Annotated in this window: 43 protein-coding genes (1 of these 43 running past the window's edge); 24 read left to right on the forward strand and 19 right to left on the reverse strand. The window is 62.1% G+C overall.

Annotation, left to right across the window (positions count from 1 at the left end; all coding sequences use genetic code 11):
- Positions 1-730: ribonucleotide-diphosphate reductase subunit beta (locus tag BM416_RS15110; protein WP_139237749.1), on the forward strand; the 730-nt coding region annotated here is incomplete at its 5' end.
- Between the two features lie 53 nt (positions 731-783).
- On the forward strand, positions 784-1,275 hold the full coding sequence (locus tag BM416_RS15115) for a DUF1289 domain-containing protein (RefSeq protein ID WP_092488718.1): 492 nt from the start codon (positions 784-786) through the stop codon (positions 1,273-1,275).
- A gap of 24 nt (positions 1,276-1,299) precedes the next feature.
- Here the strand turns inward: BM416_RS15115 and mdeB are convergent, their stop codons facing one another.
- Positions 1,300-3,978, reverse strand: coding sequence for an alpha-ketoglutarate dehydrogenase (gene mdeB, locus BM416_RS15120; protein ID WP_092488572.1), 2,679 nt, complete (start codon positions 3,976-3,978; stop codon positions 1,300-1,302).
- A gap of 192 nt (positions 3,979-4,170) precedes the next feature.
- Between mdeB and BM416_RS15125 the strand changes: the two genes are divergently transcribed.
- The 3 genes from BM416_RS15125 (at position 4,171) to BM416_RS15135 (ending at position 6,925) form a co-directional block, all read left to right on the forward strand.
- A complete protein-coding gene (locus tag BM416_RS15125; RefSeq protein WP_092488573.1) occupies positions 4,171-5,097 on the forward strand; it encodes a class I SAM-dependent methyltransferase in 927 nt (308 codons plus the stop codon).
- Positions 5,098-5,245: 148 nt separating this feature from the next.
- Entirely contained in the window at positions 5,246-5,962 is a 717-nt protein-coding gene (pcsA, locus tag BM416_RS15130; protein ID WP_092488574.1) for a phosphatidylcholine synthase, read from the forward strand.
- Positions 5,963-6,145: 183 nt separating this feature from the next.
- Positions 6,146-6,925, forward strand: coding sequence for a TSUP family transporter (locus BM416_RS15135; RefSeq protein WP_092488575.1), 780 nt, complete (start codon positions 6,146-6,148; stop codon positions 6,923-6,925).
- Here the strand turns inward: BM416_RS15135 and nudC are convergent.
- Together nudC and BM416_RS15145 are read right to left on the reverse strand one after the other, a co-directional pair.
- On the reverse strand, positions 6,893-7,726 hold the full coding sequence (nudC, locus tag BM416_RS15140) for an NAD(+) diphosphatase (RefSeq protein WP_092488576.1): 834 nt from the start codon (positions 7,724-7,726) through the stop codon (positions 6,893-6,895). The two genes, BM416_RS15135 and nudC, sit on opposite strands and share 33 nt — an antisense overlap.
- 5 nt (positions 7,727-7,731) lie before the next feature.
- Positions 7,732-8,544, reverse strand: a complete 813-nt coding sequence (locus tag BM416_RS15145) for a crotonase/enoyl-CoA hydratase family protein (protein ID WP_092488577.1) — start codon at positions 8,542-8,544, stop codon at positions 7,732-7,734.
- Between the two features lie 185 nt (positions 8,545-8,729).
- Between BM416_RS15145 and BM416_RS15150 the strand changes: the two genes are divergently transcribed.
- Positions 8,730-9,284, forward strand: a complete 555-nt coding sequence (locus tag BM416_RS15150; RefSeq protein ID WP_092488578.1) for a UPF0149 family protein — start codon at positions 8,730-8,732, stop codon at positions 9,282-9,284.
- 7 nt (positions 9,285-9,291) lie between these two features.
- Here BM416_RS15150 and BM416_RS15155 read toward each other — a convergent pair whose 3' ends face one another.
- Positions 9,292-9,921, reverse strand: a complete 630-nt coding sequence (locus BM416_RS15155) for a lytic polysaccharide monooxygenase auxiliary activity family 9 protein (protein ID WP_065941295.1) — start codon at positions 9,919-9,921, stop codon at positions 9,292-9,294.
- A 313-nt stretch (positions 9,922-10,234) separates the two neighbouring features.
- On the opposite strand from BM416_RS15155, the gene aroA reads away from it, so the two are divergent.
- Together aroA and BM416_RS15165 are read left to right on the forward strand one after the other, a co-directional pair.
- On the forward strand, positions 10,235-11,491 hold the full coding sequence (aroA, locus tag BM416_RS15160) for a 3-phosphoshikimate 1-carboxyvinyltransferase (RefSeq protein WP_092488579.1): 1,257 nt from the start codon (positions 10,235-10,237) through the stop codon (positions 11,489-11,491).
- Between the two features lie 32 nt (positions 11,492-11,523).
- Entirely contained in the window at positions 11,524-11,913 is a 390-nt protein-coding gene (locus tag BM416_RS15165; RefSeq protein ID WP_092488580.1) for a hypothetical protein, read from the forward strand.
- A 1-nt stretch (position 11,914) separates the two neighbouring features.
- Here BM416_RS15165 and BM416_RS15170 read toward each other — a convergent pair whose 3' ends face one another.
- Complete coding sequence (locus BM416_RS15170; protein ID WP_065941292.1) at positions 11,915-12,514, reverse strand: NAD(P)H-dependent oxidoreductase; 600 nt, start codon at positions 12,512-12,514, stop codon at positions 11,915-11,917.
- 72 nt (positions 12,515-12,586) lie between these two features.
- On the opposite strand from BM416_RS15170, the gene BM416_RS15175 reads away from it, so the two are divergent.
- Positions 12,587-13,180 carry a TetR/AcrR family transcriptional regulator gene (locus BM416_RS15175; RefSeq protein ID WP_092488581.1) on the forward strand — a complete coding sequence of 198 codons (594 nt, stop codon included), beginning with the start codon at positions 12,587-12,589 and terminating at the stop codon, positions 13,178-13,180.
- Between the two features lie 238 nt (positions 13,181-13,418).
- Here BM416_RS15175 and BM416_RS15180 read toward each other — a convergent pair whose 3' ends face one another.
- Together BM416_RS15180 and BM416_RS15185 are read right to left on the reverse strand one after the other, a co-directional pair.
- The gene (locus BM416_RS15180) at positions 13,419-14,084 is read right to left on the reverse strand and encodes a GNAT family N-acetyltransferase (protein WP_092488582.1); all 666 of its coding nucleotides are present in this window, start codon (positions 14,082-14,084) and stop codon (positions 13,419-13,421) included.
- A gap of 56 nt (positions 14,085-14,140) precedes the next feature.
- Positions 14,141-15,025, reverse strand: a complete 885-nt coding sequence (locus tag BM416_RS15185) for a LysR family transcriptional regulator (protein WP_092488583.1) — start codon at positions 15,023-15,025, stop codon at positions 14,141-14,143.
- A 113-nt stretch (positions 15,026-15,138) separates the two neighbouring features.
- On the opposite strand from BM416_RS15185, the gene BM416_RS15190 reads away from it, so the two are divergent.
- From BM416_RS15190 to BM416_RS15215, 6 genes are all read left to right on the forward strand, one after another.
- The gene (locus BM416_RS15190; RefSeq protein WP_092488584.1) at positions 15,139-16,362 is read left to right on the forward strand and encodes an MFS transporter; all 1,224 of its coding nucleotides are present in this window, start codon (positions 15,139-15,141) and stop codon (positions 16,360-16,362) included.
- A gap of 38 nt (positions 16,363-16,400) precedes the next feature.
- A complete protein-coding gene (locus BM416_RS15195; protein WP_092488585.1) occupies positions 16,401-17,111 on the forward strand; it encodes a FadR/GntR family transcriptional regulator in 711 nt (236 codons plus the stop codon).
- A gap of 108 nt (positions 17,112-17,219) precedes the next feature.
- A complete protein-coding gene (lhgO, locus tag BM416_RS15200) occupies positions 17,220-18,413 on the forward strand; it encodes an L-2-hydroxyglutarate oxidase (RefSeq protein WP_092488586.1) in 1,194 nt (397 codons plus the stop codon).
- A 57-nt stretch (positions 18,414-18,470) separates the two neighbouring features.
- On the forward strand, positions 18,471-19,796 hold the full coding sequence (locus BM416_RS15205) for an MFS transporter (protein WP_092488587.1): 1,326 nt from the start codon (positions 18,471-18,473) through the stop codon (positions 19,794-19,796).
- Positions 19,797-19,877: 81 nt separating this feature from the next.
- Entirely contained in the window at positions 19,878-20,729 is an 852-nt protein-coding gene (locus BM416_RS15210; protein ID WP_092488588.1) for a CAP domain-containing protein, read from the forward strand.
- Between the two features lie 171 nt (positions 20,730-20,900).
- Positions 20,901-23,087, forward strand: a complete 2,187-nt coding sequence (locus BM416_RS15215; protein ID WP_092488589.1) for a GAF domain-containing hybrid sensor histidine kinase/response regulator — start codon at positions 20,901-20,903, stop codon at positions 23,085-23,087.
- A gap of 8 nt (positions 23,088-23,095) precedes the next feature.
- Here BM416_RS15215 and BM416_RS15220 read toward each other — a convergent pair whose 3' ends face one another.
- The 4 genes from BM416_RS15220 to BM416_RS15235 form a co-directional block, all read right to left on the reverse strand.
- Positions 23,096-24,262 (reverse strand): GGDEF domain-containing protein, encoded by a 1,167-nt coding sequence (locus BM416_RS15220; protein ID WP_092488590.1) that lies wholly within the window; start codon positions 24,260-24,262, stop codon positions 23,096-23,098.
- 51 nt (positions 24,263-24,313) lie between these two features.
- The gene (glgB, locus tag BM416_RS15225) at positions 24,314-26,551 is read right to left on the reverse strand and encodes a 1,4-alpha-glucan branching protein GlgB (protein WP_092488591.1); all 2,238 of its coding nucleotides are present in this window, start codon (positions 26,549-26,551) and stop codon (positions 24,314-24,316) included.
- Positions 26,548-29,895: a maltose alpha-D-glucosyltransferase gene (gene treS, locus BM416_RS15230; RefSeq protein WP_092488592.1), complete on the reverse strand. Its 3,348-nt coding sequence runs from the start codon at positions 29,893-29,895 to the stop codon at positions 26,548-26,550. The genes glgB and treS overlap by 4 nt, the downstream gene beginning before the upstream one ends.
- 156 nt (positions 29,896-30,051) lie before the next feature.
- Positions 30,052-32,040, reverse strand: coding sequence for an alpha-1,4-glucan--maltose-1-phosphate maltosyltransferase (locus tag BM416_RS15235; protein WP_092488593.1), 1,989 nt, complete (start codon positions 32,038-32,040; stop codon positions 30,052-30,054).
- Between the two features lie 204 nt (positions 32,041-32,244).
- Between BM416_RS15235 and BM416_RS30570 the strand changes: the two genes are divergently transcribed.
- Entirely contained in the window at positions 32,245-32,421 is a 177-nt protein-coding gene (locus BM416_RS30570; protein ID WP_175539067.1) for a hypothetical protein, read from the forward strand.
- Here the strand turns inward: BM416_RS30570 and BM416_RS15240 are convergent.
- Positions 32,399-32,890, reverse strand: a complete 492-nt coding sequence (locus BM416_RS15240) for an MgtC/SapB family protein (protein WP_092488594.1) — start codon at positions 32,888-32,890, stop codon at positions 32,399-32,401. The two genes, BM416_RS30570 and BM416_RS15240, sit on opposite strands and share 23 nt — an antisense overlap.
- Positions 32,891-33,010: 120 nt before the next feature.
- Between BM416_RS15240 and BM416_RS15245 the strand changes: the two genes are divergently transcribed.
- From BM416_RS15245 to mapR, 3 genes are all read left to right on the forward strand, one after another.
- A complete protein-coding gene (locus BM416_RS15245; protein ID WP_092488595.1) occupies positions 33,011-33,250 on the forward strand; it encodes a DUF3203 family protein in 240 nt (79 codons plus the stop codon).
- Between the two features lie 184 nt (positions 33,251-33,434).
- A complete protein-coding gene (gene ccoG / locus BM416_RS15250) occupies positions 33,435-34,844 on the forward strand; it encodes a cytochrome c oxidase accessory protein CcoG (protein ID WP_092488596.1) in 1,410 nt (469 codons plus the stop codon).
- Positions 34,845-34,921: 77 nt separating this feature from the next.
- Positions 34,922-36,331, forward strand: a complete 1,410-nt coding sequence (mapR, locus tag BM416_RS15255; protein ID WP_092488597.1) for a GntR family transcriptional regulator MpaR — start codon at positions 34,922-34,924, stop codon at positions 36,329-36,331.
- Between the two features lie 123 nt (positions 36,332-36,454).
- Here mapR and BM416_RS15260 read toward each other — a convergent pair whose 3' ends face one another.
- Positions 36,455-37,201 (reverse strand): SDR family oxidoreductase, encoded by a 747-nt coding sequence (locus BM416_RS15260; RefSeq protein WP_092488598.1) that lies wholly within the window; start codon positions 37,199-37,201, stop codon positions 36,455-36,457.
- Between the two features lie 54 nt (positions 37,202-37,255).
- Positions 37,256-39,352: a putative bifunctional diguanylate cyclase/phosphodiesterase gene (locus tag BM416_RS15265; RefSeq protein WP_092488599.1), complete on the reverse strand. Its 2,097-nt coding sequence runs from the start codon at positions 39,350-39,352 to the stop codon at positions 37,256-37,258.
- Between the two features lie 315 nt (positions 39,353-39,667).
- Between BM416_RS15265 and BM416_RS15270 the strand changes: the two genes are divergently transcribed.
- Both BM416_RS15270 and BM416_RS15275 read left to right on the forward strand, forming a co-directional pair.
- Positions 39,668-40,528, forward strand: a complete 861-nt coding sequence (locus BM416_RS15270; protein WP_256577521.1) for an Ssp4 family T6SS effector — start codon at positions 39,668-39,670, stop codon at positions 40,526-40,528.
- Complete coding sequence (locus BM416_RS15275) at positions 40,521-40,988, forward strand: hypothetical protein (protein WP_092488601.1); 468 nt, start codon at positions 40,521-40,523, stop codon at positions 40,986-40,988. The genes BM416_RS15270 and BM416_RS15275 overlap by 8 nt, the downstream gene beginning before the upstream one ends.
- 7 nt (positions 40,989-40,995) lie before the next feature.
- Here BM416_RS15275 and BM416_RS15280 read toward each other — a convergent pair whose 3' ends face one another.
- From BM416_RS15280 to tpx, 5 genes are all read right to left on the reverse strand, one after another.
- A complete protein-coding gene (locus tag BM416_RS15280; protein ID WP_092488602.1) occupies positions 40,996-42,465 on the reverse strand; it encodes an efflux transporter outer membrane subunit in 1,470 nt (489 codons plus the stop codon).
- A complete protein-coding gene (locus tag BM416_RS15285) occupies positions 42,462-45,569 on the reverse strand; it encodes an efflux RND transporter permease subunit (protein ID WP_092488603.1) in 3,108 nt (1,035 codons plus the stop codon). Before BM416_RS15285 ends, BM416_RS15280 begins: the two co-directional genes overlap by 4 nt.
- On the reverse strand, positions 45,566-48,667 hold the full coding sequence (locus tag BM416_RS15290; RefSeq protein WP_065927846.1) for an MdtB/MuxB family multidrug efflux RND transporter permease subunit: 3,102 nt from the start codon (positions 48,665-48,667) through the stop codon (positions 45,566-45,568). The genes BM416_RS15285 and BM416_RS15290 overlap by 4 nt, the downstream gene beginning before the upstream one ends.
- A complete protein-coding gene (locus BM416_RS15295; protein WP_027606396.1) occupies positions 48,664-49,962 on the reverse strand; it encodes an MdtA/MuxA family multidrug efflux RND transporter periplasmic adaptor subunit in 1,299 nt (432 codons plus the stop codon). The genes BM416_RS15290 and BM416_RS15295 overlap by 4 nt, the downstream gene beginning before the upstream one ends.
- Before the next feature lie 232 nt (positions 49,963-50,194).
- The gene (gene tpx / locus BM416_RS15300; protein ID WP_027606397.1) at positions 50,195-50,695 is read right to left on the reverse strand and encodes a thiol peroxidase; all 501 of its coding nucleotides are present in this window, start codon (positions 50,693-50,695) and stop codon (positions 50,195-50,197) included.
- 159 nt (positions 50,696-50,854) lie between these two features.
- Here tpx and BM416_RS15305 point away from each other — a divergent pair, with 159 nt between their 5' ends.
- From BM416_RS15305 to BM416_RS15315, 3 genes are all read left to right on the forward strand, one after another.
- Positions 50,855-52,144, forward strand: a complete 1,290-nt coding sequence (locus BM416_RS15305; protein WP_092488604.1) for a glycosyltransferase — start codon at positions 50,855-50,857, stop codon at positions 52,142-52,144.
- A gap of 71 nt (positions 52,145-52,215) precedes the next feature.
- A complete protein-coding gene (locus tag BM416_RS15310; RefSeq protein WP_027606399.1) occupies positions 52,216-53,121 on the forward strand; it encodes an AraC family transcriptional regulator in 906 nt (301 codons plus the stop codon).
- A gap of 146 nt (positions 53,122-53,267) precedes the next feature.
- A protein-coding gene (locus BM416_RS15315; RefSeq protein WP_092488605.1) for a hypothetical protein crosses the window boundary here: on the forward strand, positions 53,268-57,671 show its 5' portion. It continues 1,344 nt past the right edge of the window; only the first 4,404 of its 5,748 coding nucleotides appear in the window; it begins with the start codon at positions 53,268-53,270; the stop codon falls past the right edge of the window.

Consider the following 57,671-nt stretch of genomic DNA (forward strand, 5'->3'; position numbering starts at 1 on the left):
CCCGGAATGCCGCCAGTACATCCTGCGCCAGGCCTTCGAAGAAGCGATCCACACCCACGCCTACCAGTACTGCATCGAATCGTTGGCCATGGATGAAGGCGAGATCTTCAACATGTACCACGAGATTCCATCGGTCGCCAAAAAGGCAGCCTGGGGCCTGAAATACACCCGCTCGATCTCCGATCCGAAGTTCGAAACCGGCACCGTCGACACCGACAAGGAACTGCTGCGCAACCTGGTCGCCTACTACTGCGTACTGGAAGGCATCTTCTTCTACTGCGGCTTCACCCAGATCCTGTCCATGGGCCGCCGCAACAAAATGACCGGCGTGGCCGAACAGTTCCAGTACATCCTGCGCGATGAGTCGATGCACCTGAACTTCGGTATCGACGTGATCAACCAGATCAAGATCGAAAACCCACACCTGTGGGATGCCGAGATGAAGGAAGAAGCGACCCAGATGATCCTGCAGGGGACTCAGCTGGAGATTGAATATGCGCGCGACACCATGCCGCGCGGTGTGCTCGGTATGAACGCTGCGATGATGGAAGACTATCTGAAGTTCATCGCTAACCGTCGCCTGTCGCAGATTGGGTTGAAGGAAGAGTATCCAGGGACGACTAACCCGTTCCCGTGGATGAGTGAAATCATGGATTTGAAGAAAGAGAAAAACTTCTTCGAAACCCGTGTGATCGAGTATCAGACCGGCGGTGCGCTGAGCTGGGATTGATTAAAAAACGGCCCCTTTCTGGGGCCGTGTTGTTTCACTTGTCGATGTTTTTTATGCCCAATCAAACCATCAAGACCCCCTGCGTCGGCCTGTGCTCCACCGTTTACGGCGACCTGGTCTGCCGGGGCTGCAAGCGTTATCACCATGAAGTGATCCAGTGGAATGGCTACAACGCCGAGGAAAAGCAGGCGGTATGGCTGCGCCTTGAGCAATTGCTGGCGCAGGTGATGGCCAGCAAGCTGGAAGTGTTCGACCCGCAGCGCCTGCGCCAGCAACTGGAAGATCGCAAGATTCGCTTTATGCCGCACCAGTCGCCGTATTGCTGGGCGTACCAGCTGATTGCCCGGGGCGCGCGGGTGATTTCCAGGCTGGACGCCTATGGCTTGGCGTTGTTGCCGGAGTTTCGCGAACGCAGCCTGGCGGATTTGCGCGATGCCATTGACCGGGAGTTTTTCCTGCTGTCCGAGGCGCATTACGAGCGGTATATCGCCCCGGGGTTTATACGCGAAGTGTTCGGTCAGCCCCTCATCGCCAGCAGCATGTGACCGTCGCAGCAGCTGCCGAGGGAATCAGCAGGTCCAGGAAGCTGCGCGATCCGCCTGCAAGCCATATCGCTCAATCGCCTGCTGGCACACCTGCCGCTCAAGGCTGCCCTGCTCCACCAACGCGGTAAGCGCCGCCAGCACGATGTGATGCCGATCCACCTCAAAGAAATCCCGCAGCGCCGCCCGTGTATCACTGCGACCAAACCCATCGGTGCCGAGCACGGTGTAGCTGGAGTCCAGATAGGACGCGATCATCTGCGGCACTGCGCGTACGTAGTCGGACACGGCAACCACTGGCACACCTGCCGGCAAGCAGTCATTCAGATGACTGACGCGCTTGCCGGCCTGCGGATGCAGGCGGTTCCAGCGTTCCACTTCCCGCGCCTCCCGTGCCAGTTCGCTGAAACTGGTGACGCTGTACACCTCGCTCGCCACGTGCCAATCCTCAGCCAGTAACCGCGCGGCGGCCTGGGCTTCACGCAGCAAGGTGCCCGAACCGAGCAGGCGTACCCGGGCGTCGGCGGCGCCTTCCAGGCGATACAGGCCCTTGATGACCGCCGCCTCCACGCCTGCGGGCAGGCTTGGCTGCGGGTAGTTTTCGTTCATCAGGGTCACGTAGTAGAACTCGTCCACATCCTGTTCCAGCATCTGGCGCATGCCGTGGTCGAGGATCACCGCAAATTCACCGGCAAACGCCGGATCGTAGGCGCGGCAGTTGGGCACGGTGGCGGCGGTGAGATGGCTGCTGCCGTCCTGGTGCTGCAAGCCCTCACCGCCGAGTGTGGTGCGCCCGGCCGTGGCACCGAGCAGGAAGCCACGGGCGCGCTGGTCGGCGGCGGCCCAGATCAGGTCGCCGACGCGCTGGAAGCCGAACATCGAGTAATAGATGTAGAACGGCAGCATGCGCAGGCCATGCACCGAGTAACTGGTGGCCGCCGCCACCCAGGAACTGATGGCACTGGCCTCGCTGATGCCTTCTTCAAGAATCTGCCCGTCGGTGGCTTCGCGGTAGCTGAGGATCGAACCGATGTCTTCCGGCTCATAACGCTGGCCGACACTGGAATAGATGCCGATCTGCTTGAACAGGTTGGCCATGCCGAAGGTGCGCGCCTCATCCGCCACGATGGGCACGATGCGCGGCCCGAGCGCCTTGTCCTTGAGCAGGTTGGTCAGCATGCGCACGAAGGCCATGGTGGTGGACATTTCCTTGCCGTCGGCCGCCGTGGCGAAACCGGCGTAACCGCTCACGGGCGGGACGTTCACCGGTGCCGCGGCCTGGCTACGGCTGGGCACATAACCGCCCAGGGCCGTGCGCCGCTGATGCAGGTAGCGCAACTCGAGGCTGTCATCCGTGGGTTTGAAGAAGCTCAGCGACTCGGCCTGTTCATCGCTCAGCGGCAACTGGAAACGGTTGCGGAACGCGAGCAGCGCCTCGCGATCGAGCTTCTTCTGCTGGTGAGTGGTCATCTTGCCCTGCCCGGCCTCGCCCATGCCGAAACCTTTTTTGGTCTGGGCCAGGATCACCGTGGGCTTGCCCTTGACCCGGCGAGCCGCGTGATAGGCGGCATGGATCTTGACCATGTCGTGGCCGCCACGCTTGAGGCGGTCGATCTGCTCATCGCTCATGCCCTCGACCAGGCTGGCCAGCGCCGCGTTCTGGCCGAAGAAGTGTTCGCGGTTGTAGGCCCCGTCCTTGGCGGCGAAGGTCTGGAATTGACCGTCCACGGTGCTCGACAACGTGTTGACCAGGGAACCGTCGGCATCCTTGGCAAGCAAGGCGTCCCAGTCCGACCCCCAGACCAGCTTGATCACATTCCACCCTGCCCCCGCGAACAACGCCTCCAGCTCGTCGATGATCCGCCCGTTGCCACGCACCGGGCCGTCGAGGCGTTGCAGGTTGCAGTTAACCACCCAGGTCAGGTTGTCGAGGCCTTCGCGCGCGGCCAGGGTCAGGGCCGACATGCTTTCCGGCTCGTCCATTTCGCCGTCGCCGAAGACACCCCACACGTGACGCTCGGCGGTGTCCTGCAGGCCGCGATGCTGCAGATAGCGCATGAAGCGCGCCTGGAAGATCGAACTGATGGGGCCAATGCCCATGGAACCGGTGGGGAACTGCCAGAAGTCCGGCATCAACCATGGGTGCGGGTAGCTGCACAGCCCACGCGCTCCGGCCTTGGCGCCGCCGAGTTCCTGGCGATAGTGGGCCAGGTCGTCCGCGCTCAAGCGCCCTTCAAGGAAGGCGCGCGCATAAATGCCGGGGGCCGAATGGGGCTGGTAGAACACCAGGTCGCCGCCAAAGTCGTGATTGCGGGCGCGGAAAAAGTGATTGAAACCCACCTCGAACAAATCCGCCGCACTGGCGTAACTGGCGATATGGCCACCGAGTTCGCCATAGGCCTGGTTGGCCCGCACCACCATGGCCAGGGCGTTCCAGCGTACCAGTGAGGCCAGGCGTTCTTCGGTGGCCAGGTCGCCGGGAAACGCCGGTTGCTGCTCGACGCTGATGCTATTGATGTAGGGCGTGCCGTGCCGGGGTTTCCAGTCGATGTGCGGGGCGCTGGCGTCACGGGCCAGCAGGTCGAGGATCTGGCGTGCGCGCTCAGGGCCGGCATTGGCTACCAGCGACGCCAGCGCGTCACGCCATTCGTCGAGCTCTGGTTGATCCAGGGCTGTGTGATTCACTGCACTCGCGAAACCGTTCATGGGCACCTCCGGGCTTTTTTTTCCAGTTTATGTCGGTGCCTGAGGATTTTTTGCCTGTTATCAGGCGCAGATTGCAGAATTTTGAGCATGAATCACTACCCAGAGGCGTTTTTCCAGCACGTTGTGCTCAATCAACCCGAAACCTCACCAGTGTGTTTAAAATGCCGCCCGCTCAATGACCGACGCTCAACGATGAACCCAGACGCACTCGCTACCCTGCACGCCCACCTGCTCACCGCGCTGGCCAACCCGCCGGCTGAAACGCGGCGCCTGTTCCATGGCCGTGGCCGTTGCTGGCCGGGCCTGGAGCAATTGACCGTGGACTGGCTGCAAGGCGTGGTGCTGGTCGCGCTGTTCAAAGAGCCCGAAGCGCCCCACCTGGAGGGGTTGAAACAGCTGTTGATCGACTTCGACTGGGCCCAATCCGGCGCCCACAGCGTGGCGCTGCAACACCGCTACCTGCCGCAAAGCACCACCGAATGGCTGGTGGGCGCAGCCATCGACGAGCTGACCATCACCGAAGGCGGCCTGCGTTACCTGATCGACCTGGGCAAAAAGCAGAACAGCGGGCTGTTCCTCGACATGCGCTACGGCCGCAACTGGCTGCGCGAACAGGCCAAGGGCCAGCGGGTGCTCAACCTGTTTGCCTACACCTGCGGCTTCTCGGTCGCGGCCATCGAGGGCGGCGCCAGCCACGTAGTGAACCTGGACATGGCCCGTGGCGCCCTGAGCCGTGGTCGCGATAACCACCGCCTGAACGGTCATGACCTGAGCAAGGTCAGCTTCCTGGGCCACGACCTGTTCAAATCCTGGGCCAAGGTCACCCACAGCGGCCCCTACGACCTGGTGATCATCGACCCGCCGTCCTTCCAGAAAGGCAGCTTCCTGCTGACCAAGGACTACCAGCGCGTACTGCGTCGCCTGCCGGATTTGCTCACGGCCCGGGGCACTGTCCTGGCGTGCATGAACGACCCGGCCTTCGGCGAAGACTTCCTGATCGACGGCGTCACCCGCGAAGCACCGGGCCTGCGCTTTATTGAACGGCTGGAAAACCCGCCGGAATTTCCGGATATCGACGCGCAAAGCGGACTGAAGGCACTGGTGTTTCGCCAAGGCTGATGCCGAAACGTCCTACGCTTGCTACGCTATGTGATGCGCCGGGCGGTGAACCTTATGACCCCCTTCCCGGTCGATACCTGCATTCCCCGGCCAGACTCGACAGCGTCACGTTGTCGGCTGCCCCGTTTCACCTTTTGGAGAACCGCCCGTGATATCGACCCTGCATGTAGCCAGAATCAAAGCCTGGGGCGCCCACGGCTTTACCGCCACCGGTGTGGTATTGGCCTTCCTGGCCACCCTGGCGCTGCTGGAAAACTCACCCAAGGCCTGCCTGCTCTGGCTGGGCCTGGCCCTGGTGGTAGACGGCGTGGATGGTTCCCTGGCGCGACGGGTGAATGTCAGCACGGTATTGCCCAGCTTTGACGGCTCGGTACTGGACCTGGTGATCGATTACCTCACCTATGTGTTTATTCCGGCCCTCTTTATCTACCGCTATATCGACCTGCCGGACTTTACCCACCTGTTCACCGTGTCGGTGATCCTGGTGTCATCGCTGTTCTGCTTCTGCAACGTGAACATGAAGAGCAAGGACAACTACTTCGTCGGCTTCCCCGCCGCCTGGAACGTGGTGGCCTTGTGCGTATACATCATCCAGCCGGATGCCTGGGTCACCTTGCTGACCGTGATCGGCCTGGCCCTGCTGACCGTGACGCCGATGAAGTTCCTGCACCCGTTCCGGGTCAAGCGCTTCATGCCGATCAATATCGCAGTGACCACCATCTGGTTGCTGTGCAGCTTCTTGATGGTGGTGGATTATCCCAACACCAACCCGTGGACGTTTGGGTTGTGGTCGGTGATGTCCGCGTATTTCCTCGGGATCTGCGTGTGGCGCACGGCGCTGGAGTGGTTGGGAACTCACAAATAGCCAAGCGGACACGGTAAAAAATGTGGGAGGGGGCTTGCCCCCGATGGCGGTGCGTCAGTGACATCCAAGCTGACTGACACACCGCAATCGGGGGCAAGCCCCCTCCCACATTTGGTTCTGTGTACATCAGGCGGGTAAGATGGCGACCTTTCGCATAGCGCCCTGCCAACCATAAGCCCTCCCATGCCTTTCGAACTCAGCGTAGACCTCACCACCCTCGCCATTCTCGCCGTCGTGGCCTTTATCGCCGGCTTTATCGACGCCATCGCCGGCGGCGGCGGCCTGCTTACCACCCCGGCGCTGCTCACCGCCGGGATGCCGCCCCACCTGGTACTGGGCACCAACAAGCTCAGCTCCACCTTCGGTTCGGCCACCGCCAGCTTCACCTTCTACCGTCGCAAGCTGTTCCACCCGCGCCAGTGGGTACATGCGATCGTCGGCACGTTGATCGGTGCGCTGGCCGGTGCGGTGGTTGCCCACTACCTGCCCGCCGAAACCCTCAACAAGATGCTCCCGGTGATCGTATTCGCTTGCGGCGTGTATTTGCTGTTTGGTGGTACGCCCAAGGCGCCGCTGGACGCCGACGCGCCGATCAAGAAGAAATGGCAAGGCGCCCAGGGTTTTGGCCTGGGCTTCTACGACGGCGTGGCCGGCCCCGGTACTGGTGCGTTCTGGACCGTGAGCACCCTGCTGTTGCACCCCATCGACCTGGTGAAGGCCAGCGGCGTGGCGCGCAGCATGAATTTCGTCAGCAACGCGGCGGCGCTGTCGGTGTTTATCATCAACGGCTCGGTGGATTGGATTGTCGGCCTGGCAATGGGGATTTCGGTGATGGGTGGCGCATTCTTTGGCGCGCGCAGCGCGATCAGCGGCGGCGCCAAATTCATTCGCCCGGTGTTCATCACCGTGGTCCTCGGCCTGACCGTGCGCCTAGCCTGGCAGCACTGGTTCAGCGTGGCCTAGGCGACGGGCCAGGTAGAGGTCGATCAGGTAGCGCGCAATCGAGCGTGACGCCGGCAACGGCGGCAGGTCGTGGATGCTGAACCACTGCGCGTCCTCGATCTCGTCGGCCTGGGGCACGATGTCGCCACCGGCGTACTCGGCATGGAAGCCCAGCATCATCGAATGGGGGAACGGCCAGCACTGGCTGCCCATGTACTGGATGTTCCTGACCTCCACCTGCACTTCTTCGCGCACCTCGCGGATCAGGCAGTCCTCGGCCGACTCACCCGGCTCGGCAAAGCCCGCCAAGGTGCTGTAGACCCCGGTGACAAAACGCGGCGAGCGCGCCAGCAGGATCTCGTCGCCACGGGTCACCAGCACGATCATGCTCGGCGAAATCCGTGGGTAGCTACGCAGGTCGCAGGCCTGGCAATACATCGCCCGTTCCCGTGGCACCTGGACCATGGCCTGGCCGCAACTGCCGCAGAACCGATGCTCCCGCGCCCAGGTGCCGATCTGCGCGGCGTAGCCCAGCACTTTGTAGAGGGTGTGATCACCTTGCAGCATGAAGCCGCGCAGGCCCTGCCAGCTGCAACCCGGCACTTCGCCCGCCGAGTCGAGTTCCAGCAGGTACACCGGCTCACCGTCGAGGTGGCCGATGCCGTGTTCGGCAAACACCGAAAGCTCCTGGCGCTTGAGCCATTCCCGAGGGAACAGCGGGCCGTTGGCATCATGCAAAAAGCCCTCGCGGCTGCGGGCGACGGCCCAGCCGCCGGGGGCGTCGTTGTCCAGCAGCGTTGTGGTAGTCCAGCCTGGGGTCATGTCAGTCAATCCACGAATTCGGGTTTCTGCTTGCTCATATGGGCCGCGATGGCCACGCGCAGGTCGTTGGATTGCAACATAGCCGAGTTCCAGGTGGCAACGTATTCCAGACCGTCATTGACCGTATGGTCACGCATGTAGCTGATCATGGCTTTGGTGCCGGTGACCGCAATCGGCGACTTGGCGGCGATTTCATGGGCGATCTCGAACACCCCGGCCAACAGGCTTTCCTGATCGGCATACACGCGATTGACCAGGCCGATGCTGCGCGCTTCCTCGGCACCGAACTGGCGGCCGGTGTAGGCCAGCTCACGCAGCATGCCGTCGCCGATGATGCGTGGCAGGCGTTGCAGGGTGCCGACGTCGGCGGCCATGCCGATGTCGATTTCCTTGATCGAGAATTGCGCGTCTTCAGCGGCGTAGCGCATGTCGCAGGCGCTGATCAGGTCGATGGCGCCACCGATGCAGTACCCCTGGATCGCCGCCAGTACCGGCTTGCGGCAGTTGTCGACGGCGCTGAACGAGGCTTGCAGCTCGAGGATCTTGCGCCGCAGCAAGCGTGCATTGCGGCCCACGTCCTTGCCGAAGTCATTGGCCACCGAGGCCAGCATCATCAGGTCGATTCCGGAGGAAAAATGCTTGCCGGCACCGCTGAGCACCACGGCGCGTACGGCATCGGTGTCTTCGATCCATTGGAAAATGTCGATGATCTCGGTCCAGAACGCCGCGTTCATCGCGTTGATCTTTTCCGGGCGGTTGATCTGCACATGGGCTACGTTGCCGCTGAGTTCGACGACGAAAGCTTGGTATTCGGACATGGCAGTGATCCCTGGCTGGCGAGTGATAAGGCCTGAACTATAACAAGGGTACGTGACGGCGCGTCGGCCAAAAGCGGGACTGGCAACGGCGATGGAAAAGACGCTGGATAAAAGCCCCGGCACACGCCATCCTTCGCGCTTTGAGCCGCCCCATCAGCGGCGTTCGACGTTTAAAGGATATGCCCATGCACGCCCACCCCCTCGCCCCCGCCGATTTCGAATTCATCGAAGAAACCCTGTTGAAATACGGCGACGACCATTCGGTACTGAACCTGGCCGAACTAGACGGCTACTTCACCGCGCTGGTGTCCAGCCCGACACAGGTCGATATTGCAGAGTGGTTCCCGGCGATCTGGGGCGGGCAGAACCCGGAGTGGGAAAACGCCGAAGAGGCCCGGCAGTTCCTCGACCTGTGCGTGCGTCATATCAACCTGCTGGCCGGTCAACTGGCGACTGACGCTCAGGGTTTCAAGGCACGCTTCGATGCAACCGAACACCAGGGCCAGGACGTGACCCTCGCCGAGGAATGGTGCTTTGGCTATATCCGTGGTGCGGCGATCGGCAACTGGCCGCAACTGCCGGCCGAACAGGCCGCACAGCTGGAGAAAATCTCCTGGTGTGCCGAGCAGGACAACTTCGAGTTGCCGGCTGACCTGGATGTAGACGCCCATCAGCAGCGAGCCCGAGAAATCGAACCCGCTGCACGGGCGCTACATGATTACTGGCTGAGCCGGCGTTGATCCGGGCTTATTTGAAGTCCAGGTCAAACGCCTGATAGAACGCGTTACCGGTGTTGGCGACGATCCACAGCAACACCACCACATGCCGCCCCTTCTTGCCCTTGGGCAGTGTCACTTGATGCTCGACCTTGGCCTTCAATTCGTCGGCATGCTGGTAGTACGGCACCTGGGGGTAGAAGTCCTCGTGGAACGGCGAGGCTTCGAGCTGGGCACGGCTGATGCGCTGTCTGGCGTCCCAGCCGTCCTTGGTGATGAACCAGCGATAACCACGGGTGACGTGGGCGGCGGTGTATTCCCATTGCACCTTGAACACTTGGCCGGCCTCTACATTCAGGAGTGGCCAGGTGAACGGTGTGTTGAGCTTCTTGCTCATTTCCTCGTCGGTGAAGTTGATGCAGTCGCGCTCGTCGGTCTTGCCGCCACTGAGAATATGCCCATCGGCAGGCGGCGTGACGCTTTGATCGTCGGTTTCATACGGCGCAGGAAACGGTCCGGCCGCGAGCGCGGGGAAGTTCTTGCCACCTTCCATTTCATTGACTTGCCAATTGCCCAGCAACCCGCGCTCTACTGCAACCGAGCCTCGGCTGGCGGGGGTGACGACACGTCCGTGCCGAAGTTGTGTCTGAGGTTTGTTCATTTCATTCACTCCATGATTGAAAACGCCCCGGGTGGGGAACGTTCTGAACTTACCCCATCACCCAGGCTTGTCCAGCAGGCGGCTATGCGGGCAACACTGCACGCCTCCTGCATTTCATTAAGGGGACGCAGTTGTCCTGCGCCTGGTTCGGGCGTACGCCTACCTAGGCAAGGGCCATCTGCCTACAGGCCTTGTCCTGTAACAACCCACGGTGGTTGATTCCCCGCTCGACAAGCACTGCATCTATGCCCGATTATTCGGGTCCGCCCGTTGGCCGCGCCAGCCACCTTGCCTTGACCAGGAGCCTTGCACCTTGAGTTCGCAGAAAACCGTGACCGTTACACCGCCCAACTTCCCCCTGAACGGCAAGGTCGCGCCCCCCGGCTCCAAATCCATTACCAACCGCGCTTTGCTGCTGGCGGCGCTGGCCAAGGGCACCAGCCGCCTGAGCGGCGCCTTGAAGAGCGATGACACCCGGCATATGTCGGTGGCCCTGCGCCAGATGGGCGTGACCATCGACGAGCCGGACGACACCACCTTCGTGGTCACCGGCACCGGCAAGCTGCAATTGCCGGCGCAGCCGTTGTTCCTCGGCAATGCCGGCACCGCGATGCGCTTCCTGACGGCCGCCGTGGCTACCGTGCAAGGCACCGTGGTACTGGACGGCGACGACTATATGCAAAAACGTCCGATCGGCCCGCTGCTGGCCACCCTCGGCCGGAACGGTATCCAGGTCGACAGCCCGACCGGTTGCCCGCCGGTGACGGTGCACGGCGTGGGCAAGGTCCAGGCCAAGCGCTTCGAGATCGACGGCGGCCTGTCCAGCCAGTATGTATCGGCCCTGTTGATGCTGGCCGCCTGCGGCGAAGCGCCGATTGAAGTGGCACTGACCGGCAAGGACATCGGTGCCCGTGGCTACGTGGACCTGACCCTGGACTGCATGCGGGCCTTTGGCGCCCAGGTCGAGGTGGTCGACGACACCACCTGGCGCGTGGCCCCCAGCGGCTACACCGCCCATGATTACCTGATCGAACCCGACGCTTCCGCCGCCACCTACTTGTGGGCTGCCGAAGTGTTGACCGGCGGCCGTATCGACATCGGCGTGGCCGCCCACGCCTTCACCCAACCGGACGCCAAGGCCCAGGCGGTGATCGCGCAGTTTCCGAATATGCAGGCCACCGTGGTGGGTTCGCAGATGCAGGACGCGATCCCGACCCTGGCGGTCCTGGCTGTCTTCAACAACACCCCGGTGCGCTTCACGGAGCTGGCCAACCTGCGGGTCAAGGAATGCGATCGCGTACAGGCCCTGCATGACGGCCTCAATGCGATCCGTCCGGGCCTCGCCAGCATTGAAGGCGATGACCTGCTGGTCGCGGCCGACCCGGCGCTGGCCGGCACGTCGTGCGACGCCCTGATCGACACCCATGCCGACCACCGCATCGCCATGTGCTTTGCGCTGGCGGGGTTGAAAATCGCGGGGATCCGCATTCAGGACCCGGACTGCGTGGCCAAGACCTATCCTGGGTACTGGAAGGCCCTGGGCAGCCTCGGGGTCGCGTTGAGCGACTGACTCGCCCGCGCAGGAATGGGGAGGTAAGGATCATGACCATTCGCCAACCCTGCCCGCCCGGCGCCTGCGTCTGCGAGCGTGAACAACTGCTGGAGGCGCCCGGCGCCGACCTGCGTATCCTCAGCCTGACGCGCCAGGAAGAAAAACGCCTGGTCGAGCGCCTGGAAAACCTGCAAAGCCTGCAAGACCTGGAGCGCATGCAACAGCGGATGCACGAGTTATTGGGCATCCGCGTGCATATCGCGCCGGGGCACACCGAGGTCAAGAGCATGCGCGGCATCCAGATCTTCATCGACGAGCTGCCAGGTATGTGCCGCAAGACCCGGCAAGCGATCCCGGCGGCGATTCGCCGGGGCCTGGAGAGAAACCCGGAAATTGCCTACCGCCTGCTGGACGCCCACGACCTGTTTCGCGACGGTTGAATCAACCGGCAACCGTCTCGGCCTCGAACAGCCTCTGCCCGACCGCCTTCGCCGTCTTCAGATGCGCCGGGGCCGCGCCGCCTTCCGAATCCAGCAACAGCTCGGACGTCACCACCTTCGCCCCGCAGTAATCGAAGATGCCGTAGTCGATTTGGGTGCGCATCGCCTTGGCATAGCCATGACGGTCAAACGCGCTGTCATCCGCACCGCCGAGGGCCAGCAAGTGCACCTGCAAATGCCGCAGTTTTTTCACCACCGGGGTATCCGGGCCGTAGTCGATCGCCCAGCCGTTGACGAACACGCGGTCGACCCAACCCTTGAGCAGGCCCGGCAGCGACCACCAGTAGATCGGGAACGCCAGCACCAGGGCATCGGCGCGCTCGATGCGCGCCTGTTCCGCCAGCACGTCGGCCGGGGGCGTGGCCTGGGTGCGGTGTACCCGGTGATCGGCGGCGGTGTAGCGCGGGTCGAAGCCTTCGGCGGCGAGGTCGGCGATTTCAAAGGTGTGGCCCGCAGCAGTCAGGCCGGCAGCCACCTGCGCGGCCACGGCGTGGGTGAGGGATTGTGGGTCGTGATGGGCAACGACGATGAGTGCGTGCATGACTTTGACTCCCTTTGGGTTTAAGCTACTTTTGGTAAGTTAACGTCAGCAAGTTACTTTTGGTATATAAGCATGTCAAGCCCTGAATCCCCTGCCCCACGTCGTCGCCTGTCCCGTGAAGATCGCCTGCGTCAATTACTGGAGGTGGCCTGGCAACTGGTGCGCGAGGAAGGCACCGAAGCCCTGACCCTGGGCCGCCTGGCGGAACTGGCCGGCGTCACCAAACCGGTGGTCTACGACCATTTCGTCACCCGTGCCGGGCTGCTCGCCGCGCTGTATGAAGACTTCGACGCGCGTCAGACCCAAGTGTTTGCCGAAGCCCTCGACGCCAGCCGCGCGACCTTGGAAGAACGCGCCGGGGTGATCGCCTCGTGCTATGTCGATTGCGTGTTATTGCAGGGCCGGGAAATTCCGGGGGTGATTGCCGCACTGAGCAGCTCGCCGGAGCTGGAAGCGCTCAAGCGTAAGTACGAGGCGATTTTTCTCGACAAATGCCGCGACGCGCTGGGACCCTTTGGCCAGGTTTCACAGCCAGGTTTACGGGCCATGCTGGGCGCGGCGGAAGCGTTGTCCTACGCTGCGGCCAGTGGCGAGATCAGCCGTGAAGAGGCGCAAGATGAGTTGTTGGCGACCATCCTGGCAATGGTCAACCGCCCACGGCGTTGAAGGCTGAAGAAGCTTCTGTGGTGAACGGACCTGTTGTAGTGAGCAGGCTTGTTGTGGTGAGCGGGCTTGCCCCGCGCTGGGCTGCGTAGCGGCCCCAATAAGAGCGCTGCAGTGTGCCAGGCAGCTCCGGGGCTGTTTCTGGGGCCGCTTCGCAGCCCAGCGCGGGGCAAGCCCGCTCACCACAGAGGCAAGCTCACCACAGAAGCCTGTTCACCACAAAAAAGCCAACCAGGCCAGGCTAACGCCCTGCCACAAACAGCTGGACCTTGCGCGCCAGTTGATCGAGGTGCCGGTCCCGCTGTTTCTCGGCATCCACCATCGCCCGCTTGCCGTGTTTTTGCAGCAGGTAGGTATGGATCTGGCGTACCTCCAGCGAACTGTAGATCGCCGCCACATCCAACACGCCCATCAAGCCATCGGTGCCGTAGTCCCGGGTATTCATCAACACCTGGGTGCCCCGCGCACCCCGCACTTGAAACCCCATGGCCTCGAAGGCCGCTACCTTCTCCACGGCACAGGCCAACTCCGCATGGGGATAGCGCGCCAGCACGTCCGCCATCATCCCGCGCGCCACACCCTGGCGCCGGAAACCGGCCTGCACCGCCATAAAGGCGATGCCACAGGCTTCAGGATCATCTTTCACCGGCAGATACAGGCAAAAGCCAATCACCTGCTCCTCGAGCATCGCCACGATCAACTCAACGGCAATCCCCTTCGACCCGCCCACTGCCTCCAGGTACAGGTGCACCTCAAAGCCGATGGCATATTGGTAGATGTTGTAGAGCAGGTTGCTCGGCGGCAGTGCGACGCTGCTGATGTCGGTGAGGTTGTCCACCACCATCTGCAGGATCTGCGCATTGATGGGCTCGGGGCACGGAGTGGTGTAGCGGGTAAGGCTGAACATGCAGATTCCTGGGGTTTCGCGTCAAGGCAGCGGCGATTGTACCTGTTGCTGGCCGTTCAATGCCCGCACACCTCACGCACGCACCCGCGCAACCAGCGGTGGGCCAGGTCGGCATCCAGCCGCGGATGCCAGAGCATCGCCACGGTGAACGGTGCCAGCGCCAACGGCAACGCAAAGCTGTACAGGCCTTCGCGTTGATGGGCAGTGTAGCGTTCAGGCACGCAGGCAATCAGGTCGGTGTTGCGGGCCAGGGCGATGGCCGTGGCGAACCCGGCGACGATGGTGCTGATCTGCCGCGTCAAGCCCAGGGCCTCAAGCCCATCGTCGATCTGGCCGCGCTCCTGCCCGCGCCGCGAGACGTAGACGTGCTGCCCCTGGGCAAACCGCTCGGCACTGATGTCGCCCTGGCTCAGGGGATGGCCGCTGCGCACCACGCCAATCAAACGGTCGCGAAACAGCGCCTGGGTCAGCACTTCGGGGCTGGCGTCGGGGTCGACCACACCGGTCTCCAGGTCGACGCGGCCTTCGCGCAGCAACGTGCTGTCCTTGTCGGTCTTGCTGACGAAACGCAGACGTACACCAGGCGCCTCCCGTGCGATGCGCGCCAGCAACGCGGGACCGAAGTTTTCGACGAACTCTTCACTGGTGCGCAAGGTGAAGGTGCGCTCCACCTCGGCCAGGTCCAGGGCGTGTGCCGGGCGCAGCACCGCATGGGCGTCCTGCACCAGACGGCTGACCTGCTCACGCAATGCCTGCGCCCGCGGCGTCGGCACCAGCCCGCGCCCGGCGCGGACCAACAGCGGATCGCCGGTGGTCTCACGCAAGCGCGCCAGCGCCCGGCTCATGGCCGAGGGGCTCAACTGCAAGCGCTTGGCCGCTCGGGCGACACTGCCTTCGGCCAGTAAGACATCCAGGGTGATCAGCAGATTAAAGTCGGGCATGGGCGCTCCTTAGCAGGCGTTTGACGCAGGTATTAACTGCAAACCCTGCGTCTTCCGCCATGTTAGGCGAGGTCGTAGATTTGTGACAGTTGCGTCCACCCAAGGAATCTTCCATGCATACGTCTTCACGTGGCGGCCTTGCCAGCCTGTCGCTGTCCATGTTGCTCGCCGCCCTCGGCACCAGCATCGCCAATGTCGGCCTGCCCAGCCTGGTACAGGCATTCGATGCGTCGTTTCACGCCGTGCAGTGGGTGGTACTGGCCTACCTGTTGTCGATCACGCTGGTGATCGTGAGTGCGGGCCGCCTGGGCGACCGCCTGGGCCGGCGTCGGCTGTTGCTCGCCGGGTTACTGCTGTTCGCGCTGGCATGCGGGCTGTGCAGTGCGGCGCCGACATTGAATGGGCTGATTGCCGCACGCGCGCTGCAAGGGCTCGGTGCCGCCGTGATGATGGCCATGGCCCTGGGAATGGTCGGTGATACGGTGCCCCCCGAGCGTACCGGCCGCGCAATGGGCCTGCTGGGCACGCTGTCGGCAGTCGGCACGGCACTGGGGCCGAGTGTCGGTGGGGTGTTAGTGAGCCTGTGGGGTTGGCGGGCCCTGTTTCTGGCGGGCGCGCCCCTGGGGTTAGTGGCCTTCGTCCTTGCCTGGCGCTGTTTGCCCCTTGATCGCCGCCACGGGCGATTGCCTGCACCGGTCGGGTTCTGGCGCGCCCTGGAGGACGCTTCGTTGCGCAGTAGCCTGGCCATGAGCGCGTTGGTCAGCGCGGTGATCATGGCCACCTTTGTGGTCGGGCCGTTCTATCTGTCCCAAGGCCTGGGACTCGCGCCTGAATGGATGGGCCTGACCATGGCGGTCGGGCCGTGTGTCGCGGCGCTGGCCGGCATACCGGCGGGTCGCCTCACCGACCGCCTGGGCAGCCGACACATGACCTTCGCGGGGCTGGGCACCCTGCTCGGCGGCGCCCTGCTGCTGGCTCTGGCCTCAGGACTGCTGGCCTACCTGGGTTCGCTGGTGATCCTGACGGCGGGCTACAGCCTGTTCCAGACCGCCAACAACACCGCCGTGATGAAAGCCGCGCAGGGCACCAACCGAGGCACACTCTCGGGTTGGCTGAACCTGTCACGCAACCTCGGGCTGATTGGCGGCGCATCGGCACTGGGCACGGTGTTCGCCTGGGCAACCCCTGATGTCACCCATGCCACCCCGCAATCAGTCGCAGATGGCCTGCACACAACCTTTGGCGTCGCCGTCGGTTTGATCCTGCTCGCCCTGGCCATCGCGAGGGGCCGCGTGGACAACCAGCAGCACGCAAACATTGACAAGCTAAAATCGTAACGACTATTGTCTGACAACCTGATCACCAAGGTTGTCCCATGCTTGAGCTCCAACGTCCCGATTCGCTTGTCGTGCGGGTTGTCAGTGCGATCCGCGCAGAAATCGACGCCGGCGAGCTACCGCCTGAATCGCGCCTGCCCACCGAACAGCAACTGGCCGAACAGCTCAACGTCAGCCGCTCCGTGGTGCGCGAGGCCATTGCCCAGCTCAAGGCCGACGGTGTCATCACCGCGCGCCGGGGCTTGGGCTCGTTCATTTCCCAGACGCCTGCCGGCACGGTATTCCGCTTTCCCCTGCCGAACGGACGGCGCCCCGACTTGGCGCAGATGTTTGAAGTGCGCCTGTGGATCGAGACCCAGGCCGCCGCGATAGCCGCCCAGCGCCGCGATGACGCCGATCTGGTGCGCATGAAAAGCGCCTTGCAGGACATGCAGGACAACCGCGACAACTTCGAAGCCGCCGCCCTGGCCGACGTGGAGTTCCACCGGGCCATCGCTGACGCGAGCAAGAATGACTACTTCGTAGCCTTCCATGACTTCCTGCGCAGCCAACTGGCCAGCGCGCGCAAGACCGCCTGGGAAAACTCCGCGTCACGCTTTGTGACCGGTTCTGCCGATGCCACCCAGGAACACCAACTGCTTTACCAGGCCATTGCCGACGGTGACGCCCAGCGCGCCGCCGCCAACGCCGAGGCCCACCTGCGTGCCGCGGCGCGGCGCCTGAGCCTGGAGTTGCCCGCCAAGCACTGAGGGATTCCACCCGTTTGAAGCGTGTCTCGGACACGCCATTTTTTTAACAAAACCATTAGTCTGACAACCTGATAAGCAGACCAAAATGGGCAACCTTAGGTACCCGCAATGATTCACGACTTTTGCATTATCGGCGGCGGCATCGTCGGACTCGCCACCGCGATGGCACTGCTCAAGCGCCAGCCCGGCGCATCCCTGGTGATCCTCGAAAAAGAACCGGTGCTGGCCAGGCACCAGACCGGCCACAACAGCGGTGTGATCCACGCGGGCATCTACTACGCACCCGGCAGCCTCAAGGCCGACCTGTGCAAGCGCGGCGCCGAAGCCACCAAACAGTTCTGCACCGAGCACGGCATCAAGTTCGAGGTCTGCGGCAAGCTGCTGGTGGCCTCAAGCCCCCTGGAAATGCAGCGAATGGAAGCGCTGTATGCCCGCGCCCAACTCAACGGCATGCAGGTCGAACGCCTGGATGCCGACCAATTGCGCCAGCGTGAACCGAACATCGTCGGCCTGGGCGGGCTGTTCCTGGACGCCACCGGCATCGTCGATTATCGCCAGGTGTGCGAGACCATGGCCCGAGTGATCCGCCGCAGCGGTGGCGAGATCTGCCTGGAGCGCACCGTCACCGGCATCCGCGAAAACAGCGATCACGTCACCATCAACACCCACGGCGAAACATGGCAGGCGCGCCACCTGGTGGTCTGCGCCGGGCTGCAGTCGGACCGTCTGGCGCGGCTGGCCGGGGTGAAGATCGACCACCAGATCATCCCGTTTCGCGGCGAGTACTTCCGCCTGCCGGCCGCCAAGAACAACATCGTCAACCACCTGATCTACCCGATTCCAGACCCGCAGCTGCCGTTCCTCGGCGTGCACCTCACCCGCATGATCGACGGCAGCGTGACCGTCGGCCCGAATGCCGTGCTGGGCCTGGGTCGCGAGAACTACCGCAAGTTCTCGGTCAACTGGCGCGACGTGGCGCAGTACGCCAGCTTCCCCGGGTTCTGGAAAACCCTTTGGCAAAACCTCGGTTCGGGCACCACCGAGATGAAGAATTCGCTGTTCAAGTCCGGTTACCTGGAGCAATGCCGCAAGTATTGCCCGTCGCTGAACCTCGACGACCTGCTGCCCTACGAAGCCGGCATCCGCGCCCAGGCGGTGATGCGCGACGGCAGCCTGGTGCACGACTTCCTGTTCGCCCAGACCCCGCGAATGCTCCACGTCTGCAACGCGCCCTCGCCGGCCGCCACATCAGCCATGCCGATCGGCGCGATGATCGCCGACCGCCTGTTCACACCCGAGTAAACCCCGCACCACACGTCCATTTGACAATAACTACAAAGACCCAGAAGGAAGTACAGCATGACGGCATCCGCCCCCCTCTCCGGCACCGAAACGCCCGAGCAAACGCGCAAACGCCTGCGCAAAGTCGCAGCGGCAACCATCTTTGGCTCGATGTTGGAGTGGTACGACTTTTACCTGTACGCCACCATGGCGGCCATTGTGTTCTCGAAGATCTTCTTCGATAACAGCGATCCGAAGACGGCCACGCTGATGGCCTTCTCCACCTTCGCCATCGGCTTTATTGCACGCCCGTTCGGCGGCATCCTGTTTGGCTACCTGGGCGACAAGTTCGGGCGCAAACAGGTACTGGTGCTGACCTTCTGCCTGATGGGCGTGTGCACCACGCTGATCGGCCTGATCCCCAGCTACGCCTCCATCGGCATCTGGGCACCGATCGTGCTGGTGTTTATCCGCATCATCCAGGGCCTGGGCGCCGGCGCCGAGCTGTCGGGGGCGGCAGTCACCTCCTACGAACACGCCGCCCAGGGCAAGCGTGGCAGCCAGGGTGCGTGGCCCGCACTGGGCCTGAACCTGGGCCTGTTGCTGTCGTCGCTTACCGTGTACCTGCTGACCATCAACGGTAATGAGTTCCTCCTGGCCGGTGGCTGGCGCATTCCGTTTATCTGCAGCATCGTCCTGGTCGGCGTCGGCCTGTGGGTGCGTAACAGCATTCCGGAAACCCCCGAATTCAAGGAACTGACCAAAGCAGCCGCCAAGGCCAAGGCTTCGCCCCTGAAAGCCTTGTTCAAGAACGACCTGAAGGGCCTCGCCGTGGTGTTCTTCGTGGCCATTGGCTACAACGCCCTGAGCTACATCTTCAAGACCTTCTCCCTGGCCTACCTGACCCAGTTCAAAGGCGTGGATGTGCACGTCACCTCGCTGTCGGTGACCATCGCCAGCCTGATCGCCATCGTCGCCGTGCCGTGTTTCGGCTGGCTCTGCGACAAGTGGAGCAGCAAGCTTGTGCTGATCCTCGGTGGGGTCTGCTCGCTGCTGTTCGCCTACCCGTTCCTGGCCCTGCTCAATACCGGCGAAAGCCTGATGATCTACATCGCCATCGGCGTAGGCACCGGCATCCTGGCGCCGATGATGTTTGCCCCACAGGGTTCGTTCCTCAGCCGCCAGTTCCCCACCCAGACCCGCTCTTCGGGCTTCGGCACCGGGCGCGAAATCGGCACGGCCATCGCCGGTGGCCTGGCGCCGCTGGGCGCCCTGTCGATGGTGGCGGCATCGGCCACCCACTCCACCGATGGCGTGGTGATCATCCTCGGCATATCCGCGCTGCTGGTGGTGGTGTTTGCCTTGTGCGACCAGGGCCGCAAACACTCTGCATTCAAGAACTGAGCAAAAAAGTTCGGACCAACGGGTGCATGGACGCACCCACATCGCGCATCATGGGCACTTTCAAGCTCAAGGGTAACGTCCATGCGCGTTCTGTCATTGATGATGGGTCTTACGACGCTGGCCGCCAGTACGGTGTTCTGCGCCAGCGCGATGGCGAATGAAGAAAGTCAGTTGGTGCAACAGATCAACGAGTACCGCAGCCAGGTGCAGCGCTGCGGCGACCAGGGTTCCCAGGAACTGCCACCGTTGGCCAACGATACACGGCTGGTGCTGCCGGCCAGTAACGTCGGTGACCTGCAGCAGGCCCTGGCCCGTGCCGCGTACCCGATGGTCAACGTGCAGGCCATCAGCCTGTCCGGGCCCAAGGACGCCCAGGCAGCCATGAAAGCCGTGCGCGAGAGTTTCTGCCGGGTGGTGCTGGACCCGCAATTCGTCGACATCGGCGTGAGCAACAGCGGCCAGGACTGGCGCATCGTGCTGGCCCGCCCGTTGCTGTCCAGCGGCCTGGGCGATTGGCAAACCGAAGGCCGCAAGCTGCTCGACCTGATCAATGCCGCCCGCACGCAACCGCGCCAGTGCGGCACCCAGGCGTTTACCGCGACCACGCCATTGTCGTGGAACGAGGCGCTGGCCGGGGCCGCCAACAGCCACACGCGCAACATGGCCAACGGCAATTTCTTCGACCACCTGGACCACGACGGCCGCACGCCTGGCGACCGCGCGGAACTGGCCGGGTATATCGCGAAGAACATCGGCGAAAACATCGCCGCCGGCCTGGACACCCCGCGCAAGGTGGTCGACGGCTGGCTCGCCAGCCCGGGTCATTGCGCCAACCTGATGAACCCGCAATTTCGCGAATTGGGCGCAGCCTATGCCATGGACCCGAAGAGTGACGCGGGCATCTACTGGACCGCTTTATTCGGCACGCAATAAGGGTTGGGCAAGCGCCCACCCCCCGGCCCTTCGCTCCTTCAAACGAATACAGCATCAAAATGCCATCTAGCGGATAATCGTGCTGAACTGGCAGCGACCAGACAGGTCTGTAGCTTTACGCCACATCCTTGCGGGCGCGTTAAAGATTCCGGAATACAAGGTGTTCTCCCAATGATGAATTGGCTGCAAAGCAGCAGCGACATGGCTGAGCAAGTACGTCAGCATGATTGGGCCAGTACGCCCCTAGGACCGCTGGAACAGTGGCCGGACGTATTAAAGACCACCGTGGCGCTGTGCTTCGCCTCCAGCTTTCCCCAGGCGATTGTCTGGGGCCCGCAGCTGATCACACTCTACAACGATGCGTTTATCCCGATCCTGGGCAGCAAACCCTACGCGTTGGGGCGCCCGTTCAACGAAGTGTGGGCCGAGGTGTGGGATGACGTCAGTCCCATCGCCAACGCGGCCTTCGAGGGCCACGCCACTTATATCGAAAACTTCCCCCTGGTGATTGAACGCGGCCCGAGGCGGGAGCAGGCGTACTTCACCTTCTGCTACAGCCCGATCCGCGACCCCCAAGGCAAGGTGGTCGGTATGCTCGACACCGTCACCGAGACCACCTCCACCGTGTTCCTGGCACGCCGCCTGGCGGTGCTGGACGCCATCGGCAACGCGGTGGTCAACGCCGCCGATGCCGAAGCCATCATGACCAGCACCACCCGGTTGCTGGCCGAGCACCTGCAGGTGAGCAATTGCGCCTACGCCGACATGGACGCCGATGAAGACGGCTTTACCATTCGTGACAATTGGACCGCGCCCGGCTCGCCCAGCATCATCGGCCGCTACAGCCTGGCGGCGTTTGGCGAGATGGCCGTCAAATGCCTGCGCGCCGGCGAGCCCCTGGTGATCCACGACAATCTGCGCGAGTTGCCACCCGCGGAGTCCGCCACCTTCCAGGCCCTGGGGGTGACGGCGACGATCTGCATGCCGCTGATCAAGAACGGTCGCCTGACGGCCCTGATGGCCGTCCATGACAAAAACCCACGTCCCTGGTCACCCTACGACCTGGCCCTGTTGCGGGAAGTCACCGAGCGCTCATGGGCGCATATCGAGCGCGTGCGTGCCGATGCCGATGTGCGCAAGGGCCTGGCGGCCTATGCCGAACTGAACACCACTCTCGAACAGCGCGTCGAAGAACGCACCCTGGCGCTGGCCAAGGCCGAAGCCGCACTGCGCCAGTCGCAGAAACTCGAAGCCATCGGCCAACTCACCGGCGGCGTGGCCCATGACTTCAACAACCTGCTGACCATCATTCGCTCATCGGTGGACTTCCTGCGTCAGCCAGACCTGTCGGAACAGCGTCGCCAGCGCTATATGGGCGCGGTGGCGGATACCGTAGAGCGGGCCAGCAAGTTGACCAGCCAATTGCTCGCCTTTGCCCGCCGCCAACCGCTGAACCCGGAAGTCTTCGACGTGGGCCAGCGCGTACAGAACATCGGCGAGATGCTGGAGAGCGTCACAGGCGCGCGTATTCATGTACGTGTCGAGATGCCTTCGCAGCCGTGTTTTGCGCGGATCGATGCCAGCCAGTTTGAAACCGCACTGATCAACATCGCCCTCAATGCACGGGACGCAATGGAGGGCCAGGGCACCCTGACCCTGAAAGTCCTCGGGGCACAGCCGTTGCCCCATATTCGCGGCGACGCCGGGTCGGGTAAGGCGTATGTCGCCATTTCGCTCGCCGATACCGGCCCCGGCATTCCCGAAGACACCGTCGAACGCATTTTCGAGCCGTTCTTCACCACCAAGGCGGTGGGTAAAGGCACCGGCCTGGGCCTGTCGCAAGTCTTCGGCTTCGCCAAGCAGTCGGGGGGCAATATCGATGTGACCAGCACGCCCGGCCAAGGCAGCGTATTCACCTTGTATCTGCCCCAGGTCGAAGCCGAAGCAGCGCTGCCGCCCCCCTGCGAGGAAGCGCCGGCTTCGTCCCACGACACATCACAGTGCCGGGTGCTGATTGTGGAGGACAACCTGGAGATCGGGCGGTTTGCCAGCCAGATTCTTCAAGACCTGGGCTACCAGGCCACCTGGGTGACCGATGCCGAACAGGCCCTGACCCTTGCGGGGCACGATGGGAGGGCTTTCGATGTGATCTTCTCCGACGTAGTCATGCCCGGTATCACCGGCGTCGCCATGGCCAAGCTGTTGCGCCAGCGTCGGGCGGACCTGCCGGTGATACTGACCTCGGGCTACAGCGAAGAGCTGGCAGACAATGGCTATGACGGCTTCGAGTTCCTGCCCAAGCCTTATTCTGCCGAGCAGGTTTCGCGGGTATTGATCAAAGCCATGCACAAGGACTGAGCAGCGCCCTACTCCGCCACGGCCACCTGGTTGCGGCCCAACGCCTTGGCCCGGTACAGCGCTTTGTCGGCGCTGTTCATCAGGCCGTGCAGGTCCTCGTCCACGGCATGGGTGAACGCCACCCCAAGGCTGGCTGACAGCCCTTGGACCGGCTCGGCGGCCAAACCGGCGATAGCCTTGATCAGGCCCTCGGCGATAGTGCGCGCGGTGTCCAACGACGTATTGGGCAACAACACGGCAAACTCTTCGCCGCCCAGGCGGCCATACACATCGGCCTTGCGGAACGACGCACTGATCACCCCGCCAATCTGGCGCAAGACCTGATCGCCGGCCTGGTGCCCATAGGTGTCGTTGATTTGCTTGAAGTGGTCCATGTCCATCATCAGCGCGCACAGCGGCTGCTGGTTATGACGGCATTGCGCATACAGCAATTGCGCATGTTCGAAAAACGCCCGGCGGTTCATCAGGCCGGTCAGCTCATCGGTCTGTGCGGCACGGGTCGAGATGTTATGGGCCCGTTCCATTTGCCGGGTCAGGCGAAAGGCTTTCTCCAGTGCATCGGACAACTTGCGCGTGGCACTGGCCACAAACGTGGAAAACACCAGGACCGCGATGCCGATGCCCACTTGCATCGATGTCGGCTGGAACAACAGCCACAGGGTGCACGGCAGCAACACCAGGCCGATGGACACCAGGGTCATATAGCGATAGGCCGAATAACACGACACCGCACTGACCGACATCCCCACGGTGAACAGCATCACCAGCGCCTGGGACAACCGATCATCGGGGGGCATCAGCGCGAGTGCCCCAGCCCCCCAGATGCTCGCGGACAGTACCAGCGTGACCCAGTAGCGGCGCTCCCAGCGGTCCGGGGTGCGTTCGCTGTTGGGGCAGCGAAACCAGTCCAGGAACATCTTGACCCGCAGCAGCGACGACGCGCCCAGCACCACCAGCCACACCAGCATCAACGTGTGATCGAAGCGCTCCCAGCACAGCCAGCAGAGCATGGCGGCTGCCATGTAGCTGCCGAAAATGGCTGCAAATGACTGGCGAAACAACTGGTGCAAACGGTCGGTTCGCACCTGTGCCTCTATAAAGCAATCCTGGTCCCGCCCATGCCCAAGGCCATTCATGAAATTCGCCTGATTCGACTGCCATGACAAAGGCGCCATTGTGGCACCCTGCCACCAGCGTGGACAACTGAATCCAGCAGGGTAGAGCCTTTAACTCCCGTCAGGCCGCAAAATCAGCACCCCCAACGGCGGCAGGTTCAACGACAGCGACACCGGTTGCCCATGGCGTGGCTCATCCTCGGTGAACACGCCACCGCCATTGCCGTAATTGGAACCCGCGTAGGTGTCGGCGTCGCTGTTGATTACCTCGCTCCAACGCCCACCGAACGGTACACCCACCCTGTAGGCCTCACGGGGCACCGGGGTGAAATTGGCCACCACCAGCACCGGCTTGCCGTCCTTGCTCCAGCGCAGCCAGGCGTAGACGCTGTTGATCGCGTCGTCGCCGATCAGCCACTGGAAACCCTGGGGCGCATCATCCTGCTCGTGCAGGGCCGGCTCTTCGCGATACAGGCGATTCAAGTCACCCACCAGCTTTTGCACGCCTTTGTGCTCGGCGTACTGCAGCAAGTACCAGTCCAGTTGCTGGTCGTGGTTCCACTCGCGCCACTGGCCGAATTCGCAGCCCATGAACAGCAGCTTCTTGCCCGGATGCATCCACATGAACGCCAGGTAGGCGCGCAGGTTGGCAAACTTCTGCCAACGGTCGCCGGGCATCTTGTCGATCAGCGAGTGCTTGCCGTGCACCACTTCATCGTGGGAAATCGGCAGGATGAAACGCTCGGACCACGCATACACCAGGCCGAAGCTCAGCTCGTTATGGTGGTGGGCGCGGTAGACCGGATCCTGCTGGATGTAATGCAAGGAATCGTGCATCCAGCCCATGTTCCACTTGTAGTTGAAGCCCAGGCCGCCCTGTTGGGTGGGCTGGCTGACGCCGGGCCAGGCGGTGGACTCTTCGGCGATCACCAGGGCGCCGGGCGCTTCCAGTGCCACCACGTCGTTCAAATGGCGCAGGAAGTCAATGGCTTCCAGGTTCTCGCGCCCGCCATGGCGGTTGGGCACCCATTCGCCGGCCTTGCGCGAATAGTCGCGGTACAGCATCGACGCCACCGCATCCACGCGCAGTCCGTCAATGTGGAAGTGTTTGAGCCAATGCAGCGCCGAGGCCAGCATGAAGCCGTGGACCTCGGTGCGGCCCAGGTTGTAGATCAGCGTGTCCCAGTCCTGGTGGAAGCCTTCCAGCGGGTTGGCATATTCGTACAACGCAGTGCCGTCGAATTGCGCCAGGCCGTGGGTGTCGGTGGGGAAATGCGCCGGCACCCAGTCGAGGATCACGCCGATATCGGCCTGATGGAGCGCGTTGATGAAATAGGCGAAGTCCTCCGGCGAGCCAAAACGCGCCGTCGGTGCGAACTGTGAAAGCGCCTGGTAACCCCACGAACCGCCGAACGGGTGTTCCATGATCGGCATCAATTCAACGTGGGTGAAGCCCAGTTGCTGCACGTACGGCACCAACCGCTCGGCCAGCTCGCGCCAGTTGTACTGGCGCGCCACTTCGCCGGCCTCGTCCAGCTCGCACTGCCAGGAGCCCACGTGCAGCTCGTAGATCGACAGCGGCGCCGTGGCCTTCTGGCGCTCGACCCGCGCTTGCATCCACTCATGGTCCTGCCAATCCACCTGCAACGGCGCAGCGACTTTCGAGGCGGTATCGGGTGGCAACTGGGTCGCCAGCGCCATCGGGTCGGCCTTGAGCGGCAGAATCCCGTGGGCGCCGAGGATTTCGTACTTGTAGGCGGCGCCAGGTTGCAGGCGTGGAATGAAGATTTCCCACACGCCCGACGGATGCCGCAGGCGCATCGGGTGGCGGCGGCCGTCCCAGATATTGAAGTCTCCCACCACCGAAACCCGCCGCGCATTCGGCGCCCACACGGCAAAACGCACGCCGTCTACGCCATCGACGCTGGTCACCTGGGCCCCCAGGCAACTGCTGAGGTCACGGTGGTTGCCTTCGGCGAACAGGTACAGGTCCATCTCCCCCAGCAACAGTTGCTGGAAGCTGTAAGGGTCTTCGGTGATCTGCTCGCCACCGGCCCACTGGATTTTCAGCAAGTACGCCTGGCGGGTGTTGAACTGCCCGACGAACAGGCCCGGCACCTGGGTCGCATCCAGGTCGCCGATCTGTTCACCGCCATCGCGGCTCAGCACCTGGACGCTCAAGGCCTCCGGCAGGAACGCGCGGATAAATTGGCCGCCCTGCTCGTCATCGTGTGGCCCGAGAATGGAAAACGGGTCGTGGTGCTCCGCGCGCACCAGCGCTTCGACGTCCTTGGACGCCGGCATGGCTGTCAACTTCGGTTGCAGCGGTTCTTTATTCGTAAAGCTCATGACGTCTCCCCACCGCGTGCAGTGTTCGATTTAGATGTAATCCCGCTCAACAACCCGTGCAAGCCCTGCAGGGGCACCGGCAACCAGGTCGGACGGTTTTCCGCTTCGTACGCTACCTCATACGCGGCCTTCTCCAGGCTGAACAACGTCAGCGCGGCGTCCTGGCCCTTGGCATCCTGCCAGTCATGCGCCAGTGTAGACGCAGCGGCCTGATAAGCCTGGATAAATGCCTGGCGGGCCTCCTTCAGGTAGCGATCGGTCACGCGTCTGCGCGCCTGGTCCGCTGCGGGCGAGTGGTCCACCCCTTGTACGTTCAAGGCCATGGCCGCCGCGTAATCAAAGGAGCGCAGCACACCGCTCACATCTTTATACGGGCTGTGCTTGCCGCGCCGTTCATGCAACGGCCGCGCGGGTTCGCCTTCAAAGTCGATCAGGTAGGCATCGCCCTTCACCACCAGCACCTGGCCCAGGTGCAAGTCACCATGAACGCGAATGCGCAGCCCGCCCAAGGTGGCTTTCGCCAGCGCCTGGACATGCGCGCCGATGGCTTTTTTCTGCGCCAGCAATTCACTGACCAGCGCCTGATCGGCGGGGTTCAATTGGCTTTGATGCAGTTTGAGCAATTGCAATGCACGGTCGATCTGCGCGCCAACGTCCTTGGCCCAGGCTTGGGTATCCTTGGCGCTGGTCGGTTCGGGCTTGAAGTCCTTATTGGTCGTTTTGGCGCCCAGTACCCCGTGCATTTCACCCAGGCGCTGGCCGAGCAACCCGGCGAAGTCCGCCAGCTCACCCAAAGCGTTGTAATGCTGTTCCTGTTCGGAGATGGCCTCGGCCAGTTCATCGCGAATCGCACGCTCCAGGTTGTTCTGGGTCCAGCTCCATGCGTCGCCCTGGTTGCTCAAGTAGCCCTGGGCGATCATCAGCAGGTTGTCCTCGCCGGCGCCATCATGGCGAATCACCGAACCCATCAGCGGCGAGATATTCGGGTAACCCGCCTGCGTCAGGTAGGCGCTCATTTCCAGCTCCGGGTGCACCCCCGCGCTGACTTTGCGGATCAGCTTGAGCACCAGGCTCTCGCCCACCACCACCGAGCTGTTGGACTGCTCGGCAGACAAGTAACGCACCGGCGACTCGCCCGTCAGTTGCAGCGTGTCCAAGTGTGGCGTGGCTTCGAAGCGCAGGTCGCCGTCGCTGCCGTTTAACACGGTACCGGCCTGCAGGCCTTGGATCACCGCGCGAATAAAGTGCTCCAGGCTGAAGGCGTCCGTCACCAGGCCGACCTGACGCACCCGCCGTACCCGGGCCAGGGCCAACTGTTGCGGCAAGGCGCTGGTGAACTGGTCTTCGCCAAGAAAACCGAACGGCAGCTGATACCGACTGACCTGGCCACCGGCGGTCACTTCAAGCTCGCTGAGCAAGACCGGATGCTGCGGGTCGCCAAAGCGCACACCGTAGGCGATACGCACGCTGTCGATGGCGGTGTCCTTGCCGGCAAACCAACGGCGCTTGGGCAGCCAGGCGGGCAGCGAGGTCTGTTCGAGGGTGGTGCGACACGGTTCGTCGAGCAGCTCTTCCATGCGTTTTTTCAATACCAGGGTGGTGAAGTCCGGCATGCTTTGCGCCGGCTCCACGTGCCAGCTGGGCATCTGGTTTTCCGCCGCCAGCACGAACCAATAGAAGCCATACGGCGCCAGGGTCAGCAGGAAATTCAGCTGGCCGATGGGCGGGAACGCATTGCCGCCGAGCATCTCTACCGGGACCATGCCGGCGAAGGCCGACAGGTCCAGCTCGGCCGCCTGGGCGCTGCGCGAGACGTTGGCCACGCACAGGATGATTTCGTTGCGCCCGTCTTCGCCGGTGAATTCGCGGGTATACGCCAGGATGCGGCGATTGCTTGGCGAGAGCATTTTCAGGCTGCCACGCCCAAACGCCTTGGACTGCTTGCGCACCGCCAGCATGCGGCGGGTCCAGTTCAACAGCGAGTGCGGGTCCTGGGCCTGGGTTTCGACGTTGACCGACAGGTAGCCGTATTGCGGATCCATGATCGGTGGCAGCACCAGGCTGGCCGGGTCGGCGCGGGAGAAACCGCCGTTGCGGTCGATGGACCATTGCATCGGCGTGCGCACGCCATCGCGGTCGCCAAGGTAGATATTGTCGCCCATGCCGATTTCGTCGCCGTAATACAGGGTCGGCGTGCCGGGCATCGACAGCAGCAGGCTGTTGAGCAACTCGACCCGGCGACGGTCGCGCTCCATCAGGGGCGCCAGGCGCCGGCGAATGCCCAGGTTGATGCGTGCGCGGCGGTCAGCGGCGTAGTAGTTCCACAAGTAGTCGCGCTCTTTATCGGTGACCATTTCCAGGGTCAGTTCATCGTGGTTGCGCAGGAAGATCGCCCATTGGCAGTTGGCGGGGATCTCCGGGGTCTGGCGCAGGATATCGGTGATCGGGAAGCGATCCTCCTGGGCCAGCGCCATGTACATGCGTGGCATCAGCGGGAAGTGGAACGCCATGTGGCATTCGTCGCCGTCATCGCCCTTGCGGTCGCCGAAATACAGCTGCGTGTCTTCCGGCCATTGGTTGGCCTCGGCGAGCAGCATGCGGTCGGGGTAATGGGCGTCGATCTCGGCGCGGATCTGCTTGAGGACGTCGTGGGTTTCCGGCAGGTTTTCGTTGTTGGTGCCATCGCGCTCGATCAGGTAGGGGATGGCGTCCAGGCGCAGGCCGTCGATGCCCATGTCCAGCCAGTAGCGCATCACCGACAGCACGGCTTTCATTACCTGCGGGTTGTCGAAATTGAGGTCCGGCTGGTGGGAATAGAAGCGGTGCCAGAAGTACTGGCCGGCGACCGGGTCCCAGGTCCAGTTGGACTTTTCGGTGTCGAGGAAAATGATGCGGGTGCCGTCGTATTTCTGGTCGTCATCGGACCACACGTAGAAGTCCCGCGCCGCCGAGCCCGGCTTGGCCTTGCGTGCCCTCTGAAACCACGGGTGCTGGTCGGAGGTGTGGTTGATCACCAGTTCAGTGATGACCCGCAACCCGCGCTTGTGGGCTTCGGCGATAAAGCGCCGGGCATCGGCCATGGTTCCGTAGTCGCTGTGCACGCCCCGGTATTCGGCAATGTCATAGCCGTCATCGCGGCGTGGCGAGGGGTAGAACGGCAGCAGCCAGATGGTGTTGACACCCAGGTCGGCGATGTAGTCGAGCTTGGCGATCAGACCGGGAAAATCACCGATGCCGTCGTTGTTGGAGTCGAAATAGGATTTGACGTGAACCTGGTAGATCACCGCGTCCTTGTACCAGAGCGGGTCTTTGATGAAGGTGGCAGCCTTGGGTTTCTTCGCCATTGGAAACTCCTGAAATACTCGAAAAATCGTGCAGACTGAACCGGGTCAATGTGGGAGGGGGCTTGCCCCCGATAGCGGTCTTTCAGGTGGGTATTCAGTGGCTGACACACCGCTATCGGGGGCAAGCCCCCTCCCACATGTTGATCTTCACCAGGCTCAGGAGGTGCTGATGCGCCAGATCCCGAACGGCATCTGCGGCTCCAGCCGCGTCCACTGGGTCTTGCCATACCAGGTCCAGCGGTGACCGTTCATCAGGTCTTCACCCTGGGTCTGCGCATCGTCCGGCAGGCCCAGTTCCCACAATGGCAACTCGAAGTGGGCTTCCTGGGCATTGAACGGGTCGAGGTTGACCGCTACGAGAATGAAGTTGCTGCCATCCTCGCTGCGCTTGCCGAAGTACAGGATATTGTCGTTCCAGGCGTTGTAGAGCTTCAGGCCCAGGTGGGTCTGCAAGGCCGGGTTTTGGCGGCGGATGCGGTTGAGCTGGGCGATCTCGGCGATGATATTGCCGGGTGCGGTGAAGTCCCGAGGGCGAATCTCGTATTTCTCCGAGTCCAGGTATTCCTCTTTGCCCGGCACCGGTGCCGCTTCACACAGCTCAAAGCCCGAATACATGCCCCACAGGCCCGAGCCCATGGTGGCCAGCGCGGCGCGGATCAAGAAACCTGGGCGCCCGGACTCATGCAGGAAGCCTGGGTTGATATCCGGCGTGTTGACGAAGAAATTCGGCCGGTAGCATTCGCGCCACGGCGACTCGTTCAATTGCGCCAGGTATTCGGCCAGTTCGGCCTTGGTATTGCGCCAGGTGAAGTAGGTATAGCTCTGGGAGTAACCGACCTTGCCCAAGCGTGCCATCATCGCCGGGGTGGTGAACGCCTCGGCGAGGAAAATCACCTCGGGATACTTTGCCCGTACATCGGCGATCAGCCACTGCCAAAAGGGCAGCGGCTTGGTGTGGGGGTTGTCGACGCGAAAGGTCTTCACGCCCTCTTCCACCCAGCCCACCACGATGTCGCGCAGTTCGGTCCACAGGCCTGGGATCGCATCCGCAGCATAAAAGTCGACGTTGACGATGTCCTGGTACTTCTTTGGCGGGTTCTCGGCATATTTGATCGTGCCGTCCGGGCGCCAGTTGAACCAGCCCGGGTGCTCTTTGAGCCACGGATGGTCCTGGGAGCACTGGATGGCGAAATCCAGGGCGATTTCCAGGCCATGCTCGGCGGCAGCCTTGACCAGGCGCCGGAAGTCATCACGGCTGCCCAACTGCGGGTGGATGGCCTCGTGGCCGCCCTCCTCGCTGCCGATGGCATATGGGCTGCCAGGATCATCGGGGCCTGCGGTCAGGGAATTGTTCTTGCCTTTGCGGTGGCTGCGTCCGATCGGGTGGATCGGCGGGAAGTACAGCACGTCGAACCCCATGTCATGGATCATCGACAAGCGCGAGTGCACGTCGTTGAACGTACCGTGGCGGGCCGGATCGTCGGTGATCGAACGGGGAAACAACTCGTACCAACTGGCAAACTGCGCCGCCTCGCGCTCCACATCAATCGGGTAGACGGTGCTGATGCTCAAGTAGGCGCGGTGGTCGGCCTGGGTCATCAGGTGCGCACTGTCTTCGTGCAAAAACAACGCGACCTGCTCGGTTTCCAGCAAACCGGAGAGTTCGTGGTGCAACAGCATCAGGCGGTCGCGCAGTTCGTTGTCGCTGCGTTCGGCGGCCTGCAGCACCAGGCTGCGGCCTTCCTGCAACTCCAGGCTGACCGGCACCCCGGCTTCATGTTTTTTGCGCAGTTCATAGCAGAAGCTGGCGAAGGTATCGATCCAGGCCTCGATGCAGTATTCGTGAGGGCCCTGGACGGTGACGGTAAACGCACCTTCCCAGCCATTGTTGCCCACGTCGTTCATGACCACGCTGTGCCAGCTTTCTTCATGCAGCGGGCGCCAGCGGATCAATACGGCCAGCTTGTCGTGGCCGTCGGCGAATACCTTGCTGGTGACGTTGACCCGCTGGCCCACTACCGCCTTGACGGCAAATTCGCCGCCGTCGATCACGGGTGAGGTGCTTTCGATCGCGATCCTGGGCAGCAACAGCGCCTGGGACAGCGGCAATATGGAGCTTTCTGGAGCCAGTGTTTCAGCAGTCATCGAGCATCTTCCCCTTACGCCCTGTGGACGCTCTTTGCTTGATCCGAATTCCGATACGGCCACGCTCTCCCTGAGCAGGGCCGCTATAGGTCCGAGCTTGGGCCGAGGTTAAAAGTTCAGCTGGATGTACCGCCATTGGGCGGGGAATCAATTGGCCCCGGCGGATGTCCACCACTGGAGCAAAGCACAAAGGAGGCCACACCGATGAATATCCCGATCCCGGCAGAAACCCCGGACCCGAATATCGACAACCCGACCTTGCCCCCCACGGAGCCCGAGCCGATTCCCGAGAAGGAACCGCCGGAAAATGAACCGCCACCCGTGGAGGAACCGCCGACGACCATGCCGCCGGTGATCGTCAGTCCTTTTCAAACTGCTTGACGATCTTTGGCATCACGCTGAACACCGCCAACGCCAGCAAGGTACTCAGCACCGCTGTCGATTCCCGACCCAATCCGGCCGAGACCCCAATCGCAGCGGTCATCCACAAACCGGCGGCCGTAGTCAGGCCCTTCACATGCCCCTCGTCATCATCCTTGCCCTTGATGATGGTGCCGGCGCCCAGGAAACCAATCCCGGCAATCACGCCCTGCACCACGCGGCTCATGGCATCTGCCTGATTGCCGGACATCTGCGGCACCAGCACAAATAATGCGGCGCCCATTGCGACCAGCATATGGGTGCGCACACCGGCAGCCTTGCCCTTGTGCTCGCGCTCAAACCCGAGGATGCCCCCCAACAGCGCCGCGATCAGCAGGCGAACGGTAATTTGAGTGAGCTGTTTTGCGTCGCCCAGGTCGGCGAATTCGGCCTGCAGGGTTTGCCACACTTCATGCCACCAAGCGTTCATGAACACTGTCCTTTGTCTTTATTGATAAAGAATGGACAGCCGCGACCGCCAGTCAGTTGCCTTGAACCCACGTACATTGCCGCCCCCTAACCTTCATAGCCCACGAAAAAGGAGATCGGCATGCCCCTACGTATCGAAAACCAACTGTGCTACTTCATGCTTGATGACAACGGCCAGGAACAGAGTGTGCCGGCGACAAGGGTCAATATCGTTACCGACACCGACAAATCCATGTCTTACGTGGAACTGGCAGCTGAGCGGATCTATATCACCGAAGCCGAGGCCGACGCCCTGACGGTGGCAGGGGCCCATGATGGACGCCAGCATGTAAAGGCTGAAGAACCTGGTTCGCTGATTTAATTGATCTGTATCAGTACTGCTTCAACAGGGCTGCACCCCTTCAGCCACGGGGTGCAGCACATTGACGCAGGCGCCTGCACAAAACCCATCTGATCCGCTTTTTATCCACACACCTGAGTCTGTTATGCAAACAGACCGGCGCGCATAGTTCATCGGCCTGATGGAGGCTGATGAGCGAACGACCATGAGCGAACGAATCCCCACCGTGGAAACCTTTGAGCCGATGCACCCAAAGAAGGTGAAGGCCAAATCCAGCGACAACCTGATCCATACCCGCAGTTTCACCGGCCTGTTCCGCACCTTGCGCGTGGCGGGCGCGGGCTTTCTGTTCCTGGCGTTCTTCGGCACGGTGTGGCTGAACTGGGGTGGGCGGCAAGCCGTGCTGTGGGACTTGGCCGAAAGCAAATTCCATATCTTCGGCGCCACCTTCTGGCCCCAGGATTTCATCCTGTTATCGGCGTTGCTGATCATCTGTGCCTTCGGCCTGTTTGCGATTACGGTGTTCGCCGGCCGCGTGTGGTGTGGCTACACCTGCCCGCAAAGCTCGTTTACCTGGCTGTTCATGTGGTGCGAAAAGGTCACCGAGGGCGAGCGCAACCAACGCATCAAGCTGCAAGCGGCGCCCTGGAGCCTGAACAAACTCGCGCGGCGCTCGGCCAAACACACGTTGTGGCTGGGCATCAGCGTGCTCACCGGGCTGACCTTTGTCGGCTACTTCACGCCGATCCGCCCCCTGGCCGCCGAACTGCTGACCTGGCAGATGGGGGGCGTGAGTCTGTTCTGGGTGCTGTTTTTTACCGCCGCCACCTACATCAACGCCGGCTGGCTGCGTGAAGCGGTGTGCATGCACATGTGTCCGTATGCGCGGTTCCAGAGCGTGATGTTCGATAAAGACACTCTGACCATTTCCTACGATAGCGCCCGTGGCGAGCATCGCGGCCCGCGCAAACGCGAGGTCACGCCGGCCGATGTCGGCCTGGGCGACTGTATCGACTGCCAGCTGTGCGTGCAGGTCTGCCCCACCGGCATCGACATCCGCGACGGCCTGCAAATGGAGTGCATCGGCTGCGCGGCGTGCATCGACGCCTGTGATTCGATCATGGACAAGATGGGCTATGCGCGAGGCTTGGTGAGCTACACCTCCGAGCATCAACTGCAAGGCGGCAAGACCCACCTGCTCAGGCCGCGCCTGATCGGCTACAGTGCGGTGCTGCTGGTGATGATTGCGGCGTTGGTGGTGGCATTGGTGGAGCGGCCAATGGTGTCGCTGGACGTGACCAAGGACCGCGGCATGTTCCGCGAGAACGCCCAGGGCCAGATCGAAAACATCTACAGCCTCAAGGTCATCAACAAGACACAGCAGCGCCAGGAATACCGGGTGGAGCTGCTGGATGCAGAGGGTTTCCAACTGCAAGGCAAGACCGAGATCAGCCTGGCACCGGGGGAAATCGTCGATGTGCCGGTGTCGGTGGCGTTGCTGTCCGACAGGCCGGCGAGCAGTTCGCAGACAGTGCGCTTCAAGGTTTCGGATGTGGACGAGCCGTGGATCTACAGCGCCGCCGACAGTCGCTTTGTGGCACCCCTGAACCGCTGAGACCTCGCTGTCGAAAATGATGCAGATCAAATGTGGGAGGGGGCTGCACTCATATTACCTATTTGTTTAAGGCCAACATGAAACGCTACGAAAAATTCGCCGACGACATCGCAGAACTGATCCGCTCCGGCGTGCTCGGCCCCGGCCAGCGTGTGCCGTCGGTGCGCTATGCCAGCCAGACCTATGGCGTCAGCCCGTCCACGGTGTTCCAGGCCTACTACCTGCTCGAGCGTCGCGGGCTGATCCGGGCACGGCCGCGTTCCGGCTATTTCGTCAACACCCATGCACCCAGCCCGTTCTCCGAGCCGGTGGTGAGCGAGCAGGTGCATGAGTCCACCGAAGTCGATGTCAGCGAACTGGTGTTCTCGGTACTCGATTCGATCAAAGACCCCAACACCGTGCCCTTCGGCTCGGCCTTCCCCAGCCCCATGCTGTTCCCGCTGCCGCGCCTGGCCCGCTCCCTGGCCAGCGCCAGCCGCGAGATGGACCCGCGCCTGGTGGTCACCGACATGTCGCCGGGCAACCCGCAACTGCGTCGGCAGATTGCCCTGCGCTATATGGTCGGCGGCCTGATGCTGCCCATGGAAGAGCTGCTGATCACCAACGGCGCCCTGGAAGCGTTGAACCTGTGCCTGCAAGCGGTCACCGAACCGGGCGACCTGGTGGCGATCGAGGCCCCGGCGTTCTACGCCTGCCTGCAAGTGCTGGAGCGCCTGAAGCTCAAGGCGGTGGAAATCCCGGTGCACCCGCGCGACGGCATCGACCTCAACGCCCTGGCGCAAACCCTGGAGCGCTACCCGATCAAGGCCTGCTGGACCATGACCAGTTTCCAGAACCCCATGGGCGCCACATTGCCGGAAGCAAAGAAGCAGGCGCTGGTCGAGTTATTGCGCAGCCACCAGGTGCCGTTGATCGAAGACGATGTGTACGCCGAGCTCTACTACGGGCAGCAGGCCCCTAAACCGGCCAAGGCCTTCGACACCGAAGGCCTGGTGATGCACTGCGGCTCCTTCGCCAAGAGCCTGGCGCCGGGCTATCGCGTCGGCTGGGTGGCGGCCGGGCGCTATGCGCAGAAAGTCGAGCGCTTGAAGTTGATGACCTCGCTGTGCCCCTCGATGCCGGCGCAAGCGGCGATTGCCGACTACCTGCAACATGGCGGCTATGACCGCCACTTACGTAAACTGCGCTATGCCCTGGAAGAACAGCAAAGCGCCATGCTGGCGGCGATCGCCCGCTACTTCCCGGCGCAGACACGGGTGAGCCAACCGGCCGGCGGGTATTTCCTGTGGCTGGAGTTGCCGGAGCAGACCGATTCGTTGAAGTTGTTCCAGATGGCCCTGGCGCAAGGCATCAGCATTGCGCCGGGGCCGATCTTTTCGGCGACCCAGCGCTTTCGCAACTGTATTCGCCTGAACTACGGCAGCCCATGGACCGAGGCCTCGGAGAAGGCGATGGAGACGTTGGGGTGGATTGTGCGGTCGTTTTGAGGGATGGCGTTGCGCTTTCTGACGCCATCGGGGGCAAGCCCCCTCCCACATTTTGGGCTGTGAATACTCTCAAGTGTGGGAGGGGGCTTGCCCCCGATGGCGCCGGTGCAGGCACTGCATGAGCTAGCGACCGCCACCCAAATCCAGAAAAGTCCCCGTGGCATACGAAGCCTTGTCCGACAGCAGCCAGATAATCGCTTCCGCCACTTCATCCGGCCGCCCGCCACGGGCCATGGGAATACCGGACTCGAGCTTGCTGACCCGGTCCGGGTCGCCGCTCAGGGCGTGGAAGTCGGTGAAGATGTAGCCGGGGCGCACCGCGTTGACGCGGATGCCCTCGCCCGCCACTTCTTTCGACAGGCCGAGGGTGAAGGTGTCGAGTGCGCCCTTGGATGCGGCGTAGTCGACGTATTCACCCGGCGAACCCAGGCGTGCGGCCACCGACGACACATTGACGATACTGCCGCCCTGCCCGCCATGCTTGGGCGACATGCGCAGCAGCGCGTGCTTGGCGCACAGGATCGGGCCGAGCACGTTGGTCTTGAGGATGTTCAGGATGCGGAACTCGGACATCTCATCCACCCGCGACTTGTGCCCCACGGTGCCGGCATTGTTCACCAACGCGGTGACCCGGCCCAGTTCGGCGTCCACGCGATGGAACAGCGCAATCACTTCATCTTCGATACTGACATCCGCGCGCACCGCAATCGCCTGGGCACCGAGGCCGCGAACCTGCTCGAGCACGCTGAGGGCGGCTTTTTCATCGGAGTGATAGTTGATGCAGAGGCGATAGCCCTCGCGGGCAGCCAGCAATGCCGTCTCGGCGCCGATACCACGGCTCCCCCCGGTGATGATGAGGACTTTGTCCATGCGTGCGATCTCCTGATCCAACCTGGTGTTTAGGGTTGGATCCGATACTAACCGTCACGCACGGCTTTTGTCAGGCGCGGCTGCGTCTTCGCCGCGCTGGATATGGTCCATGAAACCGTCCGCCGGCAACGGGTGGCCAAGCAGGTAGCCTTGCAAGGCGTTGCACCCCAACCGCGTGAGAAAACTCTGCTGCACATCGGTTTCCACACCTTCGGCGACGATTCGCAACCCCAGCGCCTGGCCCAAGGCAACAATGGCAGACACGATGGCGGCGTCGTCGCTGTCGTGCTCCAGGTCCCGCACAAAACCACGGTCGATCTTCAACTCGTTGGCCGGCAGGCGCTTGAGGTACATCAGGCTGGAGTAGCCGGTACCGAAATCGTCGATGGAGAGGTCCACGCCCATGTCCGACAGCTGCTGCAACACCGTCATGCTCGCATCGGCATCGCTCATCGCCGTGGTCTCGGTGATTTCCAGGGTCAGGCTGTTGGCCGGCAACCGGTGCCGCGCCAGTGCGCCGGCCACGCTGTTGACCAGCCCGGCGTGGCAAAACTGCAACGCCGACAAGTTCACCGCGATGCGCCAGTGCTCATAACCCTGGGCGTACCACAGGCTCATTTGGCGACAGGCTTCATTGAGCACCCATTCGCCGATGGGGATGATCAGGCCGGTTTTTTCCGCCAGTTCGATAAAGGTCGCCGGCAACAACACGCCTTGTTGCGGATGCTCCCAGCGCACCAGCGCTTCGGCGCCCACCGGGATCCCACTGATCGCATCAAACTTGGGCTGGTAATACAGCCGGAACTGCTCGTGCTCAAGGGCATTGCGCAGGTCTTGCAGCAGCTGCAATTGCTTGCGCGCATTGGTGTTCATCGACACATCAAAGAAGCTGTAGCCGTTCTTGCCCATACCCTTGGCGTGGTACATGGCGGCGTCGGCGTTCATCAACAGTTCCTGGGGGGTGTTGCCATTGCCCGGGAACACGGCGATGCCGACGCTGGCGGAAATCTTCAGCTCATGCTCGGCCACCTGGAACGCGCGGTTGATCAGCACCACCTGGCGTTCGGCAAGGCCCAGGGCATCGTCGGGCTGGGTCAACTGCACCAGCAATACGAACTCATCGCCGCCGATGCGCGCCAGGGTGTCGTGACTGCGCAGGTCCTCGCGCAGGCGCAGGCCGACTTCGCGCAACAACTGGTCGCCCATGTGATGGCCAAAAGCATCGTTGACCGGCTTGAAGCCGTCCAGGTCGATGAACATCAGGGCAAAGCAACCGCCCTGCTCCTTTACCGCCTCGATGGCCTGTTGAATACGATCGGCCAGCAAGGTGCGATTGGGCAGGCCGGTGAGCATGTCGTGCAGGGCCAGGTGGGTCAGTTCCTGGTTGGCTTGGGTCAGTGAGTCGGCGAGCACCGCAGTGCGGGCTTCCAGGCGCGCGTCGAGCAACGACGTCAGCAACGCGATGGCCAGTACCGCCAGGGTCGTCACCAACACCAGGTTATCCAGGCCCTTGCCGCTCAAGCCGTCCAGCACGGCGGCGCAGTAGCTTTCATCGGCAAAGCGTGCGGCCGCCATGCCGGTGTAATGCATGCCGACGATTGCAAAGCCCATCACCACCGCCGCACCACCACGGGCCAGGCGTACGTAAGGCGTGTTGCGGCGCAGGTTGAACGCAATCAACAGCGCGGCTCCGGACGCCACCACCGCGATCAGCAACGACAGGCCAAATAGCGTGGGGTCATAGTCGATGCCCGGCGTCATGCGCATCGCGGCCATGCCGGTGTAGTGCATGCTGGCAATACCGCTGCCCATGACCAGCGCGCCAAACGCCAGTTGCCAGGCAGGCAAACGCGCTTGGCTGACCAGCCATAATGCAAAGCCGCAGGACAATACCGCGATCAACAACGACAGCGCGGTGATACCGATGTCGAAGCCCAAGGCAAACGGCAGGCGCAACGCCAGCATGCCGATAAAGTGCATGGACCAGACGCCTACCCCCATCGCCATGGCCCCGCCGGCTATCCATAAATACACAGCGCGCCCCTTGGCGGTCGCGATGCGGCCGGTGAGGTCCAGGGCGGTGTAGGAAGCGAGGATCGCGACAAACAGCGAGATCGCGACCAGGGAGGGGGAATAGCTACCGATAAGCATGGGACTTCTCGTGGGCAACGGACCCGAAACGCCCGTGCCAAGTGGCAAAGCGGGCGATTGTAGCGAGAATAATTCTTGGACAGTTGATTAATTATCAGAGGGCCATTAGTGGCAATTTGACGTCAATCCACCGACTCAAAAGCATCAGATAACTGGCAGGCATGTTCCTACAAAACATAGCGAACAGCCTGACATAAAAACCGGGAACTATTCCCCAGGCTCTTTCACCTCTATCGACTCACCGGTGAAAGGATGCCAAGCGATTTCCTGCGTAGCGGTGTGCCGGATGCACACTCCACCACCCGTCAACGACTCATGAGTCTGTTGGACCTGCCCGAACTCTATCGAACCATCGACGCCGACCCCGGCATCGTTGGTGCTGGAGTGGTGCATATCAGCGGCGACTATCAGGTAACAGTGTTACGCGAGTTTGTGCCGCTGTGCAGTATCAAGCCCAAACGGGTGATTTTGCGCGAGGCGGCCGGGTCTATTAAAACTGCCGACGAATATGCAGAACTGGCGGCAAGTTCCCCGCGTGAATCACAGCTATGGAAGGAGGCATCGGGGATGGCGATTTCCTGCGGCGGAGCTGTGATTAGCTACATCGTGGCGAAAACGGGTATCGCGGCAGCGCCATTTACCCTAGGTGCGAGCCTAGTATTGACCTACATCGCTTTTGTCGGGACAGCGGCCAGTGGGGCACAGTGTTTGAACAGTTTATGGAGGACCCGAAACGAGTTAATCAATCCCGCCCAGAATGATCACTACGACACGTTAAGGTGGTATCAGGCAACGACGCTTGCCTTAGACGGCATCTCACTTGTGGGAGCAGGCTCCAGCAGCTTCGCAGCGGTCAAATCAGTGTTGGCCATACGGCGTTCGACGGGGCGCCACATGACGGACATCCTGCGGGCCATGAGCCGTCAGGAACGGGCAGCGTTAACGGACGAAATCCTGCGGCTTAAAAATCCCCGCCACCCATTCGAAATCGTCCGGCTGAAACAGCTGGCCGGGGAGTTACCCAAACGGTATAGCAATTCACAATTACGCCAGGACATCCTCACTCAAATCAAAGATCAAATCGGAGCGACCCTATCGGTTACTGGCAGCGCGCTGTCAGGGAATATCAGCCACATGATTATTGCCCTGTATGAGGAGTTCGACAGCCATGACTGATGACACCGACCCTCTGCGCGAGTACCGGATATGGCGCCGTTACGCCTATCGATTCTTGCCGTCGTTCGGCGGTGCTCTATTGCTTAGTCTCAACAATATCGCCGCCAACATGTCACTTAGCCTGGCGTACTACGCAGAAAGCCATCACTTGCCCAATGAATATGCGTTTGCGACCGGCATGACGCTTTGCCTAGTTTTTAACGCTGGGCAAATAATGCTATGCCAAGGGTTTCGTTATGCGCCCCGAGTACTCATGCTCGTGGCAATCGTGAATATTCTATTGGCGACCGGTTATCTCGCCAGTCACCCACCTACGCTGCTCAACCTATCCACGCTCATCTCGGCCTTGATCTATGTCCTGGTCCTCAACTCAAAAAACCACCGCCGCTACTCCGGCATGTTGCGGGTCAAGCGTCGGCGCAAGCTCAGGGCCCTCAGCCAGGTCAAGGCCCCCACTTGACGCGTAATCAATCCTTCTCGGCAATCGGCGTCTGCCCATCCCAGCCGCCGCCCAGCGCGGCGATCAGTTGCACGCTGGCCACCAGGCGACTCTGCAACAGGGTCAACACGGTGCGCTCGTTGCTCAGCGCCGTGGCCTGGACCGTCACCACATCCAGATAGGCAATCAGCCCGGCCTTGTACTGGTTCTGGGTCAAGCGCAGCGATTCTCGGGCGGCCTCGAGGGCTTCGTTGCTGACCACCGCCTCGTCTTCCAGCACCTTGAGCTGGACCATGTAGTTTTCCACTTCACGGAAGCCGTCGAGCACGGTCTGGCGGTACTTGGCCACGGTTTCGTCATAGGACGCCACGGTGCGGTCGACTTCCGCCGAGCGCTGGCCGCCGTCGAACAGGGTCATGGCCAGTTTCGGCCCTACCGACCAGAAGCGGTTCGGCAGGCTGATCCAGTCGGCATAGGTGCTGCTGGAGTAGCCACCGGCCAGGCTCAGCGTCAGGTCCGGGTAATAGGCGGCCTTGGCCACGCCGATATTGGCGTTGGCGGCGATCACCGAGCGTTCGGCCGAGGCGATGTCCGGGCGCCGTTCAAGCAATTGCGACGGCAGGCTGACCGGAATCTGCGGCAGGGCCGGGATGTCCTTGCTCACCGCCAGGTTGAAGTTGGCCGGTGCCTCGCCGATCAACACGGCGATGGCGTTTTCCAGTTGAGCGCGTTGCCAGATCAGGTCGATCAGGCTGGCCTGGGTGGTCTTGAGCTGGGTTTGCGCCTGGGCCACCGCGTCCTTGCCGGAAACCCCGGCGCGGTACTGGTTTTCGGTCATTTGCAGGGAGCGCTGGTAGGTGTCCAGCGTGGCTTGCAGCAGGCGGGTCTGCTCGTCCATGACCCGCAGTTGCAGGTAGCTTTGCACCAGTTCCGACTGTTGGCTCAGGCGCATCGCGGCCAGATCCGCCGAGCTGGCTTCGGCACTGGCCTCGTTGGCCTCCAGGCCACGGCGCAACTTACCCCAGATATCGGCTTCCCAGCTCACGCCGAGCTGCGCATTGAGGGTGTCACGGATCCCGCTGCTGGAACTGCTGAGGCTGGCGCTGCTGCTGCCGGTGCCCTGGCTGGCGCGGGTTTTGCCCGCGCTCAGGTCGACGCTGGGGTAAAACGCCCCGCGTGAACTGCGCACCAGGGCCTGGGCCTGGCGAAAACGCGCTTCCGCCTGGGCCACGGTCTGGTTGGAATTATTCAGGCGCAGCACCAGGTCGTTGAGTTGGCGGTCGCCATACAGCTCCCACCAGGCGCCACGGGCCAGGGAATCACTCGGCGCGGCCTGGCGCCAGCCCTGGGCTTCCTTGAACTGCGCGGGTTCAGTGACTTCCGGGCGATGGTAATCGGGGCCGACGGCGCAAGCGCTGAGCAGTGCGCCGCAAAGCACCAGGCTCGCAACACGGGAACCCCGGATCATGGCCAATTTGGCGAAGGTTGAATCGGTCATAGCGCAGTGTCCAGGGCAGCATCGGTACGCACGCCGCGCCAGGCGTTGAAGCGGTGGCGCGCGCGGTCGAGATAGAGGTAAACCACCGGGGTGGTGTAGAGGGTCAGGACCTGGCTGAAGATCAGGCCGCCAATGATGGTCAGGCCCAGGGGATGGCGCATTTCCGCGCCATCGCCGGAGCCCAGCAGCAACGGCAAGGCGCCGAGGATGGCCGCCAGGGTGGTCATCAGGATCGGCCGCAGACGCAACAGGCAGGCGCTGCGAATCGATTCCAGCGGGCCCAGCCCATCGTTGCGTTCCAGCTGCAACGCCAGGTCGATCATCAGGATCGCGTTCTTCTTCACCACCCCGATCAACAGGAACAGGCCGAGCAGGGAAATCAGGCTGAACTCCCCTCCCGTCAGGTAGATGGCAAGCATCGCGCCGACGCCGGCCGACGGCAGGGTCGAGAGAATCGTCAGCGGATGAATGTAGCTCTCATACAGAATGCCCAGCACCAGGTACACCGCCACCAGCGCGCCGAGGATCATGAACGGCTGCCCCTTCTGGGTTGCGGCAAAGGCATCGGCGGTGCCGGCCATCTTGGCGATCACATCTTCCGGCAGGCCGACCTTGGCAATCGCGCGCTCGATGGCCGCCGTGCCCTGCTCCACCGTGACCCCGGGGGCCATGTCGAAGGCGATGTTTTCCGAGGCGAACTGGCCTTCATGGCTGACGCGGTCGTCCGCCAGGCTGTTCTCGTAATGGGCAATGGTCGACAACGGCACCCGCGCGCCGCTGGAGGTGATCACCTGCATCTGGTTGAGGGTGATCGGGTCCTGGGCGTATTTGGGGTTGACCTCCATCACCACCTGGTACTGGTTGAGGCTGTCGTAGATGGTGGAGATCTGCCGCTGGCTGTAGGCGTTGTTGAGCACCGCGGTGACCATGTCCATGTCGATGCCCAGGCGCTTGGCCTGGTCGCGGTCGACAATCAGCGTGACCTGGGCCGCGCCGCGCCCTTCACGGGCGTCGATGGCGGTCAGTTCCGGCAGCTCACGCAGCGCCGCGACCACTTTCGGGTACCACAGGCGCAGCGCGGCCAGGTCGCCGCTTTGCAGGATGTAGGAATACTGCGCGCTGGTCTGGTCACGGCTGCCGCCGAATTGCAGGTCCTGGTCGGCCATCAGGAACAGGCGCCCGCCCGGCACCAGCGGTACATCCTTGCGCAGGCGCTCGATCACCGCCTGGGCGGACACCTTGCGTTCGCTGATGGGCTTGAGGCGGACCAGCATCACCGCGTTGTTGGTGCCGTTGTTACCGCCGATAAAGCCGGCCACGCTGAGCACCGCCGGGTCGTTGAGCACCGCCTTGCGGAAGATTTCCATCTTCGGCTGCATGACACTGAACGACAGGCCGTCATCCCCGCGCACAAAGCCGATCAATTGGCCGGTGTCCTGTTGCGGCATAAAGGTCTTCGGGACCACCACGTAGAGCGCCACGTTCACGCCAATGGTCAGCAGCAGGCTGAGCAAGGTCAGGCGGCGATGGCGCAGCACCCAGTCCAGGCTGGTGGCGTAGCCGGCCACCATGCGGTCGTTGATCTTCTGGCTCCAACGCTGCAGGCCGGTCATCTGCCCTTTCACGTGGGGCTTGAGCCAACGGGCGCAGAGCATCGGCGTCAACGTCAGCGACACGATCAGCGACACGATGATCGCCGCCGACAAGGTGATGGAAAACTCGCGGAACAGGTTGGTGACGATCCCGCCCATGAACAGGATCGAGAGGAACACCGCCACCAGCGATACGTTCATCGACAGCAGGGTAAAGCCGACTTCCTCGGCCCCCAGGTACGCCGCTTTCATCGGCGGCACGCCGGCGTCGATATGCCGGGAAATGTTCTCCAGCACCACGATGGCATCGTCCACCACCAGGCCGGTGGCCAGGATCAGCGCCATCAGCGAGAAGTTGTTCAGTGAGAACCCGTACAGGTACATGATCGCGAACGTGCCCACCAGCGACACCGGCACCGCCAGGGTTGGAATCAGCGAGGCGCGGAAGTTGCCGAGGAACAGGTACACCACCAGGATCACCAGGCCCACCGCAATCAGCAGGGTCATCTCGGCTTCATGCAGGGTCGCGGTGATTACCGGCGAGCGGTCCATGGCCAGGCTGAGCTTGACGCTGGACGGCAGCACCGCCTGCAACGCCGGCAGTTGCGCCTTGATCTGCCTGACGGTCTCGATGATGTTGGCGCCGGACTGGCGGTTGATCACCAGCAGCACCGCTGAATCATTGTTGAAGAAGCCACTGTTGTAGCGGTCTTCCACGCCGTCGCTGATCTTCGCCACATCCTTGAGGCGCAGGGCGGCACCGTCCTGGTAGCGAATCAGCAACGGTTCGTAGTCCTTGGCCTTTTCCAACTGGTCGTTGGCCTGGATCTGCCAGTTGCGCTCCCCGTCTTCCAGGGAGCCCTTGGGCCGACGCTGGTTGGCATTGGCGATAGTGTTGCGCACGTCGTCCAGGGCCACGCCGTACTGGTCGAGGGCCTTGGGTTCCAGCTCGATACGCACCGCCGGCAGGGAGCTGCCGCCGATCTGCACCTCGCCCACCCCCGGCACCTGGGACAGGCTTTGGGAGAGGATGGTCGAGGCCAGGTCGTACAACTGGCCCTTCTGCAACACGTCCGAGGTCAGCGACAGCACCATGATCGGCGCCTGGGACGGGTTGATCTTCTTGTAGGTGGGCATGCTGCGCATGCCGCTGGGCAGCAGGTTGCGCGAGGCATTGATGGCCGCCTGCACTTCCCGCGCGGCGCCGTTGATATCACGGTCGGAGTCGAACGCCAGGATCACCCGGGTGGAGCCCTGGCTCGACGAACTGCTCATGGTGGTGATGCCGGCAATCGCGCCGAAGGAACGCTCCAGCGGCGTGGCCACCGTGGAGGCCATCACCTCGGGGCTGGCGCCGGGCAGGCTGGCCGAGACCACGATCACCGGGAAATCGATCTGCGGCAGCGGCGACACCGGCAGCAGGTTGAAGCTGACACCGCCCAGCAACATGATCGCCAGGCTCAGCAGCAGGGTCGCTACCGGCCGGCGAATGAAAGGTCCGGACAGGTTCATGACTCAACCGGCTCCAGGCTTTGCGGCTCTTTGCGCCAGCGGCGGCCGAGGCGATCGAAGTACAGGTAGATCACCGGCGTGGTGAACAGCGTCAACACCTGGCTCACCAGCAGGCCACCGACCATCACCAGGCCCAGTGGCTGGCGCAGTTCGGCACCGGAGCCGGTGGCGAGCATCAATGGCACTGCACCGAACAGGGCGGCCAGGGTGGTCATCAGGATCGGCCGGAAGCGCAGCAGCGCCGCCTGGTAGATCGCGGTCTGCGGGTCCAGGCCCTGGTTTCGTTCGGCGTCGAGGGCGAAGTCGATCATCATGATCGCGTTCTTCTTGACGATACCGATCAGCAGGATGATGCCGATGATCGCGATCATGCCCAGGTCATTGCCACTGAGCAGCAGGGCCAGCAAGGCCCCTACCGCTGCCGACGGCAAGGTCGAGAGAATGGTGATCGGGTGGATATAGCTCTCATAGAGCACACCCAGCACGATGTACATGGTGACCACCGCCGCCAGGATCAGCAGCAAGGTGCTCGACAGCGATGCCTCGAACGCCTGGGCCGCGCCCTGGAACTGGGTCTGCACGCCCACCGGCATGCCGATGTCCTTCTGCGCCTGGTTGATCAGCTCCACGCCTTTGCCCAGGGCAACGCCGGGGGCCAGGTTGAACGACATCATCACCGCCGGGAACTGGCCGATATGCGCAATCGCCAACTGCGCCTGGCGCTGTTCCACATGGGCCAGGCTGGACAGGCGCACCTGGCCGCCGTCGGTGGTTTTCACATGGATCTGGTTCAGCGCCGCCGGGCCCAGGGTTTCCCCCGACTGGGCCTGCAAGACCACGCGGTACTGGCTGGCCTGGGTGTAGATGGTGGAAATCTGCCGCTGGCCGAACGCGTCATACAGTGCATCGGTGATGGTTGACACACTGACGCCCAGGCGCGAGGCCGCGTCGCGGTCGATCACCAGGTACACCTGCAGGCCTTTGTCCTGCAGGTCGCTGGCGACGTCGGTGAGTTCCGGCATCTGGCTCAATGCGTGCACCAGCTTGCCGCTCCACAGGGCCAGCAGGTCGGCGTCCGGCGAGGACATGCTGAACTGGTACTGGGTGCGGCTGACACGGTCTTCGATGGTCAGGTCCTGCACCGGCTGCATGAACAGGCGGATGCCCACCAGCTTGTCGATTTGCGGTTGCAGGCGCGTGATCACCTGGGCCGCGCTCAAGTCGCGCTGGCCGTGGGGCTTGAGGTTGATCAGCAAGCGGCCGCTGTTGAGGGTGGCGTTATCGCCATCCACACCGATATAGGACGACAGGCTTTCCACCGCCGGGTCGGTGAGGATGATCTGCGCCAGCTCCTGCTGGCGCTGGCTCATGGCGGCGAATGAAATCGACTGCGGCGCTTCGGAAATACCCTGGATCACCCCGGTGTCCTGTACCGGGAAAAAGCCCTTGGGCACCACCAGGTACAGCACAACCGTAAGGCCCAGGGTCGCGATGGCCACCAACAGGGTCAGCGGCTGGTGCCTGAGCACCCATTGCAACTTGCGCCCGTAGGCTTCGATCAACCAATCGATCCAGGCACCGCTGGCCTTGTAGAAACGGCTCTGCTCTTCTTCCTTGGGCTCGCGCTTGAGCAAACGCGCGCACATCATCGGCGTGAGCGTCAGGGACACCACCAGGGAAATCAGGATCGCCACCGCCAGGGTGATGGCAAATTCGCGGAACAGCCGTCCCACCACATCAGCCATGAACAGCAGCGGGATCAAGACGGCAATCAGCGACAGGGTCAGGGAAATCAGGGTAAAGCCGATCTGCCTGGCGCCCTTGAGCGCGGCGGCCAGCGGCGTCTCCCCTTCCTCGATATAGCGGGAGATGTTCTCCAGCATCACGATGGCATCGTCCACCACAAACCCGGTGGCAATGGTCAGGGCCATCAGCGTCAGGTTATTGATGGAGAACCCGGCCAGGTACATCACCCCGAAGGTGCCCACCAGCGACAACGGCACGGCAATCGACGGGATGATCGTGGCGCTGACGCGCCGCAGGAACAGGAACGTCACCATCACCACCAGGGCGATGGCGATCAGCAATTCGTGCTGCACATCGGTGACCGAGGCGCGGATGGTCTGGGTACGATCGGTCAGCACCGTCACGTCGAGGCCGGCCGGCAGGTTGTCGGTGATGCTCGGCAGCAGCGCCTTGATGCGGTCGACCACCTCGATCACGTTGGCGCCCGGCTGGCGCTGGATATTAAGGAGTACGGCCTGGTTTTCATTGGCCCAGGCGGCAAGGCGTTCGTTTTCGGCGCCGTCGACGATCTGTGCCACATCCTTGAGGCGCAAAGGCGCGCCATTGTTGTAGGCCAGGATCAGCTCGGCGTATTGCTGGGGTGATACCAACTGGTCGTTGGCATCGAGCATCGACACCCGCGTGGGGCCGTCGAAGTTGCCCTTGGGCTGGTTGACGTTGGACGCGGCGATCAGGGTGCGCACATCGGAGAGGTTCAAGCCGTTGGCCGCCAGGGCTTCGGGGTTGACCTTGATGCGCACGGCCTGGCGCTGGCCACCGGCGATGCTGACCATGCCGACGCCGCTGATCTGCGCGATCTTCTGCGCCATGCGTGTGTCGACCAGGTCATTGAGCTTGGGCAGCAGCATGGTCTTGGAGGTAATGGCCAGGGTCAACACCGGGGTATCCGCCGGGTTGACCTTGTTGTACACCGGCGGCGCCGGCAAATCCTTGGGCAGCAGGTTGGTGGCGGCATTGATCGCGGCCTGCACCTGTTGCTCGGCGACGTCCATATTGATATCGAGGTTGAAACGCAGGGTCAGCACCGAGGCGCCGCCGGAACTGGTGGACGCCATCTGGGTCAGGCCAGGCATCTGCCCGAACTGGCGCTCAAGGGGCGCGGTGACCGCGCTGGTCATCACATCAGGGCTGGCGCCGGGGTACAGGGTCATCACCCGGATGGTCGGGTAATCCACCTGGGGCAGCGCCGAGACCGGCAACAAGCGGTAGGAAATAATGCCGGCCAAAACAATCGCCAGCATGCTCAGCGTGGTGGCGACCGGGCGAAGGATAAACAGCCGCGACAGGTTCATGAACCGACCTTTTGCGCCTTGCCGGCGGTGGTGCCGGTCTCCCCTTTAGCCGCCGGCTTGCCTTGCAGGTGTTCGGTGGGCGTCGTCGGCACTTCGCTGCTGTCGTTGACCACTTCGATCTCGCTGCCGTCCTTGAGGCGGTCGGTGCCTTCCAGCACCACACGGTCGCCAGCAACCAGGCCTTCCTTGATCACAGTGTTGTCGCCATCGGTGTCACCCACCACCAGCGGCTGGACCTTGACCTTCTTGTCGCCATCGAGCTTGTAGACAAAGGTGCCGGTGTTGCCGAACTGAATCGCGGCGGACGGCGCCAGCACCACGTTGTGCAAGGTATCGGCGAGCAGATGCACGTTGACGAACTGGTTGGGGAACAGCGCCTGGTCCTTGTTATCGAAACGCGCCTTGAATTTCAGGGTGCCAGTGGTGACGTCGATCTGGTTGTCCAGGCTTTGCAGCACGCCGGTGGCCTGCCGTTTGACGTCGCCACGGTCCCAGGCTTCCACGGGCAGCTTGTTACCGGCGTGATAACGGGCGAGCACGGTTTCCAGGGTGTTTTCCGGCAGGGTGAAGGCCACGCTGATCGGTTGGGTCTGGGTGATCACCGCAAGGAAGGTGGTGTCGTTGGCCGCCACCAGGTTGCCCACATCGACCTGGCGCAAGCCGACGCGACCACTGATAGGCGCGCGGATCTTGGTGAACTCGAGGTTGAGCTTGGCGTCGTCCACCGCGCCCTGGTTGGTCTTGACCGTGCCCTGGTATTGCAGGACCAGCGCTTCGGCGGTGTCCAGGGTCTGCTTGGCGATACTGTCCTGGGCGTACAGGTCGCGATAACGCTGCACGTCGACCTGGGCGTTTTTCAACTGGGCCTGGTTCTGCATCAGCGTGCCCTGGGCCTGGAGCAAGGCATTCTGGTAGCTGCGCGGGTCGATCTCGGCCAGCAGGTCGCCGGCCTTGACCATCTGCCCTTCTTCAAAGGCGATCTTGACCAGCTCGCCACCCACCCGGCTGCGCACATTGATGGTATTGAGCGCGGTGACCGTGCCCAAGGCCTTGTAGTACACCGGGAACTCCCCCAGCACCGCCGGTGCTACACGCACCGGCACAGGGCCGGTGGACCCGCCGAACCCCGGGCGCGCCATGCCGGTTTTACCGGTATGCCCGGCCGGTGCGTCTTTGTGGGCGGCGCCGCCTGGCCAGAATTTCCAGCACAGGCCGGCGATAACCAGCAGCACGAGCAGGCCGAACAGCCAGCGGCGAGAGTTGCGGGGGGAGGATTGCATGGAGTGATCAACCATTGGGCGCGAGAGCTTCTTCTTCGGGAGGCTGAAAGATAAGCACTGGAGCGCGTTAAGAAAAGCGCCTTTACCGGCTATTTACCTTGGGCTTACAACTTTTAACTTCTGCGGCTTAGTCTGCAGGCTATTTCGCTAAACGTCTGAGCCACAAATAAAAACGGCCTGGACTAGGCCAGGCCGCAATCATGTCTTAAGGGTGTTACTGCAAAACGACAGTAACGCGCCGCAACAGTTACTTCAAAACAGCCAGGGCCGCTTCGTAGTTCGGCTCCTGGCCAATTTCCGAAACCAGTTCGCTGTGCAGCACGGTGTTGTTTTCGTCCAGCACCACCACCGCACGGGCGGTCAGGCCTTTGAGTGGGCCGTCGGCAATCGCTACGCCGTAATCGACGGCGAAACCAGGGTCACGGAAGTCCGACAGGTTTTTCACGTTTTCCAGGCCTTCGGCGCCGCAGAAACGCGCCTGGGCGAATGGCAGGTCGGTGGAGATGCACAGTACGACGGCGTTGTTCAGCTCGTTGGCCTGGGCGTTGAACTTGCGTACCGACGTGGCGCAGGTCGGGGTGTCGACGCTTGGGAAGATGTTCAGCACTTTGCGCTTGCCGGCAAAGGTAGCCAGGGTTGCATCCGACAGATCGCCGGCGGTCAGGGTGAAGTCTGCTGCTTCAGAGCCGACTTTCGGCAATTCGCCTTCAACCTGGACAGGGTTACCGCGAAGAGTGACTTGAGCCATGAACAGAATCCTTATGCTGGGTTTTGGTTAAACGAATTCGAGAGGCGGAAGTTAACCACAAAGTACCGTGGCTACCTACCGCCAGACACAAATTGTCATGCCACACGGTTGTGGTTTAATTGCGCGCTTTGCGCCTGCCCCCTAAGGAAACCGTTGTCGATGAATCAGCCCGCCACCAAAGTCCTGGTCATTGGTTATGTCTGGCCGGAGCCCCGTTCCTCGGCCGCGGGCGGGCACATGATGCAGATTCTCGAAACTTTTCTTACACAAGGTTGGGATATTACCTTCAGCAGCCCGGCAGCACTGGGCGAGCACAAGGCCGACCTGCTGGCACTGGGCATCGCCGAATGCGCGATCGAGCTCAATAACAGCAGCTTTGACGATTTTGTCCGCGAGTTAGCTCCGGATATCGTGCTGTTCGACCGTTTCATGATGGAAGAACAGTTTGGCTGGCGCGTGGAGAAGTGTTGCCCCGACGCCCTGCGCGTGCTGGAAACCTCCGACCTGCAAAGCCTGCGCGACGCCCGTCAGCAGCGCCTCAAGGCGCACCTCAAGGCCCACCCGGGCAGCGACGACTTCAGCGCGCTGTTCGCCCCGGCCCTGGAGGAGGAGTTCCAACTGATGGCCGACACCGACCTGACCAAGCGCGAAATCGCCGCGATTTACCGCTGCGACATCAGCCTGATGATCTCCGACGTGGAAATCCGCCTGCTCACCGAACAGTTCAAGCTGCCCGCCGCCCTGCTCCACTGGTGCCCGCTGATGATGACGCCGCCAACCGAGGCCTTGGTGCCGTTCGAAGAGCGTGCGCACTTCCTCAGCATCGGTAACTTCCGCCATGCGCCGAACTGGGACGCCGTCCTGTGGATGAAGAACAGCGTCTGGCCATTGATTCGCCAGCAATTGCCGGGCGCCCAGCTGCATATCTACGGCGCCTACACCCCGCCCAAGGCCACCGCCCTGCACAACCCGGCGCAGGGCTTTCATGTGATGAACTGGGCCGAAGATGCCCTGCAAGTGATGACCGCTGCGCGCATCTGCCTGGCGCCCCTGCGCTTTGGCGCGGGTATCAAGGGCAAGCTGGCCGATGCGATGCTGTGCGGCACGCCCAACATCACCACCCCCATCGGCGCCGAGGCCATGGGCGACGAGCGGCCATGGCCCGGCGCCATCGAGCAATGCGCCGAAGCGCTGGCAGCGGCGGCCGTGGTGCTTTATCAGGATCGCGAACGCTGGACCCAGGCCCAGCAGGATGGGCACCAACTGATTGCCCGCCGCTATGACCGCGCTGTCCACGGACCTGCACTGGTGGAGTGCCTGCAACACTGCCGCAGCCACCTCGCCGCCCATCGCCGCAGCAACTTCACCGGCAGCATGCTGCGCCACCATGCGCATAAAAGTACGCAGTACATGTCCCAGTGGATCGAGGCGAAAAACCGTAGCCTGTAAACCGCGGGCTGGCGAGGTCGTGCGCGAGGGAGCATTATTCCAAGCGGCAACCACAATAAAGCGACGGCAGCATGACCCGAGCAACGCGAATCACCGACCCTTCCTACGAGCTGATGGACGATCACAACGGCCTGTCCATCATCTATCGCCAGCATGGTTTCCCCTGCCCGCTGGTGCGCTGGCATTTCCACAAGGAATACGAACTGCACCTGATCGTCGCCAGTTCCGGCAAGGTGTTTATCGGGGACTACATCGGCAACTTCTATCCGGAAAGCCTGTTCCTCACGGGGCCCAACCTGCCCCACAACTGGATCAGCCAGGTGGAGGAAGACGAAGTGGTGCCAAAGCGCGACATGCTGGTGAATTTCACTGATGAGCTGTTCGAGCAGGGCAGCCATATTTTCGCCGAGCTCAAGACCTTGACGCCCATGCTGGAACGCGCGCAGTCCGGCATTGAGTTTCGCTGCAAGAAAACCATCGCCCAGGCCATGACCCTGATGCAGCGTATCGAAGATGCCCGGGGCATGGCGCGTCTGGGGCACTTCTTTATCCTGCTGGAAGTGTTGAGCAGCTGTGAGGACTACCAGTTGCTGTCCGGCGTGACCACGCCGCAACTGGCGGATGAACACAGTATCGACCGCACCAACCGCGCGGTGGACTACATTTTCGCCCACTACGCGCGCGAGTTGCCCCTGGAGGAAGTGGCGGAACACCTGGGGATGAAGCCGACGTACTTTTCCCGGGTGTTCAAGCAGGCGACCGGGCGCACGTTTATCGAGTTTGTAAATCGGCTGCGCATCAGCAAGTCCTGCGAGCTGCTGGCCGATGGCGACAAGGCCGTGACGGATGTGTGTTTCGAGTCAGGCTTCAACAACATTTCCAACTTCAACCGGCGCTTTCAGCAGCTCAAGGGGATGACCCCCTCTCACTACCGCCGTTTGGCGGTTCAGCGTTTGACGGAACAAAACCTGGCCTGACCAATCCAGACAAAGACTTACAATCACTCAACTTTCTCACAGCCCTGCATAGGAACGCCCATCAGTCCCTTGGCCACGTATTGAAGTACCTCTCCGAATCTGTCGAGAGGCCGTGCTTATAAATACGTCGGTAAAAGGGCAGCCCCATGATCAGCATTCGTCCGTCACATATTGTCAGCGCCACGGCTACAAACGAGTCGAGTCGGCCCAAGACAACCGCGGGTTCAGTAACCTCTCAAGTCATTGAGTTTTTTCATAAGCGCCTGAAGAACATTCAAACGTTCCCTGCATCCGCGCAATCGAATGATGGACTGGCGCCAGCCCGCGAACGTATCGAGCAATTGCTCAGATTCGCCGTGACAAAGGAACACCCCAGCGTAGCCGAGCGCATCAGCCAGTTGATTAAAAGCAGTCATGAGCCACTGACGGACACAGCGCTGCTCAATCAGGTGGAGCAACATCTGAACCAGCCAAGCGCTCTCGACGCGCAAAAAACTTACGCTCAACTGATCCAGGAAATACTTGACGGCTCAACACCTGACACCCCCCGCACTCGCCCTGTACCGTCGCGCTTACGCCGAGATCTGCATACACCTGAACCGGCCTCCCCTGCACGCACTGCGGCGCTGCGCCAATTCACCAATGCCCTGGTCGACAGTGGTGATCGGCAATTGGCCATAGGTGTGGCCAATAGCTTGATGCGCCAACGGCTTGCCGTCGAGAAAGGTCACTCCAGCGATGCAGAGGACAAGCTTGCTGTGCCGGCTGACTCAACCTTCGGCCAAGCCTGGGCCGAACTTGCCGAGGCGCTGCACTCGGAACCCTTTAAATCGTTTGCCGAGGCCAGGAAGATCGATGTTCGCGGATTGATGATCGACTCCAGTGGACAACTGACCGAAATGCGCGACAAGGTGCCGGTCAACCTCTACCTGCATCGGGACGCGGACTGGGCAGCTGCGTCGGCCCAAGTGATGAGCGCAGCCAGAAAAGTCCTCGCGGGGAAACAAGGCGGTGTCATTTTTCGCGATAGGGAACACGCATCGGCTTACAACATAGCCTCGTTTTACGGCCTGCAACTGGGTGGCATACGCAGCGACGACACGCTGTTCAGCATCGGACAATTGCTGCGCGAGGGTACCTTCCACGCCTTCAGCAGCACCGATCCGCACTACGCGACCGTTTACGCCCCGGTCAAACAGCGACAAAGCGAAGCCAGTCAGCGGCTTATGAATTTACCGCCGGATCAGTTGACTCAACGCCTTGATAGGTTCACATCTCCAACTGCGGCACGAAAGGTCCAGGACGCCGATCGAACCCTGGCGCAGCAGTGCAGCCAGGCCGTGATGAGGCTCGCCCCTCAAGCCCGAGTCGAAGGCGAAGAATTCCCGCCGGTGCTCAAAGAGATTCCGGAGTATTCGACCTTCAACCAGGTGCGCAAAAACCTTCTGGATGCGCTGACCGGCAGTGCCTTTACAACCTTTGCACAAGAGCACAACGTTGAGCCCGGCAGCGTTCGTATCCACCCCGTCACCGGGGAGCTGACAGGCAAGGTAAATGGCAAGGATACCCCCTTTGTCCCGAACGATCTTTCGGGCTGGGGTGTTGTCTGGGCAGAAATTGCAGATGCAGTCCGGCAGATGGCGGCTGGAGCGGAGCAACCTGTTCGATACCCCTCCCCACCCTCTGCATCGCTGTATGAGGTCATGAGCTTTTACAACGAAGAGATCCCTCGCCAACAAAACGGCCAACAAGCCAACTGGCGTCAACGCGAGCTGATATCGCTGCTTGATCGAAGTACCGAGATGACCCGTAACAATGGCTTCAAGGCACTCATTGACCCCAGCACGGACGACAACTTCTCTAAAGGTGTACGTGAGCGCCAAGACACCATCAGGCGACAGCGTGCCGACGCGCCCGCGCCCCTCTCTAAACTTGAAACCCTGGCGGCGGCTGTCGTGCCCAGCTCCAGCGCGACAGTGGGCGGCGCACGGTCCCCGCAAGACGCCCTGGCCAGCGCCGAAAGCGCACTGGCCGCCGCTACGCATCGCGCAATGCGCGAGGTAAAAAACAACCCGACCCAAGCCTCGACGAAGATGATCGGACCGATCCCGGCCGCTAGCCTGTTCGGCCAATGGCGCAGCTACCTGGACAAAGCCATCAAGGCGCGCGGTTTCACCGAGTGGGCGGAGAAACACAAGGTTGATTTGACCTCCTTGCGCTTTGACCCCAATCGCGAGGCGCTGATCGGCAAAGTCAACGGCGTTGACCAGCGCTTCAGCGCCGCCGACTTTGCGAAAAACTACCCCGAGCATTTCGACGTGCTGGCGCCGGTGCTCAACGCCGCCAGGGTATTTGCGACGCCTGGAAAGCCGATCACGCTGTCTGACGCCAGCACCACTAACGCACCGCTGGAATGGGTAGGCCGTTTTTATGGCATCACTACGCCCCCCCACAGCCAGGCATTCGAACGCAGCATGACGCAGCTGGAAAGCATGAAGAAGTTCCCAAGGAACCCGGACCACCCGGAACAAATGGTGAATTGGCTGAACCAGCAAAAAACCGCATTGGGGGATAGCAATGATCGCTATGCACTGATCAGTCAGCTCAAGCACGGCAATATCGACAACGACGACACCACCCGTTTCATTGTCGATCCGGGCTCATCCCACCGCCCTAAAGGCGTGACGACCGTGCAGAAATTCCTCACGGATCAGGGCTGGTACGAGGCGAAGTCGGCAGCGCAGGTCGACAACCTGTTACAGGCTCTGCAGACTCCCCTGCCGCAAGCGCCGACACTGGGTAATAACTGGGGGTTTCTGGCCACGGGCCTCCCGCTGAGCAAGGCCCAACGCGAGGCGGTGAGTACCTTCGTAAAACAATCCATCGGCACCCATCCCAACCTCCTGAGCTACCTGAGCGCCCAAGTGCCCAAGCTCAGCAACAGCCCTGAACAAGCGCTGAACCAACTGCTGTCCAGTGACAGCGCCCAGGAACTGGCCACGAATCTGCAAACCGAGATGAAGGGTGCAGTCACTTCGACCAGCCTCAAGCAGTGGCTGCTGACCGCGTTGTTACTGGAGCTTGATCCCGCGGCCGGCACCTCGCGCAATACCCTCGCAGGCTTTGATCTGATGCATAAGGACAATTGGGGGTTGGGCACGGACAAGATTCGTGAGCTGTTCAACAACCACTTGACCACAAATCGAAAATTCCCGGCAAACCTTGCGCCAGTAGCCGCGCACCTGTTGATGACGGGCGCTGCGCCCCATCTGCTGGTTAAAGATGTGCCATCGACCGTAACACTGGGCTCGACCGAATGGGTCAACTTTATGACCGCCGTCAATCGGATCGAACTGAACGCTCCCGGTGCCGCCTCGGGTATGACCTTCGGACAAGTCATGAACCTTCACCGGATCAGCCCCATTTCCGAACGTGAATCCCAACTGCACTCTGTCGCTCGGATGAACCCGGTGCTGGATTGGGCCATCGTGAATGGCCATATCGTGAGAAATGACAAGGACGAATACACCCTTGAACAGCTCGCCAGCAGCCAGGAGAAGCTCAAAAAACAAAATGATGACATCTCCAGTGCCAGGCACTACTTGAGTACCTTCAACCCACCAAGCAGAAGGGAAATGGCCCTGTCAGCGCTGAGGGAAAAATGGGGTACCGATATCCACTATGAGCGTCCGTACCTCACTGAAATGGCTGGCCCGTTAGGAATGTTTTCCAATACTCGGGCAAGTATTGTCGATGTCTATGAAGCCGGCCGCCTGGGTGAAGGCTGGCGCTGGGAGTCAACGAGGGGGCCCGACTTCGATGCCCTTCGCGCGCGCGCCTCCGAGTTGCCTGACATCAACGCGCAATTCAATCAGGCATTTGAAGAAGACTTCGCCCTACGCAGGGCCCACACCATTTCCCTGTTCAAAAACATGTTCAGCCAGCTCCCGCTGGCGGACCGAGACATCGTTAACAATGGCTCTGCGACAATCCTGCAAGTGAAAGGCACCGGTAGTGGCATCCTGATGCAGTTCACCCATAAGGAGCAGTCCAGAACGTTTGCGATCTATCCAGCCTATGGAAAAATAGTGCCGGTCCCCAATATCGAACAGAGAGCACCTTACGGCCAAACCACCGAAGAAACCGTCGACACAGCCGCGTTTCAAACCGACGCCGAACCAAAACCGGATATCAAATCCAAGGTCCTCATAACACGCCTTGATCAAAACAGCCTCGTCGACCCGGATCACTTTGCACACGGGAGGCGACCCTTATATGCGGAGAACGACAAAACTGACCTTTCCAGCTATGACGGAACGAGAATACAGCACCTCGCCGAGGTGCTGGTTGACAGCGTGTACTTGAACAAGGCGGCTGTACTCGCTACACAACGTGGGCTGAACAACGCTGTTGAAAACGGTTTGGAGCTCAGTGACTACTTCCAGAAAGGTTTGCGCTTCTTCCCGGGAGGCTCGAGCCTCGTGGACATCTACCACGGTGAATATGGGGAGGCGGTAAAAGACCTGGGCGTTGATATCGCGATCTACGTA

This window comes from Pseudomonas sp. NFACC42-2, assembly GCF_900116055.1.
Lineage (GTDB): Bacteria > Pseudomonadota > Gammaproteobacteria > Pseudomonadales > Pseudomonadaceae > Aquipseudomonas > Aquipseudomonas marginalis.

What these genes read in the sequence shown, in the direction of transcription:
- glgB (WP_092488591.1), bottom strand. Translation starts at nt 26,551, where the DNA reads ATGAGCTTTACGAATAAAGAACCGCTGCAACCGAAGTTGACAGCCATG.
- BM416_RS15150 (WP_092488578.1), top strand. Translation starts at nt 8,730, where the DNA reads ATGCACGCCCACCCCCTCGCCCCCGCCGATTTCGAATTCATCGAAGAA.
- tpx (WP_027606397.1), bottom strand. Translation starts at nt 50,695, where the DNA reads ATGGCTCAAGTCACTCTTCGCGGTAACCCTGTCCAGGTTGAAGGCGAA.
- BM416_RS15185 (WP_092488583.1), bottom strand. Translation starts at nt 15,025, where the DNA reads ATGCCCGACTTTAATCTGCTGATCACCCTGGATGTCTTACTGGCCGAA.
- nudC (WP_092488576.1), bottom strand. Translation starts at nt 7,726, where the DNA reads ATGACCCCAGGCTGGACTACCACAACGCTGCTGGACAACGACGCCCCC.
- BM416_RS15235 (WP_092488593.1), bottom strand. Translation starts at nt 32,040, where the DNA reads ATGACTGCTGAAACACTGGCTCCAGAAAGCTCCATATTGCCGCTGTCC.
- BM416_RS15145 (WP_092488577.1), bottom strand. Translation starts at nt 8,544, where the DNA reads ATGTCCGAATACCAAGCTTTCGTCGTCGAACTCAGCGGCAACGTAGCC.
- ccoG (WP_092488596.1), top strand. Translation starts at nt 33,435, where the DNA reads ATGAGCGAACGAATCCCCACCGTGGAAACCTTTGAGCCGATGCACCCA.
- lhgO (WP_092488586.1), top strand. Translation starts at nt 17,220, where the DNA reads ATGATTCACGACTTTTGCATTATCGGCGGCGGCATCGTCGGACTCGCC.
- BM416_RS15305 (WP_092488604.1), top strand. Translation starts at nt 50,855, where the DNA reads ATGAATCAGCCCGCCACCAAAGTCCTGGTCATTGGTTATGTCTGGCCG.
- mdeB (WP_092488572.1), bottom strand. Translation starts at nt 3,978, where the DNA reads ATGAACGGTTTCGCGAGTGCAGTGAATCACACAGCCCTGGATCAACCA.
- BM416_RS15295 (WP_027606396.1), bottom strand. Translation starts at nt 49,962, where the DNA reads ATGGTTGATCACTCCATGCAATCCTCCCCCCGCAACTCTCGCCGCTGG.
- BM416_RS15125 (WP_092488573.1), top strand. Translation starts at nt 4,171, where the DNA reads ATGAACCCAGACGCACTCGCTACCCTGCACGCCCACCTGCTCACCGCG.
- BM416_RS15165 (WP_092488580.1), top strand. Translation starts at nt 11,524, where the DNA reads ATGACCATTCGCCAACCCTGCCCGCCCGGCGCCTGCGTCTGCGAGCGT.
- BM416_RS15205 (WP_092488587.1), top strand. Translation starts at nt 18,471, where the DNA reads ATGACGGCATCCGCCCCCCTCTCCGGCACCGAAACGCCCGAGCAAACG.
- BM416_RS15280 (WP_092488602.1), bottom strand. Translation starts at nt 42,465, where the DNA reads ATGACCGATTCAACCTTCGCCAAATTGGCCATGATCCGGGGTTCCCGT.
- BM416_RS15275 (WP_092488601.1), top strand. Translation starts at nt 40,521, where the DNA reads ATGACTGATGACACCGACCCTCTGCGCGAGTACCGGATATGGCGCCGT.
- BM416_RS15115 (WP_092488718.1), top strand. Translation starts at nt 784, where the DNA reads ATGCCCAATCAAACCATCAAGACCCCCTGCGTCGGCCTGTGCTCCACC.
- BM416_RS15135 (WP_092488575.1), top strand. Translation starts at nt 6,146, where the DNA reads ATGCCTTTCGAACTCAGCGTAGACCTCACCACCCTCGCCATTCTCGCC.
- BM416_RS15175 (WP_092488581.1), top strand. Translation starts at nt 12,587, where the DNA reads ATGTCAAGCCCTGAATCCCCTGCCCCACGTCGTCGCCTGTCCCGTGAA.
- BM416_RS15215 (WP_092488589.1), top strand. Translation starts at nt 20,901, where the DNA reads ATGATGAATTGGCTGCAAAGCAGCAGCGACATGGCTGAGCAAGTACGT.
- BM416_RS15285 (WP_092488603.1), bottom strand. Translation starts at nt 45,569, where the DNA reads ATGAACCTGTCCGGACCTTTCATTCGCCGGCCGGTAGCGACCCTGCTG.
- BM416_RS15180 (WP_092488582.1), bottom strand. Translation starts at nt 14,084, where the DNA reads ATGTTCAGCCTTACCCGCTACACCACTCCGTGCCCCGAGCCCATCAAT.
- BM416_RS15260 (WP_092488598.1), bottom strand. Translation starts at nt 37,201, where the DNA reads ATGGACAAAGTCCTCATCATCACCGGGGGGAGCCGTGGTATCGGCGCC.
- BM416_RS15170 (WP_065941292.1), bottom strand. Translation starts at nt 12,514, where the DNA reads ATGCACGCACTCATCGTCGTTGCCCATCACGACCCACAATCCCTCACC.
- BM416_RS15190 (WP_092488584.1), top strand. Translation starts at nt 15,139, where the DNA reads ATGCATACGTCTTCACGTGGCGGCCTTGCCAGCCTGTCGCTGTCCATG.
- BM416_RS15310 (WP_027606399.1), top strand. Translation starts at nt 52,216, where the DNA reads ATGACCCGAGCAACGCGAATCACCGACCCTTCCTACGAGCTGATGGAC.
- BM416_RS15210 (WP_092488588.1), top strand. Translation starts at nt 19,878, where the DNA reads ATGCGCGTTCTGTCATTGATGATGGGTCTTACGACGCTGGCCGCCAGT.
- mapR (WP_092488597.1), top strand. Translation starts at nt 34,922, where the DNA reads ATGAAACGCTACGAAAAATTCGCCGACGACATCGCAGAACTGATCCGC.
- BM416_RS15155 (WP_065941295.1), bottom strand. Translation starts at nt 9,921, where the DNA reads ATGAACAAACCTCAGACACAACTTCGGCACGGACGTGTCGTCACCCCC.
- BM416_RS15220 (WP_092488590.1), bottom strand. Translation starts at nt 24,262, where the DNA reads ATGGCGCCTTTGTCATGGCAGTCGAATCAGGCGAATTTCATGAATGGC.
- BM416_RS15270 (WP_256577521.1), top strand. Translation starts at nt 39,668, where the DNA reads ATGAGTCTGTTGGACCTGCCCGAACTCTATCGAACCATCGACGCCGAC.
- BM416_RS15240 (WP_092488594.1), bottom strand. Translation starts at nt 32,890, where the DNA reads ATGAACGCTTGGTGGCATGAAGTGTGGCAAACCCTGCAGGCCGAATTC.
- BM416_RS15195 (WP_092488585.1), top strand. Translation starts at nt 16,401, where the DNA reads ATGCTTGAGCTCCAACGTCCCGATTCGCTTGTCGTGCGGGTTGTCAGT.
- BM416_RS15245 (WP_092488595.1), top strand. Translation starts at nt 33,011, where the DNA reads ATGCCCCTACGTATCGAAAACCAACTGTGCTACTTCATGCTTGATGAC.
- BM416_RS15290 (WP_065927846.1), bottom strand. Translation starts at nt 48,667, where the DNA reads ATGAACCTGTCGCGGCTGTTTATCCTTCGCCCGGTCGCCACCACGCTG.
- treS (WP_092488592.1), bottom strand. Translation starts at nt 29,895, where the DNA reads ATGGCGAAGAAACCCAAGGCTGCCACCTTCATCAAAGACCCGCTCTGG.
- BM416_RS30570 (WP_175539067.1), top strand. Translation starts at nt 32,245, where the DNA reads ATGAATATCCCGATCCCGGCAGAAACCCCGGACCCGAATATCGACAAC.
- BM416_RS15265 (WP_092488599.1), bottom strand. Translation starts at nt 39,352, where the DNA reads ATGCTTATCGGTAGCTATTCCCCCTCCCTGGTCGCGATCTCGCTGTTT.